The sequence below is a fragment of the Segatella maculosa OT 289 genome (assembly GCF_000243015.1).
GTDB lineage: Bacteria > Bacteroidota > Bacteroidia > Bacteroidales > Bacteroidaceae > Prevotella > Prevotella maculosa.
The window spans coordinates 15,201-72,871 of record NZ_JH594500.1 but is presented as its reverse complement, the minus strand read 5'-3'; the positions used below and the strand labels follow the sequence as shown (position 1 = coordinate 72,871).

Annotated in this window: 27 protein-coding genes (1 of these 27 only partly in view); 9 read left to right on the top strand and 18 right to left on the bottom strand. The window is 42.4% G+C overall.

The genetic code is table 11. From position 1 onward, the window contains the following. Nucleotides 1–873: the 3' portion of a CfxA family broad-spectrum class A beta-lactamase gene (locus HMPREF9944_RS00210; RefSeq protein WP_004339683.1), read on the top strand. It extends 93 nt beyond the left edge of the window; the window shows 873 of its 966 coding nt (coding positions 94–966); the start codon falls outside the window, past its left edge; it ends in the stop codon at nt 871–873. A 92-nt stretch (nt 874–965) separates the two neighbouring features. Here HMPREF9944_RS00210 and HMPREF9944_RS00205 read toward each other — a convergent pair whose 3' ends face one another. The 18 genes from HMPREF9944_RS00205 to HMPREF9944_RS00120 all read right to left on the bottom strand — a co-directional run bounded on the left by HMPREF9944_RS00205 (nt 966) and on the right by HMPREF9944_RS00120 (nt 43,296). Then, entirely contained in the window at nt 966–2,369 is a 1,404-nt protein-coding gene (locus HMPREF9944_RS00205; protein ID WP_004292734.1) for a hypothetical protein, read from the bottom strand. A gap of 282 nt (nt 2,370–2,651) precedes the next feature. Beyond that, nucleotides 2,652–3,767 (bottom strand): DUF6371 domain-containing protein, encoded by a 1,116-nt coding sequence (locus HMPREF9944_RS00200; RefSeq protein WP_004292742.1) that lies wholly within the window; start codon nt 3,765–3,767, stop codon nt 2,652–2,654. 3 nt (nt 3,768–3,770) lie between these two features. Then, nucleotides 3,771–4,868, bottom strand: a complete 1,098-nt coding sequence (locus HMPREF9944_RS00195; protein WP_004348225.1) for an AAA family ATPase — start codon at nt 4,866–4,868, stop codon at nt 3,771–3,773. 5 nt (nt 4,869–4,873) lie between these two features. After that, nucleotides 4,874–5,248: an excisionase family DNA-binding protein gene (locus tag HMPREF9944_RS00190; protein ID WP_004338328.1), complete on the bottom strand. Its 375-nt coding sequence runs from the start codon at nt 5,246–5,248 to the stop codon at nt 4,874–4,876. A 199-nt stretch (nt 5,249–5,447) separates the two neighbouring features. After that, nucleotides 5,448–6,305: a transposon Tn4555 protein TnpC gene (gene tnpC / locus HMPREF9944_RS00185; protein ID WP_004339687.1), complete on the bottom strand. Its 858-nt coding sequence runs from the start codon at nt 6,303–6,305 to the stop codon at nt 5,448–5,450. Between the two features lie 247 nt (nt 6,306–6,552). Further along, complete coding sequence (locus HMPREF9944_RS00180; protein WP_004338318.1) at nt 6,553–7,671, bottom strand: tyrosine-type recombinase/integrase; 1,119 nt, start codon at nt 7,669–7,671, stop codon at nt 6,553–6,555. A gap of 141 nt (nt 7,672–7,812) precedes the next feature. Beyond that, complete coding sequence (tnpA, locus tag HMPREF9944_RS00175; RefSeq protein WP_004292844.1) at nt 7,813–8,748, bottom strand: transposon Tn4555 protein TnpA; 936 nt, start codon at nt 8,746–8,748, stop codon at nt 7,813–7,815. A gap of 305 nt (nt 8,749–9,053) precedes the next feature. After that, nucleotides 9,054–9,371, bottom strand: coding sequence for a hypothetical protein (locus HMPREF9944_RS00170; protein WP_008563605.1), 318 nt, complete (start codon nt 9,369–9,371; stop codon nt 9,054–9,056). A 2-nt stretch (nt 9,372–9,373) separates the two neighbouring features. After that, on the bottom strand, nt 9,374–13,807 hold the full coding sequence (locus tag HMPREF9944_RS00165; protein WP_008563604.1) for a UvrD-helicase domain-containing protein: 4,434 nt from the start codon (nt 13,805–13,807) through the stop codon (nt 9,374–9,376). A gap of 12 nt (nt 13,808–13,819) precedes the next feature. After that, nucleotides 13,820–16,579, bottom strand: a complete 2,760-nt coding sequence (locus tag HMPREF9944_RS00160; protein WP_008563603.1) for a PD-(D/E)XK nuclease family protein — start codon at nt 16,577–16,579, stop codon at nt 13,820–13,822. A gap of 77 nt (nt 16,580–16,656) precedes the next feature. Further along, nucleotides 16,657–17,610 carry a helix-turn-helix transcriptional regulator gene (locus HMPREF9944_RS00155; protein ID WP_008563602.1) on the bottom strand — a complete coding sequence of 318 codons (954 nt, stop codon included), beginning with the start codon at nt 17,608–17,610 and terminating at the stop codon, nt 16,657–16,659. A gap of 1 nt (nt 17,611) precedes the next feature. Then, a complete protein-coding gene (locus HMPREF9944_RS00150; protein ID WP_008563601.1) occupies nt 17,612–19,705 on the bottom strand; it encodes a UvrD-helicase domain-containing protein in 2,094 nt (697 codons plus the stop codon). 10 nt (nt 19,706–19,715) lie between these two features. Continuing rightward, nucleotides 19,716–25,850 carry a DEAD/DEAH box helicase gene (locus tag HMPREF9944_RS00145; RefSeq protein WP_008563599.1) on the bottom strand — a complete coding sequence of 2,045 codons (6,135 nt, stop codon included), beginning with the start codon at nt 25,848–25,850 and terminating at the stop codon, nt 19,716–19,718. Between the two features lie 3 nt (nt 25,851–25,853). Continuing rightward, nucleotides 25,854–27,932, bottom strand: a complete 2,079-nt coding sequence (locus tag HMPREF9944_RS00140) for an AAA domain-containing protein (protein WP_008563598.1) — start codon at nt 27,930–27,932, stop codon at nt 25,854–25,856. Then, the gene (locus HMPREF9944_RS00135) at nt 27,922–35,271 is read right to left on the bottom strand and encodes a sacsin N-terminal ATP-binding-like domain-containing protein (protein WP_008563597.1); all 7,350 of its coding nucleotides are present in this window, start codon (nt 35,269–35,271) and stop codon (nt 27,922–27,924) included. The genes HMPREF9944_RS00140 and HMPREF9944_RS00135 overlap by 11 nt, the downstream gene beginning before the upstream one ends. A gap of 7 nt (nt 35,272–35,278) precedes the next feature. Beyond that, entirely contained in the window at nt 35,279–40,249 is a 4,971-nt protein-coding gene (locus HMPREF9944_RS00130) for an Eco57I restriction-modification methylase domain-containing protein (protein WP_008563596.1), read from the bottom strand. 19 nt (nt 40,250–40,268) lie between these two features. Continuing rightward, nucleotides 40,269–43,061, bottom strand: a complete 2,793-nt coding sequence (locus HMPREF9944_RS00125) for a helicase-related protein (protein ID WP_008563595.1) — start codon at nt 43,059–43,061, stop codon at nt 40,269–40,271. Between the two features lie 19 nt (nt 43,062–43,080). Next, entirely contained in the window at nt 43,081–43,296 is a 216-nt protein-coding gene (locus tag HMPREF9944_RS00120) for a helix-turn-helix transcriptional regulator (protein WP_044113086.1), read from the bottom strand. Nucleotides 43,297–43,532: 236 nt separating this feature from the next. On the opposite strand from HMPREF9944_RS00120, the gene HMPREF9944_RS00110 reads away from it, so the two are divergent. The 8 genes from HMPREF9944_RS00110 to HMPREF9944_RS00075 are packed head-to-tail and all read left to right on the top strand — an operon-like array spanning nt 43,533 to nt 57,492. After that, nucleotides 43,533–47,309: a hypothetical protein gene (locus tag HMPREF9944_RS00110; RefSeq protein WP_008563592.1), complete on the top strand. Its 3,777-nt coding sequence runs from the start codon at nt 43,533–43,535 to the stop codon at nt 47,307–47,309. After that, nucleotides 47,306–49,297, top strand: a complete 1,992-nt coding sequence (locus tag HMPREF9944_RS00105) for a hypothetical protein (protein ID WP_008563590.1) — start codon at nt 47,306–47,308, stop codon at nt 49,295–49,297. The genes HMPREF9944_RS00110 and HMPREF9944_RS00105 overlap by 4 nt, the downstream gene beginning before the upstream one ends. An 11-nt stretch (nt 49,298–49,308) precedes the next feature. Then, a complete protein-coding gene (locus HMPREF9944_RS00100) occupies nt 49,309–50,535 on the top strand; it encodes a DUF6361 family protein (RefSeq protein ID WP_008563588.1) in 1,227 nt (408 codons plus the stop codon). Nucleotide 50,536: 1 nt separating this feature from the next. Beyond that, a complete protein-coding gene (locus tag HMPREF9944_RS00095) occupies nt 50,537–52,345 on the top strand; it encodes a phospholipase D family protein (protein ID WP_008563587.1) in 1,809 nt (602 codons plus the stop codon). Further along, complete coding sequence (locus tag HMPREF9944_RS00090; protein ID WP_008563586.1) at nt 52,342–55,356, top strand: helicase C-terminal domain-containing protein; 3,015 nt, start codon at nt 52,342–52,344, stop codon at nt 55,354–55,356. The genes HMPREF9944_RS00095 and HMPREF9944_RS00090 overlap by 4 nt, the downstream gene beginning before the upstream one ends. Nucleotides 55,357–55,360: 4 nt before the next feature. Then, nucleotides 55,361–56,335: an ADP-ribosylglycohydrolase family protein gene (locus HMPREF9944_RS00085; protein ID WP_008563585.1), complete on the top strand. Its 975-nt coding sequence runs from the start codon at nt 55,361–55,363 to the stop codon at nt 56,333–56,335. 9 nt (nt 56,336–56,344) lie between these two features. Further along, nucleotides 56,345–56,812: an NUDIX domain-containing protein gene (locus HMPREF9944_RS00080; protein WP_008563584.1), complete on the top strand. Its 468-nt coding sequence runs from the start codon at nt 56,345–56,347 to the stop codon at nt 56,810–56,812. Continuing rightward, entirely contained in the window at nt 56,809–57,492 is a 684-nt protein-coding gene (locus tag HMPREF9944_RS00075; RefSeq protein ID WP_008563583.1) for a hypothetical protein, read from the top strand. Before HMPREF9944_RS00080 ends, HMPREF9944_RS00075 begins: the two co-directional genes overlap by 4 nt. Nucleotides 57,493–57,671: the final 179 nt, after the last annotated feature.

Below are 57,671 nucleotides of genomic sequence, written 5' to 3'. Positions count from 1 at the left end.
ACAAAAGATAGCGCAAATCCTCCTTTAACAAATGTTTTGACTGATAGCATTTCTCAAATTGTCTCAGCTTGTCCTGGCGAAATTGGTGTGGCGGTTATTGTTAATAACAGAGATACGGTTAAGGTCAATAATAAGAGTGTTTATCCTATGATGAGTGTGTTTAAGGTTCATCAGGCATTAGCTCTTTGTAATGACTTTGACAATAAAGGAATTTCACTTGATACCTTAGTAAATATAAATAGGGATAAACTTGACCCAAAGACTTGGAGTCCTATGCTGAAAGATTATTCAGGGCCAGTCATATCATTGACAGTGAGAGATTTGCTGCGTTATACTCTTACTCAGAGTGACAACAATGCAAGCAACCTTATGTTTAAGGATATGGTTAATGTCGCTCAAACAGATAGTTTTATAGCCACACTCATTCCTCGTTCAAGTTTTCAGATAGCTTATACGGAAGAGGAAATGTCGGCTGACCATAACAAGGCTTACTCTAACTATACATCTCCTCTTGGTGCTGCAATGTTGATGAATCGTTTGTTTACTGAAGGTCTTATCGATGATGAGAAACAAAGTTTCATTAAGAATACGTTAAAAGAATGCAAAACAGGTGTAGATAGGATAGCAGCTCCACTTCTTGATAAAGAAGGGGTTGTTATAGCGCATAAGACAGGTTCAGGTTATGTTAATGAAAATGGTGTTCTTGCAGCTCACAATGATGTTGCCTATATATGTCTGCCTAATAATATCAGTTATACCTTAGCGGTATTTGTTAAGGATTTCAAGGGAAATGAATCACAAGCGTCACAATATGTTGCGCATATATCAGCTGTAGTATATTCTTTATTAATGCAAACTTCAGTAAAATCTTAAACTGCACTTGCTTTGATAATTAATGATAAACAATCTAAAAGCACTCTAATCGTTATCGGAGTGCTTTTAGATTACTAATCAAATTGCTTCTATTATAATTTGAATCCTCTACTTTTTCTTTCTTCCTGTTGCGGCACTCTTGCTCCATATCTAAGCCTGTGCCATTGCTCCCTGAACCAGTCGGCAATCGGCTTCCTGTTTATTGTCAGGTTCAGCCTGCTTTCATCGTCAGGGTCATTTTCCACCCTTAAAATATCATCCTTTATATCAAAGTTCCGCCTGTGTTGCTCGGAATAGATTTTACCGCTACATTTCAGGGCTTCTTTTTTGACTATAAGACTTTCAGTCATTTCTTTAGAGAATCCCAGCATGGCACAAAACTTTTCCATGCGCAGCATTTCCCTGAACATCGGAAACCACCTGAAAGCCTTGTCTATGATTCTGGCGAGCCGTGACAGTTCTTTTTCTTTCATGTCAAGTTCCTGCCTGTGCATTTCTCTGAGATTGTGGATTTGCGTATCATGCTGTTTCTGCATCTGCTGTACTTGGCTCTGCAATTTTTCAATATTGGTGTTCCGTTTTGAAACCTCGTCTTGCAGTTTTTCGTTGGCACGTTCCAGTTCTTTCAGTTTTCCACTCCCGAAAAGAGAAGCAACTCCACTAGTTATGGCTGTCGCTGCCGTGGTGGCTGTCTTCTTTAACTTGTCAGTGCGTATTTCTGATTTCACCTGTTTCAGTTCCTGCTCGGCAAGATTTATCTGTTCTTCTTTGTGCCGTTTGGCTGCATCCATGCGTTGCAGTTCAGCTTTCTGCTTCTCAATGATAAAGTCGTTCCGTTCCAGATGCTCCTTACCAGTGACAGCCTTTGACTGCCCGCGTTCCATCAGCAGGATGTCGGATGCAAGGGTCTGCATCTGCATCATGTCATCGTCATTGAGCTTTCGGCTCTTTCCTGTTTCGTGGTTCATCCAGTCGAAAACGATATGGGCATGATAGTTCGGCTTGAACCATCTGTCCCCGACTTTGAAGCTTTCCCTGTCTTCCGCTTCCGGCTGACCGTTCAGCCAATGCCCTTCATCCTTGTGCAGGAAGATTTGCAGCGGTGTGATTCCCCAGCGTCTTTGACACTCCTCACCGAATTTACGCACGTCTGCCAGTGTGGTGTCCGACCTGACAAGCAGCACTCCTTCACGTATGGGGGAGCATCCCGCAATCTTGACTATTTTACCGTTCTTGCCTTTGCGTTCACGCTCCTTTTCCTGCATGGCACGTCCGGTCTTTTCCTTTACCATCTGTCTGATATTGTCATAATGCATCCGCAAATCCGGACTGCCGAAGTCGGGATTTATCCACTGTTCGTTATCGGTGGATAGTTCAGGAACGACATAGATTCTGGACTCTCCGATGTGGCGCATGTATTCGGCAGTCCTCCTGTTGTGAGCCTCGCTCGATGCGATGTTGCAGGGCTTGATATGTATGCTTGATTTTGTTGCCATAGATACTTGTTTTTTGGTTTGTACTTTATTGTTTGCTTTTCCGCTGTCCGTAAACGCATGGGGTTCTTAGGGGTGCAACCCATAAGCGGAGATTGCAAAGAGAGGGTCACTCTTTGCTCTGGGTTCTCAGGGGAGAAACGCCCTGAGTGGGTCATTAGGGTAAAACCCTAATCCCCTCGGGAGAGCCCACAACTACGTAAGCGGAGCGTGTAGTTATAGTGGGCTATATCAATGGCAAGCCATTGTCTGCAAACTCCAGCCTACGGCTTCCGCTCTCCTCCGTCAGGGAGGTTTTTCATCATCGTTGCCGATTGGAGATGCACCGACCAGCACAAGGTCTAAATCGTCTATCAGTTTTTGCAGGACGGGATTCTTCTCTATCATCCGCTGGAGGATTCTCTCAGCCTCGACCAAGTGGTTGGCTGTACTCATCACCTTGCCCTCCCGTATCTGAAAGATAATCCAATCGGCTATGTCGATATGGGCTTCTTTTTGTTTCGGGGTGGCATTCCTTTCGATGATGTCCGAAACCACCACCTTACAAAAGTACATGCTCTCGGCTCGCTGTTTCCACTCGGCATAAGCATCGGCATCGGGAAAGAGAAGCACGGTTCGCCCTGACAGTACACGGAGTTTCTCTTCTCTCATCTGACTCTTACCACCCGTAGCCAGCCATACATAATCGGGGAAGATAGCAGAACCGATAACGGCACTCTTCTCGGATTCCACCAAGACCACCACCTTGTCGGGATGCGTTTTCAACAAGTGTTCCCCGAAAAGGCATTGGGATAGTTGCCAATCCTCTGCCAACACACGCTGCTTTTTCAATATGCTGTGTATCCAGTTCACTGCCGATGTCTGTCCTCCCTTGATACGGTGTCCGTCTTCGGGATTGTACTGCATCACCTTTCCCGTGCGTACCTTGCCCGTCCTGTCTATCTGCCAAAAGATAACAGAGCCGTCACGGGTAGCCCCCAAACGGTATTCCTCCAACAACCGCTTCAACACCTCTTTCGCCTTGTCGCCATAGTAGGAAGTAAGGAGTGTGAAGAGGAAACGGAAGAAATTGCTACGCTCGCTTTGCGACTTCTCCACATAGTGAGGGGGAATATAGCCGATGGCTGTCGGCTTACTTTGCTGCTTCACTTTCTTCTGCTCTGCTCTTTGCCTGTCAAAAGAGAAATCATTGGTAGTTCTGTGTTCAGGATGCTCTTGAAAATACTCTTTCGGAGTGTAGTGATACCCACAACCGCTTTCGTGGTTACATCTGCCGACCGATGGATGCAACGGCACATTATTTTCGTCCACGTAATAGACGAAAGAATGCCTGTCTCCGCATTTGGGGCAGGTATGCCGTGTTGCCGTTCCTTTATACTTCTGTAATGAATAATTGCCCATAGCTTAGTCCGTTTTTGATGGTTGATTGTCGGCTGTCCCATCCTGTCCCATTGTCCCACACTCTAAGGGTTGGGACAGTGGGACACTTGGGACACCTGCGTTTTTACTCTCTTTGCTGCGCTGGATGATACGGTTTACGGTGGACTTGCCACAATTCACCTGTGAGGCTATCTCCCTGACGGACTTGCCCGATTGGGAGAGTTGCAGAATTTGGCAATCCCTTTGGCTTGATTCATTGTCGCCCAATTTTTTCAAGTGTTCCTTTTCCGTGGAATAGCCCCTGAACACGAACTGCAAGAAAGCATCCACCTTGTCAATCTCGTAAACGATTACATTATCCGCATCATGAGAGAACGTGCCATAGCGCACTTTAAGCTGCTTCACATAGCGAAGCCCTCCGTCTTGGGCACTTTTTCCAATGGTGAACACGCTGTCAAAGAAATTGTAGAGCCGTTTGCTTCCGGCAAGGTCGTTGGATGTGATGGGACAATCCAAAGAGCGTTTGGGCGTATGTGCTAGGACAAGGATAGAGAGCGCATATCTCTTTTTGAGATTGTTCAGCTGAATCATCAGCCGTCCTGCGGCATCGCCTTTCTCCATGGCGCAACACAGGTAGGTAAGATTGTCAATGATGAAAATCTTGCAGTCGGTCTGCACAGCCATCTGTTCAATGCCGCCTATGATAGCTTCCTCAAAGTTGGCATCCAAAAGCTGGTTGCAGTCAATAGACACCCGATAGAGTTTGTCGGGAAAGGTGTAGAGCTCTCCATGCTCGTTGGTATAGCGGAGCTGGAACTGCTTTTCGGACAGTTCAAAGTCCAGATACAGCACATTGTCGGTTCGGGCGATGCGGTCGGCTATCTGCACGGCAAGGATGGACTTGCCCACGTTGGAATCGGCAAACAAGCAGGAGAGTTCCCCCTCGTACCAAAAGCTGTCCCACAGCGCACGGGGCGTAGGCAATAACGATGCTTCAAGAATGGTTTGGTTTGCCGTCTTGATATTCATCATGCCTACACTGTCGGGCATACCGTTATGCGCTTGGGATGCTTTTGTGAGGTCGCCACGTATCAGGTTGATATAGTTCTTATCCTCTTCCATATCATTCACCAGTTACGTGGGTTGGGCTTGCGACGGTGGGAAGAGGATAAGGACTTGTTCAGTTCCTCGTCTGACAACGGTATGGGATTCTTTCGGGCGGTTTCCAGCCACTTGTCCAGTTCGTCACGGTAAAGGCAATAGCGTTTGCCGGGCTTGGTGGCAGGGATTGTCCCTTCTGACAGTTTCATGTAGAGCGTACCCTTAGGGATACCTAAATACTCTGCTGCCTCGTCCACAGACATGGGCACGTGGGTGTCCACCGTTTTGGCATTGTTCACACTGCGCTGCTCGGCGAGCAGGCTTTTCAGGCTCATCACTTCGTCTCGAAGCTGAGCGACAACCTCGGGGAGGTCGTTGAAGGTAAGAATTGATTTTTCCATTCGCGTACTCGTCTCTTTTGTAAGACTTGGCGCAAAGGACTGAAATGATATATCCGTGAATATCTCCACGACACGTCATTGCAAAATAATTCCCGAATAATTAAGCCCAGCCATAAATGACGGGTAAAATTACTCGGGAAACGATGTAAAACAGGCGGTTATGAGTTACCGGATGGTTGTCGTTGGTGTCGTGATTATCCTAATTCCGCACATAATCCTCGGGATAGTGGAAATCAAGTTTGCCGTTTTCGGGTTCATCAATGGGAATTTCCGTCTTTAACGGCTCTACCTTGAAATTCTTGATGGTTGATAAGTCTGTATCAGCAAACGATTTCGGGAAAAGGGCTTTGATGAACTTGGCACGGTTATCCCCATTGTAGTATCTCTTGTACAGGAAACGCTCAGAGATATTCCATACGAAGTGACGGAGTGGAATGTTGTTGATGTCTTTGGTAAACGGTCTTTGTATGGGCTTCGGGGTATAAGTGTTAAGATTCATCCATTTGTCCACCTCAGTACAGATGTGGTTCACGGTTTCTTGGTCGGCAATGCGAGGCAGGTAATAATGGCAATACTCCATGACCATGCGGATGCGCTCTTCCTTTTCCCGTTGCTCTCTGCTTGCGTAATTGGCACGGTTCTTTTCGTGAAGATCCGGGGCGATAGTAAGCTCTATCGGTTGTGTTTGGATAAGTGTCTCTTCTTTTGTCGGGGATGATTCGGGTACAGGCTCAGGGACTGATGTAGGTCCAGGCACAGATGTGGCTTCTTCAAGTGTATTTTGTGACAGTTCTTCCTGCACCTCTATGGCTTCGGCAATCGTTTCTTTCTTGCCGAACTTGATTTTGTAGATTTCGTATGTATCAAAGATAAGTGTCTGAAAGGAGAGATAGAGCAACCATCCCAACAGGTTACAGCATACGAATACTATCCACCTGACAAAGTTGTCTTGGTTGAAGCTGTCCGCTATTACCAGCGTGGCAATGGAAGATATTAGGACGATGGCGAAGCCGACAAAGCCCAAGATGATGTATTTGTCCTTGATTGATGATTCCATATTTCGTTGAGAGATTGAATGTTCCTGTATTATTTTGTGCAAAGTTAATGCTATTTTTCCCAATTACTGCCCGTTATTTGCGGTTAGAACGGTCTTTTTCAATGTATTTCACGAAATGTCATCATATCATACTCTGTTTCATACTCTGAGGGGCTTATAAATGGTGGCATCAAGCCAAAAACATAGAGGGGCGATTATAGCCTTGTAGCCATAACCGCCCCTCTGAATACCTGTCAATGTGAGACATTTATGCCTCCTTGCGCTTCAAGGTTATCTTGTCCACCACCTGACACATCTGCTGCGCTGCTATCTTGGAATAGATTTGTGTGGTGGTAATGTTCTTATGTCCGAGATAGGCTTGGATGACAGCCATGTCCGTTCCCATTTCCACGTGCAGGCTTCCGAAGCTGTGGCGGGTACAGTGAAAGGTGATTTTCTTGGTTATCCCTGCTGCCGTGAGCCACCGTTGGAGTGGTCCTTGCAGCATCTTGTCCTTGAAATCCTCAAAGATAAGTCCCTCGCCCCGTTCTCCCAGCAGTCCATAGGCTTCATCACTGATGGGGTTATGCACTATTTCTTTGGTTTTCTGCATACGGGTGGTAACGAACATCCTGCCGTTGGTGTATGGTTGTATCTGCTGCCACGTGAGCTGTCTGATGTCGCTCTTTCTCAGTCCCGTAAGACAGGCGAAAAGAAAAGCTTTTTTCAAGACCTCCTCCTCACAGGGTGTTTCGGCAAGCCGTATCAGTTCCTCTTGGCTCAAATGCTCCCTGATGGTGGGAATGCACTCGATGCGGTCTAAGAAGCCGTTTGGGTTCTCCTTTATCTTCCTGTCACGGTAAGCGGTGTGCAGCACGGCACGGAAAGTTGACCAATAGCCTGCTGCGGAGTTGATGTGCAGCTTTTGGTTGGTGTGGATGGATTGGGGTGCATCAAGCAGGTATTCCATGAACTTGCGGCACAAATCCACATCCACCTCCTCAAAGGTGCATTTGCCGTTCACGAACCGCTGGAAATGCTTGTATACGTGCTGCCACTTGATATTCTTGCGGTCAGCCAGTCCTTTGAAATAGGCAAGGAAATCGCCCTTCATCTTGGTCTTGTCAAAAAAGCCGTTGTTTTCATTGAAAATGGCTTCGTAGCGCTGGTTGCGCAGGATGACCGCTTTCTTCATCATGCGTGCGTTGAAGTCCCGTTCCTGCTGGTTTGCAGGTTTGGCGAAGATGTAAATTCCTAAGGCTTCACGTGTAATCACTCTCATGGTGACATTGTCACGGTAGCCGGGATAGTAGTCAAGGCATAGTGAATACTGTGTCCCGTTCTTAATCTTGCGCTTACGCAAGGTAACTGTTTTGCATTTACTCATAATAATTATGTTTTAATTGGTTGTATACATTTTGGAGTTGTATCCATGTTTCCGATGGCAAAGGAACAACGTGAAATATCCGTGAATACCTCCACGATACATCATTTTGAAATAATTTTCGATAATCCCGATTTTTCACGGTTATTTGTTCCTTTCAGCCATGACACGCTCCACATCTGAGCGCAAAAGCAGGTTTTTCACACCCACCTTTATCTTTTCGATGTGCTTCACCTTGACGATATGGCAGATGTTGGCTGACGAAAGACCATAGATTTGCTGCACCTGCTCAACGGTATAGTAGCGTTCATCGTTCACAAGGTCAGTTCTGCGGAGTTCGTTCAAATGTGATTTGGAGTAATAGGTACGCCCGTACTCTCTTTTAGTGGGTATCTTATGGCGATAGGTGTAGGCACGGAGTGCGGTCGGCTTCATGCCGAACAGTTCCTCCACCTCCTCGGTCAGTAGCCAGTCGGTAATTTCGCTAATATCAACTGCCACACCGAAAAACTCGTCAATATGCTTCTTGCTGTAATAGTTCTTTCCTGCGATACGGCAGATGGGGATATGGTTACGCTTGGCGGAAGTGTAAAGCCATGACTGCTTTACCTTAAAAAGGGACATCACCTCCTCGCCCGAATAGAAGTCCAACACTTCTTCGCTTTCCTTTTCCCTTTTTTCTCTTTTGGCAGGTAAGGAAGATGAAGATGATTTCCTTGGTGTGGAGGTGTTGCCGGGCAGGATGCGGTGATAGGGATTGCCCTCCAACATCTGCTCGATGTCGGCTCTGCGGATGAATGCCATGCGGTTGCTGATGCGTGAGGCTTTCAGCTTGCCGATGGCTACAAGTTTGTAAATGTACTGTCGGGAACAGCCCATGAGGATGGCTGCTTTGGAAAAGGTGAGATACTCCTGATGCTGTATCTCCATCAAGGGTTGGGCGACTTTGAAGAGGTTGTTCTTCTGCATCACTCTGGCTCGTTTGGCTTCTGCCTGACAAGCCTCACTGCAATATCTTTGCATACCGCTTCGGGTTACAAAGGACTTGCCGCAAAAACTGCATTTTCTGGTTGCTTTCATACCGTTTTATCGTTTAATGGTTCATTTCTTCAATCCTATATCTCTGAAATGGTAAACGGATGTGAACGGAAGTCAACCATTGTCGCTTTTCTACACAGTGTGACTGTTTCCGCATATCGGGGCGGTTATTGTCGCTTGTCGTAAACGGTTGTAAACCCTTGTCAACTGTCTGCACGGTGTGACAAAAAACAAGCCCCGCAAATTCTCCACGTCAGAAATACGTCTCAAAAATATGTGGAAATTTGGGAAGCGACAAATGGCAACCGAAAAGTGTTAAATTTTAGAATATGCTGGTAATTAAAGATTTACACTCGGATATTTCTGATTAGTTTTGGTTGTTCTATGGTTATAAATACAAGGATAGAACCTTCTTGTTCAAGTTTATCAATCTCTAAACGTATATTCTGAATCTCATTATTAAAGAAATCAAGGAACCCGAGTTCCTGATTTCTTTCATTTGTACTTGTATTTCTGAAGAACTCAGGATCAAACCTGGAAGCTAACTGCAATAATTCTTCCATGGTAGCATTAGGGTCTGTTAGCTTATCAAACGCAGCTACCACTTCTTTTCCTGAATCACTATTCAAATAGTTATTCCAATGTAACTTAATAATCTTATTCATGACTAATCCTGTTCCATTATATTGTTCCACAATTCATTTAACCTATCCGCATCCTCACTTGAAAGAAGCTCTCCAGAGTGGCCACGTCGCCAATCAATACCTGGTACGGCTTTTTCAAGTTCTTCAATACCTATGGCAGATTGCTCATCTGTCGGCACACAGTCATAGCAGTCCATGTCCATGTAATACCTTTTTTTCCCATTCCCAGCCCAGTCTTCACCTGGATATGGGTCACTGGTGAAGACGCCACGGAATACAATGCCAGCCTTATCATCACCTGTCCTGAGCATATAATAGTGGTCGCCCTTATGGGCTTTCTCCCACTCATAGACGCTCCAGTTCATGCCACTGAATCCGCCAGGGTATTTTGACAGGACATCACGGTAGTCATCCAGATTGAAGCTGCTGATTGTTGGATTCCAACGTAAAAGATACGTTTTGGGTGAGCGTATAGGCTCTACATCAAATGAATCATAGAAATCTTGCCACACCTTATCCGGCATCTTGTCGATAACGAACTGGGCATAGTCCAGACGTTTGATGAACTTATTGTCCTTTGTGGCGGCAAAGAAATCATCTATTGGGACTATCTTTGTTTCCTTCTCATTATAGAGAATAACTTTCTGGCATACACACGCAAAGCCCTTGTTGTTTCCCAATATGCGGGCAACGAATTCTTCCCCATCCGGGCTACCTACTGTCGCTCGACTGAAGTTCTCATAGTCACCGTAATTCCACTGAATGTCGATGAAGTCTTCAAATGCCTTGTATGTCCATTCTTGTGGACTTGCATCTGGCATTTGTGCCTTGATGTATTCTGGGAAGATATGGAACTCATGTACAAGGCCATTTACTCCGATATGGGCATCTTGCTTCTCAATGATATTGGCCATATTATCAAGACGATAATAATAAGTGTCCAATTCGTTTTCTTCTGAAAGGTCTGCAAAAGTCTTATCATCGCCGTCGTAGATGACCAGTTCAGGCCGCAGCTTCCGGGCTTCTCGCATCAAGGTGAAAGCCAGTGCAACATCTGTTCTGGAGGCAAGGTATGGAAGGTTGATTGTAAACAACCCCGTCTTCAAGAGAATAGTTTCTATACCCTGTGTAGAACCGCCTTTGATATACATAGTCGTTCGCTGTATTTCTTCATCATCGGGATCTATTTCAGCACACATGATAGCCGCATCAAGCACTTTGGCGGCATTCTCTATCATCTTGTTGATGTCAAAGCTGTCACTGGCATCAAAGCAATAAACATTGGCATACATCGTCATCTCTGGCGCTTTCAAAGCCCTGCCTATCTCGCACATCATACCGCTGACGGGATAATAGATGAAGCGTTTAAGCACTTTCTCCCCAGCTTCCTCCAATGCGTCGGTATATGCGTCAAGTTGTCCAGCATACCAACCGGCATAATGGTCTGAGTCACTATCAAGGATATACTTCTGCCCCAACGGACAAGTTTTGAAATCGATCAGGATGTCACCGTCTGAAGTCTGCCAAACAAGGTCGATGCTGCCAGAATAGACGTTGCCATCCTTTAACAGTGTGAACGGACGTTCATGATAGATATTAATGGCAGCACCAAATTGCTCCGTCAGCCATTTGACAAGCATTTCCCATGCTTTTCGAATAGCAGCATAGTCAGTCAAATAGGTCTTCAGACCATAGCTCTCGATAAGATTGGTATAATAGCTCTCACTGTCTATATGCTGTTCAATGCCGCAGAAAATCTGGTGGATGCAGTTACCCACATCGGCCATTGTCTTTCCGACAAGCGTTCCCTGTTGCATATGCTCACATATCTGATAGGACGCATCTACCATACCTCTCACATGCAATTTACTTGGTGAGAGATATTTTACACCTTCATCGCATGGTTCTTGATGATATGGAATACGTCTTGTCTTCATATTCTCATTTTCTGCCAGATAGCGATAGCCCGACAGACTATCAAACTGATCTTGTGTCATGGTGTCATCTTCGAAACGGCAACCCACACCAAAGATATCATGCTGCGCATCAGGCCGGACACAATCCAAACCGACATCTTCCAGCCATTGCAGAGTATGAACATCCTTTTTATGAGGTTCCAAAGCAACTATCAGCACATCTCGTGGGCGGGTCATACCAACATACAGCAGGCGGTTGGCTTCAGCCAATGAATCCTTGATGACCTCTTTATACAGGGAACTTTCTTCTATCTGTTGCTGGATGTCCGCAGGTACATTGGTATTTCCTGCTCCAAATATGAACGGAATGACACGTATGAAGACTTCTGGGTATGGTGTCGATGCAGAAGGCTGTTCCGAATAACTGAAATGGATGCCGTAGATGTCCTGCTTGACACATTTCTTTGGGTCGTTCTTCTTCTCATAGAGCTGAGTGAGGATGACATATTTCCATTCCAGACCTTTGCTGGAATGATAAGTATGCAGTTGTATGCCATTTGCATTACCTTTGCCGACAGGATCCATCACCGCAAGGTAGTCCACCAATCCCTTCACAGTGGCTGGGAGGCTCATTTGCAAGCAATGCTGCTCATAAGCATATCCAGACTGAACGATGGTGTCGAGGCAGGAAACGGACTCATCGACCTGACCTATTTTCTTTATTTCGTTATACAAGTCAAGTTCAATAACCATCGTCTCAATGAGAGCGCCCACTGACTGCTGTTTTAACATAGGCCGGAGTTCCAACAGCCTCTTAACCAGAGGAACATCATTCAAATAAGACGACTCCTTGATTTCTTCGTTTGCATCGAGAACTAGTTTCTCCTCAATGATTTTACTAGTGCCATAACCTTCTTCTGTCAACACGGCTATTTGGGCCTTGGCCAAAGAATCTTTCTCACTCTCTACAAGAGCAAGTAAGGCTAACACCAATGGCGTACATTTTATTTCAGACACTCTGACTTCTTGCCTGTTGGCAGGTATTCCGTATGTTCCAGTTAAAATACCGGCCAAAGCATCCAACGGAGCATTTGTCCTACCCAAGACAGCAATATCCGAAGGGGTCACTCCCTGTTTCAGCAGATAAGCGATGTGATCGGCAATTCCGACACTCTCCGGGTCTTCCATATCCCAAAGTCGTACAGAACGTATCTTTTCGTCATTGGTACGATGCGTCTTCAAGACTATAGCTCTTTCATCCAAAACGCCCTTAAAGGTACGTTTGAACGTCTCATTACAAACCTCTACTATACCTGGGAGCGAACGGTAAGATGTATCAAGAGTCTCGGTATCACAGCCATTCTCCCCGGTGGCGATCCTGTCAACCACCGCCTTTGTCAAGGTAATGTCACTGCCACGGAATCCATAGATGGCCTGCTTATAGTCTCCTACCCAGTAACTGTGCACCATCAATTCTGAAAGTCGGTCGAATATCTTCACTTGTATGGGAGAGCAGTCCTGGTATTCATCTACGAAAAGATAACGATAGCCCATCCGAATCTCCTCTGCCAATTCTTTATTGGCCAAAAGGTCACGAAGATATTTCTCCATGTCATTATAGTCCAGGAGATTCCTCTCTTTCTTGAATGTGCGGAAGCGTTCTTTCCAACGTTCTGCAAGCTGGAACAACAATAGAATGTATCGTTCCTGCTTTTTATACACCAATTCAGAATGCCACAACTCAGCAAGTTCTTCGCGCATCTGGGTACCCCGTGCGCCACATTTCGTCCATGAGTTAAGCACGGATGACAAGCGCTTGTACCATGAGATAGTTGGTGCATTGACACCACGCTTTAGTCTGCGGACTTCAGTTAAAACATCTTGTTTCTTCTTGCTCTCACGTTGGGTTCCAGCAAACGACACATGCTCATCGAGTATGGCCAAAAGGGTTTCCGGAGAATAGTCAAGCTTAATGGGAGGATGCACAAAACCGTGGACAAAATCCAAAGATTCCCTCACGCTCTTATCATAACTCTCTATTTCATAGTTGGTGGTAAGTGCGATGACCTTTTCTATGTCACTTTTCCAGAAATCATAGTTTAGCCCATTCTTCCCAGAGAAATATCCATATTGGATTCCAACACTTTCACAGAATGCATGAAGCTGGTTCAGTTCCTCATGTGTAGGAAGTTCTGACAATGACTGTGAAATATAGAACTGCGTATCTTCCTCTGCCATAACACCCATATCTGGCGAAAGTCCGAGAAAGAACCAGTATTTCTTGATGAGCGAGCTCGCAACGCTATGGATAGTGCCAATCATTGCCTGCTCAAGCTGAGTGGCAGCCTCGAAGAGTCCGTTCTCATAAAGGACCTTCTTGGCTTCCTCCTTCATTTCGTTGGCGGCCTTCACGGTGAACGTGGTCATAATCACCTGTTCTGGTCTGACAAGACCTGACTTGATGAGTTCTGCCAGTTTATGGGTAAGTGTATAGGTCTTGCCACTACCGGCACTGGCGTTGATATATGTTACATTCTTCATCTTATGGCCTCCTTACTGTTTGAAAAGTTTGTAGTTGCTGAAGATATTCTCTTTTTCGGCTCCCGTATCATCCGTGCTCAACGGGAAAAGGTTTTTATCAGCCGTGTCATTGAAATAATCGAGCATCGACACAGGGAAGGCTTCGCCTACCTCCACTCTGCCCTCATCCAGCTGTTTTTTCCGATAGAAGAATGATTGCCTGAGCTGTTCAACTATATTGGTATTGTTCTCTGCCTGAAGTTGTGTGCAATGGATTCCATCAAAATGTTCCTTGCTATAAAGATGACCCTCCGGCATCAGGAAATACGCTGTACGTTCTACACTATCCCGTTTCTCTGCACTGAGCATGGTGCGGTATAGCTCTAGCTGAATTGAACGATTGGCAGTCAACAAGTCACGGTAATAGGACTTTGAGGATGTCCACTTGAAGTCAAAGACTACAGGATGATGATTTGCATCTTCAAGTGTCATATCAATATATCCCACCATATCCCAGTCCTTGTCATTCTTCAATAGTCCCATATCTTTCTTGACCATTTGTTCACAACCGGTAACGGTAAGACGGTTGTCACGTATTATTTCCAGGAGTATGCCAAGGCATCTGCGTAACTGCTCTTTCAACAGTTCTGCATCTAAACGGTTCTCTGGCAGATACAGTATCGCGCCGCAGGATTCTATCTGCTTACGAACCTGCTCTTCAAACTCGTTATTAATACGCTGTTCTATCTCATCTACCCTGCTACATGATTTGCCATCACGAGGTGCGAAAAGATTTTCAATCACGGCATGTGCAACAGTACCCATTGTGGTCTTGACATCTTTGATGCTACTGGGACCAGTACTGACGATGTTGAGCATACGCTCCATCAGGTAATCAAATGGATATTCAACAAGCGTACTGATAGTAGTAGGACTAAGATGCTGTGGCCATTTGAGCAAGTCGGCATGATCGAATGGGATCAGCGACTGGATATTATTGTTCCTTACGAGCTTTACCTTTTCTGTTTCCTCTTGGTATAGGTTCGGTTCTGTAATAAAGTCGTTCAAGTTTTCAACCTGACTCTCCAGTCTTACCATGATGGGATGCTTGGGAACAGGTTCACCTCCCACATAATCAGTCACAACTAATATCAGCTGTTCTTCCGTCATAAAGAATGGCAACAGTTGCATCTGATGATGAAAGTCCAATTCCTTTCGTTCGTCCCAAAGCATAAGGGAGTCCTTGACCTTGGCTCTCTCTGTAGGATAGAGGAAGGCACAATCGAGTGTTGGCACGTCACCGCCTACAAAATTCATCCAAACTGTTCGTCCGCTGTCCGAAGCCATTTTAGAAGGGCTGTCGATGAGTTCCCTGCTACCTCTCTGTGCAGCATATTGCATGAAGGACTCTCCTTTGTACAACGTGCTGATCCATGATTCCACCTGTTTAAAATCAACATATTCGCCCATGTCTGATGATTCAAGCAGGAGGACAAAAGTGTCGCACATTTGCGCAAGGCTTTCCAGTTGGCTGCACCAGCCTTCATTTCCTGACTTCTCACTAAGGAAGTGTGCCCGACTCCTTGCCCAACCAGAAATACTGTTCAGGTAGGTCATCAGTCGAGTACAGTCAATCTTGTTATCAGAAGGGACATCGAATGAAGGGAGATAAGTATTGACTAAGAGTTGGCGCTCTTTCTTCTCATTTTTATCTCGTTTGGCTTTCGCCTCTTCTGAGAGTTTCTCCTCCTCTTCCTTGTCATGATAGGTGAATTTACCAGAGATGTAGTCTTCAACAACTTTGCGACACTTGTCATTCCTGTAGCCGCCTTCGCCAATAACAGTTTCGGCAAGGATGCCTCCAAAGAATGTGCCAAAGGGCTGCATGGGTGAATAAAGCCAGCTGATTAAACTTTGGATATTCAGCGGTTCTTTCAACATGTCAATACCGAGGACAAAGAGTTGTATCAGCTGTGGGGCAGCTTCGGCCATACTGCTCCCCATTGTAGGCTTACCCATCATACGGAGCCAGTTATCCATTGTCTTGTTGGCATTGTTAATCCATACATCTGCTTGTAGTTCATCACCTTTCAAGGCAAGGTATTCATTGGCAGTCTTTTCATCTGCAAACTTGTATATCTGGAATGAACGGTCATCCTTATTCAAGGTCAGCTTGACATCAGACGAAGAGTTAAGCATGTGCGCGATATGGGAAAGATTATTTCCACGGAAGCCTTGGAAATCTTTGGATGAAATCCTTGCTCCGTGGCTTTGCAAGGCTGTCAGCAATTCCCGAATAGCCGGATGGAGCATGGCTAATTCACAAGGCAGTTCAACATCAAAATCCTTGAAGAAACCGTCCTCTACCCTATTTATATATAATAGGACATCCTTCAATCTGTCAGACATCCCTGGAGAGTTGAAAAACTCTTCCGTACCAGCAAGGACATTAAGACGACCACTGGCATCGTCGTCCTTATTGGCCTGCCACTTGTCAAGCACAAGGTTATCACGCCATCTAAGTGCTTGCTCAGCTGTACCCAGAGAGGACAACCTGAAGGATGCTGCCAAAGCATTGTCTGGATTCCGTTTCATGTATTCCGACATTGCCTTGTAATAAAGTACTGTGCGGTTGTTACCAGATATGTCATCCACATGGATTCCAAGTCTTAGTTCCAACATGGCAACCAGTCCCATGTTGTCACAAACCATTGTGTCCATCAGCTCTGGATGCTGCTCGTTCAGACCGATAAAAACATGCCCGCTATACTCAGGCGAAAACAGTATCTTCATATCGCTATAATTACATATTTGGATGCAAAGCTAACTTGATGTTGTCTCAATTCGTGGGACAAGATTGAAAAATGTTCTTATTGAGGACAATTTTCCTCCTCAGGCTCATACATAAGCGCAGCCTCCAAGTGCATGTCATGGAGTTCATCAGCCAGCCATTGGGGTGATAAGACTTTGACCTGATTACCACGGCTTAGAAGATGGCCACTCAAATCAACAGTCGGGCGTATGAACAGTTCAAAATCGGCGAAGTTCTCACCTTGTCCAATTTCCCGTTGAGATTTGTGAATAGGCAAATCCCTGATATAATATCTCTCGTAACCGTAGGCTCTGATAACGATTCTTTCCGGCTTCGTGCCGTCGCCAACAAGAACGCCATAGCACTCATCAAAGTAGGTCTGAGCATCAAAGTCTGGGTCTATCTGGAACTTAATATCCGTCATAGACATTTTCAGAATCCTGTCGAAAGAAAAGACCCCGAAGTAATCAGACTCCGGCTTTTCTTCTGTTGCATCGCGGTGGAAATGCCCCAAGATATACCAACGCTGTTTGAACATCTTGATACAATAAGGCTCAAAGTTCAAATGATTAGGGGTATCTGTTCCATATTTCCTGTAATCTACTTCAATCCTGACACCCTTCTTCATGGCTTCGATGGCCATCCTCAGATAATTTCCCTCGGAAGGTACGGGTTGAAGCAGGATCCTCTCTTGTAGAGACAGACTCTCGCTGATGATATTGTTCACAGAGAGTGTTGACAACATCCAATTCTGAACGCTGTCTTCCCTGAGTACATAGTCGTTACCTATATAATACTGGTAACCATTTTGACGGTCGCAGTCAATATAGATGCCAAAAATGTCCTCAATAGCATCTTTATGGCGATTGAATGTAGAACGAGCAAGTTCCACACCTCCACTCATATCAGTTTCAACCCAGCGTTCGTTGATTTCGGCGAACGTAATCCTTCTTGCTCTGCGAATGGTGTTCACGAGCCAGATGTACTCTTTGAATTTTGCCGGTATAGTCATACTAATCCTTTTTTATCAATTCACATTTCTCTCCAAAGCCAGTAATAAAAACGAGCTGACGGGCACGTGTAATAGCAACATAGAGCAACGAGCGTTTGGCTGATAAGAATTCTTTTTGTGCCACCTTATCCATGCCTGAGAAAGGATAGCCCTCTCTAACTTTTGAAGGAATATTTCGCTCATTCACGTCTATCAAAATAATCACACGGTATTCCAATCCCTTTAAGGAATGGAATGTGCACAGATCGATTCCGTCTGTACTACCTTGCTTCTGTGCTCCTTTAAGCACACGATACTCTTTGCCATCACGGTGAAGACGGCTTTGGATATTCTTTAGGAGTTGCATGCTTGGAGCTGCGATGCAAATCTCCGATAGCTTAATGTCATTAGCCTGACATTCTTCCAACCATTCCATGACCTGACCCACCTCAGCGTTGGCATCACTGACCATCTTGTATTGTGGAGCGACACCATCGTGAATGAGAGAGACATATCCATTTGTGGATTCCTTGCCTCCGTCCATATCGTCATAATCGACACCCTTAATTACCCCAACAGCCATCCTTCTAATAGGCTCAGTAGTACGATAATTGATTTTGAGTTTGCGACTTCTCACACCTCTAACATTGATACCCGCAGCACCGAAATTCATCTTCCGTCCTGAATAAATACGCTGTATAGGGTCTCCAACAAGGAACAGGTCATTCTTACCCTCAGCAACTAATGCACGAAGGAATTTAAGTTCAGGATTTGAGAAGTCCTGGAATTCGTCCGCAATGACGTTTGTATATGGATGAATACCATTATCATTGAGATAGTTGGTCGCTTCATTGAAAAGTTCAAGCCTGTCAACAACCCTACGTTCCTGTTTAAGAGCCACATATTTCTCTACAAGTTTCCAAATATCAACCCGTTGCTTACGGCTTAACGCCCTTGTACGGCCAACACGCGGCTGCATCATATATTGCTTCACATCCTTGTTGCCATAATATACAATAACATCGATGTACTCATCATAGAGGAACTGTTCGTCAAACTCTGTCACTTCGGTTTCAAGAACTTCACGCCATAATTTCAGAGATTCTTCATCACCACTATAGTCCAGAACTTTATAACCATCCTTTATCTTATATGCCTTAACAACATCAAGCAACACGCTGTCGATATTGTTCAGCTTATACTTTTGTACTGGCACATCCAATTTTGCTATAGAATCGGCAAGATTGACGCTTAACGTTCTCGTGTATGTCGTAAAGAGAACGTGAGCATCAGGATTTTGGCAGAGATATTTCAAACGATGAATGGCGGCAATGGTCTTACCAGTACCGGCACCACCACTGACCTTCATCGTCCCCTTATATTCAGCATCAACAAGCTTCCTTTGAGATGGATGCAGGAATATCTGCCATTTATCCATTCCTTGCTCGATGATACGCTGAAGTGCATCATCATCAGTAATTTCAACGAACCTCCGTTTGTTATTGTCACTGAGAAGCTTATCTTCATTATCATGAGCTTGTCCTTCCTCTATAGTACTGATGACGACATCTATATTCTCTCCGTCCATGATATTGAAGATGTTCTCGTATGCATCCAAGGGCAATATAGGCTCCAAGGCATCAAGGTCATTTAGATTCTTAATGCTCATCACTCGACCTATCGCCTCTTGTGGAACGCCTATCTTCAGGAGTTTATCTTCTGGAACGCCAGTAAAGAAAGTCGAAGTTTCAACTACGGGAGCTGTAGGAGATTTGGTTTCCTCCTTCTCTTCCACATTCACCAACTGGCAAGCCTGTGTATGTTCATTCCAAACAAACTTTTTGCTCATGCCCCATCTGTATGCTTCTTCATGGTCGGCTACATACAGTAGAGAGTATGTGTTGCCATCGAGCATACCAATAACAACCCGATAGTTGTCATCCACGCGAGCAGTACGCATGGTAGAGTTTTTGAACTGTGCAATCGGTTCCAGATGTATTCCTGGAGAAGCTGGGTTCTCGCGGAATTTCTTTTGGAAAGCAACCACTTTGTCTTGTGTCTTCTTCGGAAGTTTGAAAACTGCATCGAAGAATGTTTCTGATAAGAACAGTCTCATAGTTATATTGTTATTTTATTAATTCTTCATTAAAGTCTTCCTGGGCAATCACCATATAGCCATTCTGTTCAAAAATAGATGAATCATTGGAATCAAATGGATCAATGGCTATCTTTGGATTATCAATGATCATTGCTGCACTCGCAATTACCTCATTATCAACATTAGTGAGTTCAAAGATACCTTCATGGCTGAAAGGTACATTGTTGTCAAGTAAAATATCAACGATATCTTCCATTCCAGGATAGAGCTCTTTGATTTCTTCCCGGTTAACAACTGCTTCAGTTGCAGCCCCATCTGTTTCCTCTTTGGAACCGGCTGACCAGAATTGGATAAGGTTGTACCTCCGCCAGAACGAAACCCATTCGTCCTTGTCGAGTTCCCTTAATCCCTTATGTAGATGAATCTCATATTTAACCGCGTTGCTGAAAGCTTGATGCACTTCATCATCTGAAGATGTGTCAGTCAAGTTCTCGTCACAGTTATTATCCAGCTGAATAGAGCCCTCATAAAAAGCAGCTCCATTCGGGAAGAAGTTCGGAACATCATTGATGCACCAGAAACAATCTTCTTTGATTGCCCCCAACTGTGCTTTCTCCAACAGCTGTCCCAATCTGGAAACAGAATTGAGGCCAAGTTCATCCTCCTTTTCTGACTCAAAGAGCTGTACATCCTCCCATGTGATTGTCCATGAAAACATACGCTGGGGTTTGGCTTGCTTGATTCCCTCACGCTTCTCCAAATCACTGTAGAACCTCATATTCGGGTCACAAGCATGGTACTTATAACCATCCAAGTAGACAGACCACCAAGGAATCTTCATCAAGTCCTCTATCTCTATGCCTCCTATCTTGGCATACGTGCACATAATCTGGAAATCAGGAATAGTTATATGTCTTACACCATACGCCATAGTCAATTCAAATTGTGGTCTGATACTATAGCGTAATTCTGTATTATCTCTATCGTCAATTAGATGAAGTTCATAATGATAGGAATCATCATCAGGAACTTTCTCGAACTCCCAATTGTTATTCTTTGCCATTGTCTGCATGGCACGGATAAATTTCAGTTCCAGTTCACTGTCTTCAGCTGCTCCTGCTTGTGCGATAGTACCAACCGAGCCGTCAATCCTTTCCCATGTATTCGCTCCATCGACAAGTTTGCCGAACATGGCCTCTGCTTGCTCCCTGCTGAAAGCATCACGGCTATATTGGTTGCCGTATGTCAATATACAGTGATAGCATCCATCCTTACCTTCCAATTGACATTTGCATTCTTTGATATTATCATAAGCGTCCTGAAGCAATTTGGAAAAATCTTGGGTGTTGTACAGTTTTGCCAGATAACCTGTGCCGCCAGGGATGGTATCATACATTACGAGATAATAATCTTTCTGCCCTGTCGCCTGATTCACTTCTGTATAGGAATCAATACGGATATGCTCAGGCGAGGAATGGTAATACTCTTTCATACCTAGTTCTATGCCAGACTTAAACATCTCTACCGAAGCTTTTGCGTCCATAATCTGGATAGGCAGCAAAATCTTGATGGCTTCTGTCTGCATGTGGCGATACAGATAAAGTTGCTCAAAAACTTCTCCATTTCTGTCATTCGCAAAAGTAACGTCCTTGTGATTACAGAATCTATAGTGCTGTTCAACAGGTTGGTGATCTTTGTTCATCTTCGAGAGTAATGGAGTGGACTTTCCGCAATAACGGCATGTAACGAATCCATTCTCAGGAATGACACCCTCATTATTGACCTCCACTTTTGTTCCCGACTGCATCTGCATTCCATAGTTGGCTTCATAGAGATCCATATTATTGCAGAACTCTATACCGAAACCGATATTCTTCATGGCAAAAGAAGAAACGATTCCTTTGTGATGGAACATAAAATGCTTTTTAACGATAAACTGCTCTTTTGTCCTTTCCTCATTGGAATCATCGAGAACAGCATCCACCTTGAACATAGCACTTCTCGCATTGGTAAACCTGAGATAGTGATGCTGATTGACTCCCCAAGATGGATCTCCACACTTAGGACAAGCTGCCTCAGAATACTCTTGTGTTCCTTTTTCCGCCAGGCAATCACATTTTGAACAATATCTCATTGTCACGAGGTTGTCCTTCCAGTCGAATGTCGGTATGCCACTGACTTCCAACTGGAACTTCTGGGTACAGAACTTATTACCTGGAGCCAACTCCTTGATTCCCTGAGAGGCTGAACGTGTCAGTTCTATTACCTTCGGCTCTGCCACATTATTCTTCTTATCCTCCTTCTCTTGTGAAGAATAGACGCTGGCCTGAAGTTTCACACCTGTTTCCGGGAATGCATAGTTAGGCAACAATCCGCAGTTTGTCATAAACTCTATAAGGCTCTCACCTTGGATATTTGCGTATTGCTTCTTACAAGCCTTTATCAAGTCTCTGATGGCTTCCTTTGCAGGGTCATTAGGTTGCAACCTTTCTTCTTGCTGCTTGTAATCGTTCAACTCTTCTCCAAGTCCATACAGCCTGTCTGTCAACGAGCGGAACTCTTTGATAATATTCTGATAGAAAGACTCATCATCAAGCGAGTCTGCCAATCTATCCAATGTAGGGAGAGTCTTTTCGTCATACTGCTCTGTAAACCGTGATTTCAACGTGTTCTTATTTGCCTTGATAAAAGCAATGATACGATTAACCACAAAACCTTCTGACGACATACCACCTTCCGTTAGTTTCAAGTCTCTGATACTTGACGGAAGCGTGTTTTCCGAACTACTGCTAATCCATGTGTCAATGCAATAAGCAAAAAAGTGGCGACGCAAAATATCCTTTGCTTCAAGGAAACAGCCAGGAGTATTCACCTCTCCCTCCATCATCTCATCTGGATAGTTGAAATAATACATGTCGTGCGGTTCTCCCGAATGAGCATAGTTCAGGACTAGCGCGGAACCCTCCTTACGGCCAGCACGACCCACACGTTGCAGGAAGTTGCTGGGCTTAGGTGGTACATTGGCATTACCCATCACGTTCAGGTCACCAATATCAATACCCATTTCAAGTGTTGACGTGGCGGTCAACACATTGACAGAATTAGAATGTGGGTGTTCCTTGAAATCCTTTTCAAGTTTCTCCCTTTCGCCTCGTTCCAAAAGTCCTGTATGTTCACGGGCATATACACGGGGGGACAAATGACGGTTGTATACTTGCTGATAGTAATTCAGTTCCGGATTGATTTCCTCTGAATAGGTACCAGCACACTTGTAATCCAGACAAAGTGTATCTTCTGCAAGTCCATCACGCTTGGCTACATATAATGTCGACTGACAGTTACTACACTTGATATGCTTTACATGCTTGCTTACCCAAATGTGGTCTGGATTAATGACATAGTTACCACCACCTTCAGGCGCTTTGTTAACCAATCCGACTTCTTCAAGTGTTTCAAACAACTTTCGGATGAAGTCATTGAACAAAGTCGTATTCTTTTCTATGGGCCAGTTGAAATATCGCCAGAAATAGTTCGTAAACCAATTCGGTTTTTCACGTCTCAGGACGGCTATATCAAGCATATCATCATTCGTAGCCTGAAAATTGATACCTATCAGTTTGGGGAAACGTACACTTCCACCAAACTTCCTGTTCAGGAAATGGCGAGAATCATACTGCCAGTTAAGGGCATATGATGTAAGTTTCTCTTTCCTGTACTTATCCAGATAGGGATGATCAACAGCACCGTGCCGTCTCATGCGCTGCAAAATTCCATACACATAATGCCGGAAAGCTCTCTCGTCCTCCGCTACATAAGCAAGATTATTCCCTATTAGATAATCCTTCATGAGATCATAGACTTTCCCTATATCCTCGCTTTTGAAGAATGTAGCGGAAGAGCCAGTCTTTTCAAGTGTACGACCCAGTTGTGATGTCAGGCCAAGTTCACTGACAATCTCCCAGTCTACCCTCAGGTCAAACTCACCCTTGAACGTCTGCATGAAGCCACTTCCTTCACGGTAGTTATGACGCAAATCAATATGAGATGCCAAATCAGCAGGAAGGAAACGATGGTAATAGTCTTCTTCAGAAAGCTTGGCTTTCCAATATTCTTTGAAGCCCCGTTGTAGTTCCTCGATGTTGACAGGTTGCTCCAGCGTATTGATATATTGCTGCATTGACTGACGGAACAAGAAACGGAACGTCCGCGCCTCATAGAAGCCAGCCTGATGAGCAGCATCCTGCACGCTGTTGTTGAACACCAGGATTTTTCTCTCCTTCTCATCAGCATGGTCAAAGTCGCTCGACAGTACCTGACTGATGGCCACACTCGACAAAGTGGATGTTCGTCCACCTATCTGGCAGATTGAATCACTATTACATTCAGGACAGTATGAAGCAAATCGTTGGTTGCCACCTCTCGTCGAGGTTGTCCTACTGCACACACGTACACGAAGCGTATCACTATCACTGACACTTGCTTCGCGCAAGTCCTTCATACACACATGATGGGTGACGTTAATGGCATTCTCATTGACATATTCATCGATAGCCTCATGTTTCTTAGACTCAATATTCAACAACCTCACCTCTTTCTCCCTATCCATGAAGGCCTTGTTAATTGTCGTAATGTCAGAACAATAGCAATCGTCAGTAGCCAATCGGCGGGTTATCCAACCACTCGCACCACATTCACGGCAGAAATACATGGGAAGTGCCACTCGGTCTTCATCTTTATTCAAACTATGTCGCCACGTGAATTCCGGCTCCTTCTGGAAATAGCGCAAAATACCACTCAATTCGCGTTGCCATAACTGCACTTGCAGATAGAGCATGGGGATAAGCTTATTGGTATCATTAAGGGGACGCTTAGCGTATGCGATAAGTGCCAGCAAATTTTCCAGCACTATCATACATGTTTTCTCTCCATCTTGAAGATACAATTTGCGGAAACTCACATCTTGGTCGATAAGTTTCTTCTGTATCTCATCAAGTGAGAGAATACCCTTATTCAGAATATCCAATAACGATTTTACGATGCCCATACTGCGCAGCTCACTGCCAGCTTCTATTGGAGAAATAGAAGTGTTCTTCAACCAGACCTTGCACAGACGTTTGATGTAACTGTCAACACTATCATTAGAACCAAACTCGCAACTTTTGAACAGTTTTGAATTAGGCAGGTTTGTATTTGTTACATGAACGTACTCATCCACGGATATGCGATGTTCTTCTATCACATCTTCTTCTTTGAATGTCTCACCGAACACGTCAGAAGCATATTCACACAAACATTTTTTGCTGTCAGGGCCATTACCGATTGTTGCAGATGTGCCAATCGGGCAAAGCATACCTTTCGACATATTCAACTTCAGCTTCAAACGACGAATCAGATTAGCAACATCAGTACCTTGTGCACCATCGTATGTATGCAATTCATCCAGAACGATGAATTTAAGATTCTTATTCTCGGAATCAATATTTCCTCTCCAGAGAGTGCTGAATCGCTGGCGCATCAATCCGTAGTCAAGCATCTTAAAGTTAGTCAGAAGGATATCTGGAACCGTATCAAGAATGGCATCACGATTCTCTATGATATGGTCTTCACCCATGTCACGAGGATAATCCTTGGGATCTGTACCCTCTCCGACAAACAGTCCGGCTGTCACCTTGCCTTTCAGACGCTCGTCTTTCCAAATGGTTTCGGCAAGACGTTTTGCCTGGTCACTGGCAAGGGCATTCATCGGATACATGATGATAACTTTCACGCCAACCTGTCTCTCATACTTGTTGCAGTTATAGCAATAGTCGAGTATAGGATAAAGGAAACACTCAGTCTTACCCGAACCTGTTCCCGTAGTAAGCAACGTTGGCTCTGGCTGGTGTCCATTCTTCATGGTCAGTTGGCTGAACGCTTGCAGCTGATGCTTATATGGAGGAAAGCTTGGTGCGATATCCAAAGGAATATTCTTGCTTTCTTCCTCTGTTGCTGATACAAAGGGCGTTTTCAGTGAAATATAAGGCCCTTTGAACAATCCATCATCTTTATCCTCGATAAAGCGATAGAAAGCATCGCTGACATCCTTCTCCTTGAACTTGAAGGTTGCCTTGATATACTCAATGATAGAATCACGTACCTCACGTGCTTGTTGGAGTGGTAACATATTTTATCTTTTTACAAGTTCAACACTAAATTCATCTGAAGAAATCACATTGTATCCTGCTCGTTCAAAGATTTTTCTAGAATCGTTGTCAACAGGATTGATGGCAATATTGTATTCTTTTAATAACATTCCTGCTGTTGCTATTACAACACCATCTTTGTCTAACAAGTCAACATCTCCATCGTGGCTAAAAGGAATATTATTGTCTATCAGTAAATCAACTATTGCTTCCATTCCTGGGTAAAGAACCTTAATATCATTTCTTTCGAGAACATCGAACATGTTATCAGGTTCTTTACTATCCATAACACTTATATCATCCAAAGACTGACATTTCCTTATGAAATTGGCAACTTTCGGAGATATGGAATGCATATTTGTAAGTGGAATATCTGATACTATTAAAGTTGTACTTCTTGATCGGCTGGTAGCCACATTGAATCTTCTCTCATCAAGTGCGAAACCAGGGTTCCTGCCAGGAATATACAAGATTGCATAATCTACAGTCATACCCTGAATCCTATCAATCGTCTCAATAGTAAAGTCATCTAAAGAAGAGTCTGTTAAAAAACTCTTCTGAAGCTGCTTTACTGTATCATTGAACGGTGAAATAATAGCCAACGAGCGTTTTGGGTAGTTTCTACTAAACGCATTTACTACTTGGTTGACAATATTCAAACCTGTTCCCGAGACAATTCCATTTGTGAAATCATGGGTATAATGATAGATTACACCTCCTCCAGATGGAAAAAGATTTGAGTGACAAAGACTAAAATCAATTTCTTTCTTCTGCACAGACCTGAATCTATTACTGTAGAAGATGCCCGTCAAATCAGCACTTGCTTTCGTAAGACGGAAAGTTGTTGTTATTCGGTATGATTTTACATCTGTACCTAAGGCATATGTTTTGAGGCCTTCAATCTGGGTATTTGCATTCCAAGCATTATACAACCCTTTTGTAGGATTGCTGATGATAGGTGGAAGCTGCATCGGGTCACCCACTATAAGGCATTTTTGTCCTAATTTCTTAAATGCTATGATTGAAGCAAGAAATGCCTGTGAGGCCTCTTCTATGATAATCAAGTCGTATGATGGTAAGCCATCGTCACTTAGATTATCTGAATTATATACCTGGGATAGAACATAATTAGTAGAACAAAAGAGTTCTCCATTTGGAATAATGAAACCTTTCTTGATTGGTTTTAGTCCAGGAACAGTTCTTCTTTCATCTGCAGACAAGTTAGACTTTGAAATCTTTCCATCCTGTAGGAATGGCAGGAGTGGTGGCTGTTGAACAAGTTCGATGAGTCCTTTGTTAGCCATTGTCGTAACGCAGACAGTCTTATTATTCGTAAGATAAGTCGCTATGATATGAGCTATTGTATAACTTTTTCCAGTTCCCGGAGGACCTTGGAGGATGCAGCAGTCATCTTCTTCTAAAGTCTGAAGAATTTTTTCTGGAATGGCAGTCTCGTTCTCAGGATTATACTCCAATTCCTCAGGTTGCCAATCTTCATAATCAATTTTCGGTTCAATCATTTGCTCTGGCAAGTCATGATATACCTCTAAGAAATTCACGAGATTATTGAAATAATCCACTGGTGGGAATGGAGAGAATACTATCACAGACAGAGATTTTCCCGACTCTGTTGACTTTTTGAACAAATCATATAATGTCGTACTCAATCCAGTACAGCCTACGTAATCATACTTTGATTCGCCTTTATTATAATAAAGGGGCAATAGGTCAGATGTATTGGAATGATATTGAGTATTCTTACAAAAATCAAGAAATGAGCACACCCATGAAGTAACATTCGGACCAAGTTCCGCCTTGGCTTCTTTCTTAATTACCATTATGGATTTCTGCACTTTCAAACGAGGTGCCTTGTCTTTTGGAAATTTAATAACAACATGTCCGAGGTTGTCATTCACATGGTCAACATATCCAACGATGATTTCTTCCTTTCGGAACAGCTGATTCATAGGAGCCTTAATGATGGACTTCTGTTCCATCTCTGCTTCACGAACCTGGTCCGAGAAGAAATACTGATAGTTTTGTATTTTCTTATCAATACTCATCTTCGTTTTCCTCCGTTTCGTTTATATCATTGTTATTAGGCAACTGAGCGAAGAGCGAATTGTACTTTTCGTTGGAGTTGATTCTGATGAGGGTATATGCAGTCCCCTTTACACCATTGAGTACTCCGGAATAAAGTTCCTCAACGACATCTGCTTTTTCTTCACCCGTGAGCTTGATGACAATATCGTCTTCGCCAATCCATTCAAGAATATCATCAATTGAATTAAAGTACATAAACTCGTTTGACTTCGCACCAAGATAGACACATACAACACATCTGTCGTCAGCAATCTTATTCCAAATTGATGGTGAAAGATACATGATGCCACCGGCAGCACTGCATTTGTGAATGTACTTACCACCATTGATAGTGTGTTCATTCTTCAGGTGAGCATTGCGGACGAAGTCATCCTTGCTTTCATTAGGAGTCATACCTCGATTGACAAGGTTATTGTACAATCTCAGTTGTGCCAAATAATTCTGATCTGCTACTTGCTCCGAAGAGAGGTCTTCTCCTAGAATCCTGTTAATTTCTGCAACTTCGGATGTGGTTGATTCCAGAACTTCAAGCGTTCTAGTGACTCCATGAGAACCGAAGTTTCTTACATCTTCAGGTGAGTATGGTTTGGGGGCTTGTGGAGTATAGTTACTTCCAGAACCTTCCCAACCGTTCATGTAACTATAGGAACGAGTACCTTCACCTGCTTTTGTTGGGGTTGCATTCGAAGTAGACTTTCTCTCGCGAGGTTCTCTTGTCGTTGGACTATCGTGAGTAGAGCCCTTATCAGAACGAGTTTCCTTCGGTTTTATCACATCCAAATTATTGCCTGTATGTTGTGAAGAAGGTCTTGAAGATGAGGTAGAATTATTCTGAGAAGAAACTCCTTGTTCAAAATTGTTGCCATTGCTATGCGAACCTACACTCCGCATATGAGAACTAACATTAGAGCCGCTTCTCCAATAGCCATTTACCCAATTCCCATTGCGATAGTGACCACGTACCCAAGTGCCATTACGGTAGTGTTCACATACTATTTCTATTTCTTCACCATTGTAGTTGTAGTACATTTTTGTGATGTTACAGAAGTCGTTTTCGTCAAGACCTACATCTGACTTTTCAATAGCTTCACGTTCATCGTCATCATCGTACTCTTCTTCACGCAGATACTCGATTTCATTATTTTGATCTACTTCTCTTTCAGAGTTCTCAATGTCGTTGCTTTCTGTTGATACATTATCGTCAAGATTATCATCTTCAGAAATATCTTCCTCAGGCTCATCTGTATGGCCTGTAAATGTGTGACGTATATCTTCATCTACGATATCTGTATCATCAGCTTCATGACCAGTCAGTTCTCTTTTGATACCTGGTATCAAAATGTCGAGTTCGTTCTTAAAGGCATCATCAAGCATTAGAGTATTATTCTCTTGGACAAGTTCCATTGCTGCTTCACGACTATCCATTACGGTTTCAACGAAGTCCTTGTCAGCTTCAATTCCCAAATACTCAATAAAATTCTCTACAAATGGTTTGAATACTCGTTTCTCATCCAAAGACTTGACAAAGTAGAAATCTGCCGAACCTTTTTCGCGATAAAATTTCTTTAAGTTTTGGCAAATATTCTCATCTTTTTCATATCTAATAGATATTGCTGTACAGCACCACAACTCTAGTGCATCTATAAGGTCGCAGTATTTTTGATAGCGTGAGCTCCAATTCTCCGCGTCTTCATACCCTGCAAGAACCAACGCATAGACTCTTAGTGTTTTCTTATATACCTCATTCTTTGAGACCTGATCGATTTTGTCGACAATTAAATCTTCAGGTTCAATAGTTGTTATCTGAAGTATATCGCACGCATTTTTGAAAGAAATTGGACCGGCAGGAAGGTAATCTTTATTGATGATTTGTGGAAGATTACCAAAATACTGCTCCAATTTCTTATCGTTATATGATAAAGCATACAATTCGGTAATTGGTTTGTCCTCATTTTTAGTATTCTTCCACTTAGCAGATTCATCTGTTCTATATTCGGAAACATTTACATCATATTTCTCATCGTAAGTCTCTATCATCCACTGCAATATATGAGCTCTTCTATCTTGGCCAGCAATGCTGAAAAGAGCATACAATGAATCGCAGAAAGATAGACGTAAATTTGATGGTTTGTTTAATAACAAACCAAACAAAGTACGTTTTTCTTCTTTGTCATACTCGATATTTGGTAGATCTTTAAGAGGCAATTTGTTCTCCCAATCATCTACATGTTTTATAACATATGAAGATATACTTAGAGAGTATATTTCACTAGGTTTCTTCATGTAATCCTTTGTCGGAATACATTCTACAGAGTCAAATTCCCCATCATCAATCAGTTTTTTGACACCACTAATGTCAGCATCTCGTTTAATTTGATACTGGCTCCAGAAATAAATTGAGAAATCTCTGTCTGACAGGTTTTCAATATCATCTTTTTCAAAATCGCAATGAATCTTGAAGACTCTATTGAGCATCTTTCGTATGTCATTCGTACATTCTTGTAAGTAAGAATTAGAAATATAATCATAGTCAAGACCATATTTCTCGAAATCACAGAATGGTTTGTATAGACTACCTTCTGTCATTTCTGAAACGTCAGTAAACTCATCACCGGAATTCAAGAAGAGTACATTAGAAATCTGTTCAAACTCTTTGAGACTATCTTTATCTGCAATATACATTGCTGCAAGTTCATCCACGAAACGGAAATGGATAGAACGAAGCAGATCTTCACTATTTTCATCATCTTGAATTTCGAGATAACGATCTATTTTAACTTTTTGCCACTCCGCGAGCTTGGTGATTTTATCACCATCTATTTCGTCTAATATGTCGATAATGAGTTTCCTTTCGTCTGCCGTGGCAAACGAAGCCTGATTTGGAATGTCTATATATTTAAATGGTTCTTCCTTTTCGCTATCAACATAAATAACTTCTGATAGACTATAGAACTCACCGTCATGAGCCTTGACACGAAGATCTCGGAGATTAGAAATTAAATCTCCTTCATAGTGTTCTTCTAATTTCAAGCGATATTTTGCAATTGTAGCCGGCAACTTGGCATCATCTGTATCAGATAATCTGTTATCAATTGTGTCGATAAGAATATCTACCATCTCGAATCGCACGCCCATCTTTACCCAGAAATCTTTCCAGGTATCAACATTGTCTTCCTCTGCAATATATTCACTGCTGACGAATGAGGCATCAGGATGGTAATTTGTTACAATCGTCTCTAATCCACCTTCTTCGATATATTCATCTGAAAGGTAGATTGTATCATCAGAATTTACATATTCATCCGTTGTAAGATAGACAGGAAGAACTGGCAGGTTTGCAAGTGTTTGATCAGCTAGTTTACACCCTTTTACCCATCTCCAGAATTTTATATTATTATCCTTGTCTTCGATCGTTGAATAGAACGTATCTGTATTATCAGTCAGCCAAGTAATGAAGTCGGTCACGGTAAACTGTTCATTTCCCAGTCGTGTTTTCCAATACTCTTCATTCTCCTCTATGTGATAATCAGGATCTATGATGTCAAGGTCGGAAAATTCAACCAATCCCATAGATGCAAGTTCTCGTGCGCTCTTGCTTAATATATGATGTCCATCAGATCTGTCACTAGCATCATCATTACCATAAAGATAAACCTTTGCCCCCTTCATTACCTCCTTTTGCTTGTCGGTAAGGTTAGCAAGACGATCAATGATGAAGGTATGAAATGCTATACTCGCTTCCTTGGATTTTATGGTTTCATTAATATTATCAAGTTCCTCAGTAATTACATCGTTGAAGAAGTTTGCGAAATCATATTTCTTGACTTTGATAGCCAGTATTGACTTTGATTCTCCGTATTTGCTTGAACACATGTTCACTGTGTCTGCAGGGAACCATTCTGAATCAAGAATATCCTTCAATTCAGAGTCATGAGCATAAATGTACGCTGAATCAGAAGCTATATCATAAAAGCCATTATCATCTGTATCCCCGACAAATACAAAGGATCCAAATTTGTCGGCATCCTTCTCTTTTTCGAATATTAAGTTGTAGTTCGCATCGAGGTAGCAGATAAAGTCGAGGTTCTTAGCACCATCGCCATCGTTGTTTCCGCTTGTATTCGATATGACAGAACTGATATTTGGACGTACAATATCTTTGTAGAATTTATCCTCATCAAGTTCTTCGACATAGAAAGCCTTTTTAAGGAAAGCTTTTACTTTCTCCTCATCGTTATCTACTTTGAGATAATCTGAGTCGAGACTATACATCCAGTCACAATTCAACCATTCTTTTTGTGAGTACTGTTCAAAACACTCGGAAGGAAAGAAAACATGGTCTTCGTACAGTACAAATGCCTCGTCACCATCGCAGTCATAAGAGTTCAGAGCATAATCTCGTAAAGAACCGCTACCAAATGATGATTCATGCTCAAAACAGAACTTTACAAATGCCAAACTGGACTCCTTGTCCTCCTGCTGAGATTCATTTATCTCGTCATGATAGTCCTCTGACTGAATAATGTCATTTACTATGACGTCATCAGAATAGTCCAAAACTCCAGCATTCTCTTTGAAATAATCAAGCGTAGCCTTATCGTAGTTTGGTGACACAAAACAGAAAGAAACTGAAGACAACCATGATGCGCTGCATGTTTTCTTTCCTTCTGAAGAAGAAAGGAAAATGAATTTGTCATTGAAATCGTCTTCAACAGTCGCTTCTGAGTCATCATTGAAGAATGGCAGACTACAGAGATCGTCAGGCACAATGCTATTCTTTGCAAGGTAACTGTAGAAGTGGAAGGAAGTCTCCCAGTTCTTCAGTGCTTTTACTGTCTCATCCCAGTTGTCGCTTAACAAAGTGTCGTTTACAAATGTTTCACAATCATATTCAGCGAAATGATCTTCTATTAACTCGTTCCATTTCTTATTATCCTTGAAAAAATCACGGGTCTTGAATGACAGATAGCACAAATGAGAACTGAAAGCAGACAGATCCATCAGTTCCTCATCAATATTATAATATAGATCACTTGCAGAAAAAAGATTTCCACATTCTTCTTCTATGAATATGGTTTCCTCAAAGTAATCTTCCAGATAGTCCTTTTCCAGAAGAAAATTCAAGAATTTATTATTGTTGTCCTGATCTTTAAGCCATTCCTGAAATGCCGAATTGGGAATCAATTCCCGCAAATTATCTTCAGAAAACTTTTGTTCGTCATCAGCATATCTTTTTAGGAAGGAATTGAAGTGTTTATCTTTTCGAAGCATTGGAAGAGGAAGATATGAATCTTCCATCCCTGAAAACTTATAGAATTCCTCATCAGATAAAATGCCTGATGTTGTTAGCCCTGTCGTATCTAATATAACATTTTTAACATTAGCAATTCCCTGACGAACAGGAACTATCTGGTCATTTTCAATACATTCATTAAAGCTTTCTGCAAACTTCTTTATATAATCTTCGTAAAAATCATGCTCTTTGATACATTTCTTAAAATCAGGTATGAGTGAGAAAACCGAACCAAGTTGATATTGCTTGGAGGTGAGCAAATCTTTAATCCAGCAGAATAGCTTGACACCTGCTATAGCAGCCAGTTCTTGATTGAAATTCTTCTCATCATCGCCAACGAGTGTAACTTCTTTTTCAATATCATTTCTATCTCCTTTTGGAATCATATCTGTATTCATAAGAAAGGGAAATCCCCATGAAGCAGATGTTGGAAGATAGCAATACAATATAGATTTATCCACAGGTTCTATCATTGCTCCTTTGTGCTTACAAGCAAAAGAAACCTTAGTGCATTCAAAATCCTTATATTTCTCCGGTATTCTGCTATTACCCTTTTCTATGGTCTTATTAACCAATTCCTGTAAGTCGGGGTTAATGTCTTCTTCATAATCATTAACTATCCATTCTTCATTATTTCTGAAGCATGTTCTTTCTTCTTTGCCATTTATAAATACTCGAACAGAATTAATATTGGGAATGAATAATATAATATTAGAATCAGAGAAGACCTCCCGAAAAAGGTTCTCGTATGATTTTCTTCCTACATGTAAAATATTTCTACTATCTGGACGCAAAGCAATTTGCACTTGGAACTTGGGATTTGCATTATCAAATATGGAATTAACTTCTGGAGCGACTTCATTATGGTCAGTCCAGATTGGTAAAATTTGGAATGGTGCGTCCTGACGCTTTATCTTTCCACCCAATTTCTTTTCTGGTGTTTCTCCCTGATCAAATCTAAATGAGTAATTTCCAGTTCTAATATATACATAGTGGTTATTTAAAAAGACAGTTTTAAAACCAATTCCTTTATAACCTATAGTTTTTTTGTTGGCAACCTTTTCCTTCTCATTAATACCGCAAATACCTGAGATGTTGCGTACATTGAACCTATCACCAGAATGCAAGAACAATAGATAATTGTCTGTAATATGAAACTCTACGTCAACCATCTGTCCCTCTACAGGATAGTCGTTTGCATTTTGCAAAAGTTCATATACAAAAGTTGATTCTTTTGCACTTAACTGTTTGCTAAGTGTATCCAGGAAGTTAGCTGCTGAACCAAAGTCTTTTGACTTATCGCTATGACGATCTTCAAACAATTTATTAATAAACCATTTGGGGGTAATAGCCTTAGGCTGTTTTCTTAAGTCCAAATGGATTTCGTGTGGATTGTTCTTGTTCTTATGAGATAATTTCCAAGTGAATCGATAATAGTTGTCCAATTTTAATCCCTTAAGTTCAAAAGGGAACCCCATTCGAATAGGACGCTTGTAAATATCTGACAAATACGGTGGTATGTGGTCGAAATTTGTTTTTCGAAGATCGTCCACATAATACATTTCTTTGTCTTCATCATAGTGATAGTATCCTATACACTCACAGTCATCTACTCCCCATAGGTCAAAAAGATCTTCGTTTGACACTTCTCCTTCATTTTTTGTCAAAAAGGATACTGGCGCATTTTTACTTCTCAACGTCTTGGGTGAAATTGAGAAATTAATTTGTAAAGGAGACTGTCTAACTTCTTCTTTAACTCTACATTTAAAAGTACAATCCCCTTCTGGTATCTCGTTAGCGGAAACTGGAACATTAATATAACTCCCAATTACATTCGTGGGCTCGCCAGCTATCTTAATAGAGTGTATGTGTCCCTTGAAATATTCTGCATGGTTGCTTTTTATCTCTTTTGAGAAAACGCCCTCAAATATAGTTGTGGCAAAGAACTCCCGAATTTCGTCATCGGAAGCTTTTATCATTTGATATTTATTCTTAAAGAATGCCATAATCTGATTATTTCTGATTAAATATCTTTTCGAAGTGTGCCCAAGCGGTGCGGTAGTCAGCGATGCGGTCGCAACGGTTATAGGGGGCGATAAAGGTTTGTTGCTGGCCTCCGTAGAGTTCACTCTTGCGTGGGTCGATGGTGTGGGTGTATTGCGGTTCTGCACCTTCGTAGGCGATAACGGTACCATCGGCATCTGTGATAGGATTGCCTCGCATAGCATTCCATGCAGGACGGTCAAGACCTACACCTGTAAGACCTCTTGAACAGGTGAAGACAATCTTGCCTTCAGCATCATACCATGTATCGTTTTCATTCTGTTGGAGTACTGGGAACTGGATGGTATAAATCATCTCCAAATCCTGAAGACTTAATCCGAATACCATAGATGCAAGCACATCAATTTCCACCAATGCTTGACGACGCTCAAAGTAATTGCGTAGTGGCGTTGACCACTGCCATTGCTCTGTCAATGAAGCAAAGGGTTTAAGACGTTTGTCTTCTATGCTCCAAGTCTGCAAACGAAAGTCTTCACTCCATACTTCGTCCCAAAGTTCTGAATAACTATCTGTTATACAATTTAACAAAAGAGTTCTAGCAAATAGTGGTGAACGAAAATTAGTAGGAATACCAAGCGGCAACTTAGCTAATCTACCAGGGGTGAGATTTTGAGATGCTACAGTTTTTGTATAGAAGTCCATCACCAAAGATGATGAAAGCGCAGCCATATCCACGGCGTTGTCTCCGCCGCCTAAAAAGGCGGCGGAGACAACGCCGTGGATATGTGCTGTCCTGCGGGGCAGGACAGCACATATCAACGAGCGTTCACCTGCCAGACTAATCATTTTTCTAAATCCAACCTTATAATGGTCAATCCATTTATCGTACACTGGTTCACCATTCACATTTTGACCGACAATAAAACCATCAATACGTGAACAATAATCATCCAAAGGGATTGATGGAAGGTAATTCGTACGGGAAGTATATTCTTCACCTATTATCGTCAGGTCAATATTATCATAATCCGAATTGAGAAGACAATTCGCTCTTGGGTTCTTGTATAATGGATTCCCAACATAAAATTGTGGTCCATTATATATCATTTCATAGTTTGAAACATCAGGATAACAAGTGTGTCGCCTAATTGTACCATCATTAACAGAATTTGTTTCATCTAATGCTGTTGTAATAACGGGATTCATATCAGAAGTTCTCCCTGAAAACCTCTCAATTTTTTCAAGAACTTCGAGAATCTCTTCAGAATGAATACTTACAAGTCTTGCACAATCACCGGTACTACCATCTTCAAAAGTAGAAGATAAAACCTGTAACTCTTCACCCGAATAATGGACTATCCTTTTCTTATGTGGAGCAGTATTCCAATTACCATTTTCATCTTTAATGCCACCGCAAAGTCCATGCCCATCATGTGCGAAACAGGCATCTACAGTACTCGGATGGAAAAGATTGCTGAGCGAAGCGAAGCGCGGTGGTGAACTTATGCCACTTCGCAGAAGTTGACCACCATACTTAGTATGGTGGTGAACTTCTGCGAAGAGACGCAACTCATTCTGGTACTGAAAATGATACATCAAGTGCTTGTAAAGCTCACGACGAAGGGGCTGTCCATTGGGGTCGTCATAAATCGTTTCAGGAGTCAACAAGCCCATATAACCATCACGTCCCATCAGTTCCATGCCATTTGTCAGTACACACTTATAGAGGTTGGTTTGCTGACCAACCAATAAAGGATAGTTCTGATATGCATTCAAGAATACTCCGGAACACGTGTTATCTATTTCTTCAGCACGATATATTTTCTCCAACTGAGAATCAATAGAGAACAATTCATCACGTTTGCGACGAACATCTGGTGCAGAAGTTCTACGAATAGCCACTTCAGGATATTTCTCAGAAATAATTCCTACCTCATCAAACTCCAACTTAATCCATGGCGGATTACCACAGATTATATCGAAGCCATCACGGAGCCAGAATACCTCAATAAACTCCAGCATCGGGTGGAAGAAACGGTACCTCTTCGCCAAACGGTCTGCTATTTTCAGACGGAGCGGCTCATCCTCGGCAAACAAGGTCAATGAGCCATGTGATTCCGTAAGCAATTCTTCCTGCGTCTTGGTGACAATCTCAGATTCCTCTTCCGTCATACGAGTGCCATACTCTGGCATATCTTCCGCTGCATAGTCAGAGCCAACTCGTTCCAATGCCTGACGGGTGCGCCTATCGAGTTTATCATTATCCACATCAAGCAATGCTTCTATGTCAGCCCAATACTCCTGTCGAGTAGGCAGGTCATTGGCATCATCATACTCCCAGAACCACAAAGCACACCAATAGTCCATCGCCAGCTTCAACTTGCGATAGGCATTGTCTCGACGGTATCGAGTATCAAAGAGCTGCTGCTTCTTGGCATACGATTCAGCCTGTTCTTCTTCTTTAAAAAGTGAACCAGTGTCAGCATGGTCTATACCATCCCAGACCTCATTGCGGTTGTTGGTATATTTGTCAATAGAGAGTTGGTCTGTATAATATTCCTTCAAGAGAAGGTCAATCTTACTCGATAGTCGCTGAAGGGTCTTAAAGTCATAATCTGTTATAGGTGCAGTCCAATCACTGAGTATAGTGGTCATACGACGATACTCATTGAGATGCGCCTGCTTCTGTTCCCTGATACTGCGTACACCAAGCATATTGGCATCGGGCAGCAGGAAATGATAGACATCATTCACGGAACGATTGACACGGTTCTGGAAGAACTTCACCTTATGTGGAGCCTTTTCCCACCATTTGTTTGGCAACAGCCTGTTTCTCGGTCCTTTTAAGCAATAAACATCTTGACGGCTATAGACTTTCAACCAGGCACCAATGACTGCATTACCCACAGCCAAACGATTGGCGAAGAAAGGCGTTTCCATGTCCTTGTGAATTACATTCAACCACAAAGAGAGTTTGCCCAACTCAATAGCTGTCGGGTTCAAGTCTACGCCATAGACATTGTGCGTCGCAATGAAGGCTTTCACCTTCTGCAGTTCATCACGATACTTGTCTGGCTGTATGCGCCAGTTCTTCAATCCACGCTCACGTTGTTGCTGTTGCTGGTATGTAAGATAGGCTTCAGCCAGTTGGTTGATGACCTCATTCTGGAATGCAGCAGCTCCCATTGCAGGCTCCAGGATTTTGAGTTCAAGGAGGTCAGTTGCCTTGCGCTTTCCTGCTGCCACATCATCGATGATAGACTTCAACGTGTATTTTACAGTACTGCGCGTAAGTACTTCAGGCGTATAGTAACTGGCTGACTTCTGACGGTCACGACCGTTCAGACTATAGACGAAAGTGCCCTTTGGCAGAATGATGGGTTCGCCAGTTTCCTGGTTGCAAAGTACCTCTGAAATATCGAAATCGCCCATACGACTGTAGGGAACGAGGAGTGTTCCGTCAGAAGGGTCATTTGCCTTATGCACCTCGATATAGTCTTCCTCTGCATAGAATCCACGGAATGCTAACAGACTCTCATATACACTACCCAACTGGTTCACGCCTAAGTTGGCATAGCTGATACGACCACAATAGTTTTTCTTCTTGGAGAGAGAAAGAGCCTTGATGATTTCCTGCCACTTGATGTTACGGATGCGAACCTCGCCTAAATGGTGAAGATTCTTGTCATTGAATAGCGGCGAGTCTATTGGACGCACACGGAAACTCTTGAATAAGCCTGACTGCCCAGCGTTATGGCCATCTGACAACAGACTGAACAGATGACGGATGCTATCATCGAAGAAATAACCGTCACGACTCTCCTGAGAGTTAAGACGTACCATCTCCAAGTCGCGAAGAGATTCAAGTGAATAGCCTCGTTTATACACTTCATCACCCACGGGAAGAATCTCCAGTTCCTCACGACTTTCCGCATAGAATAGGAACAACAAACGGTAGATAATGGTCAAGCAGTCGTCCTTGACCTCAGCTTCAAAATCATCATTCGTCTCATCATAGGTGTCAGTCTCCTTGTCATATTTACCAAAAGGACGGTGTGCGACCTCCTTCATATAGTAAAGTGCTTCATTAGCCAAAGTCTCGACTGCAAAGATAACTCCTTCCTTCAGACCTTTTGTTACCTCGTAGGCATTCTTGTAGCTCTCCTCGATAATGGTGTCCATCAATACCATCTCACCATCAGCTGCCAATGTCTGCTTGCTGACGAGCATGTGGAACAAGGCATAGTAATTACGGAAGGCAGAAACGCGGGCCTGTGCAAACAGTTCGTCGAGGGAGAACTCCAGATAGCTTCCCCTCGCCCACTTGTCCTTATCAAATAGAAACACCACATTACCGGCCAGCATCAGAATGAAATGTGGACGGCGCTTTTCCGGCAACAGAAAAATCTGCGTTACAGCCTTGTTGATAATAGCCGGAGATATTTTATATTTTTCTTTGTCTAATTCGAAGACAAATCGCCACTGACGAGCTGAATACTTTTGTTGCTTCGTGTTGCGGTCTGGCTCACTTTCATACTGCTGTTCAAACAGCCCTGCCGGTTCTTCGTCGCCCGTAGCAATGAGATGCTGCATCTCCATGACAAACATCTTCACCTGCTGCCCCTGACGGAGGATGTGTCGCACAGGAATCATCTCTATGGGTTCAGTGTCTTCTCCAGTTACACAATGCTCTTGGTAGGCATGATCGGTCTCATAGCCCAAAATCTTCAACAGTTGAGTATTGAAGTCATGCGTCTTCTTGATGGCATCCTCTACTCTTGGATTATGATTGATGATGAAATTCTTGTATTCATCATAGTCATGCTGAAGCCGAACAAAGGGAGAACAAAGATTTTTTATATCCTCATTTGAAAGACCTGCACACTTCTGCACTTTTTCCAAAAAGTCTTCACCAAAGTAGCCCGAAGGGAAATAATCGCCTACGTTCTGTATGAAACGATATTTTATATTGTCAGCCATATTATGCTTGAATTATCAGTTAAAAATTATAGAACACAGCCAGGAGACGCATGTATGCATCAGCATTGTCAAGGGTGAACATGTCTTGATAGAACTGCCCGGACTCGTCTCGGATGGTATGAATCTCCTCTATCTGTTTATCACGGTTCCTACGGGTGATGACAACATCCTCGCCCTCAAACAAAGAGAGCTGATGCTCGGCATCATTCGCCCATTTATCAACCTTTCGCTTGTAATCGTTCAATTGAGTTTCCATCTTCAAGGCTACATCAAACTTTTTTTGCATCATATAGTCCTCGTTTCCATGAGCGATGGCACTGGGCAGGTTTCGTTGCAGTATCTCAACATCCGACTCTTGGACTCCTTGCAGATAACCTTCGGTGATGTGATACTTGTTAAGGAACTCATCAAGCGACACAGGCATTTCTCTTAGTGCACCATCCTGGTCAAGAGGTACAACAAAGAACTTACTCAACAAAGTCTGTCCCAATCCATTAGCCTGACTACCATAGAAGAGATAATAGCTCATGCCCTTGGGTAACTGCTCACCTTTCACAACAAAAGCCTGATTCTTAGGAACAGAAGCCGTAAACTTGGTCAGCAGGTACTGGATAATAGGATGAAGGTCGTAGAGCGGAAGGAACTGGCTCCAGCCGCCATCTTTGCTCTTTCGGGATGCTGCTATCGACTTATTCAAGGTAGGCTTGTCAGCACACAAACGGAAGATATTGTCAGTGGGAACAGCCTCACGAGGCATGTCATACAACACGTCTTTCAACTCATCATTGTTCTTTACTTCTACGTAAGGAACATCCCCATCTTGCCAAACCACATCACCACGATGGATGGAGTCGATGGCCTCCAGTTCATTGAAAAGGTCGCGATAAAAGTCTTCGTCAGACTGATAGAGCGACAGTTTTGGCTCGAATATCTTGTCAGATAAATGCTCTTTGGCCGGCGTCGTTGTCACAACATCCGGGCGACGAAATCCTCCACGCTGGCGGCGACGGGTTGGTTCCATATAGCCCTCATCACCTTTCTTCAGGGCTTCTGCAACTTCGTCTTCCTCTTTTTTGCTGCTGTATAGTTCCATCACACTCATGGCATCGCCAAGGGTGTCATGCACCTCTTGCTCTTTGTCGCGCAGCTTATCAATGATACGGAAATCAGTACGGAGGTCTTCGTCTTGTCCCTGAGCTACAAGATAGTAGATAATAGGCGTTTGTTTCTGTCCATAACGGTCTATACGTCCATTACGTTGTTCAAGGGTGATAAGACTCCAAGGAATATCATAGTTGAACATGATATGACAGAAATAATGCAAGTTGACTCCTTGCGAACCGGAATCGCTGGAGATGAAGACACGAATTTTGCTGTCTTCCTTAGCAAAGTCATTCACCATTTCCTCTTGTTCGGTATCAGTGAGCGATCCGTCAAAACGCTTCACCTGTTCGTCATTCAGACGGAATTCTTTCTTCAATTGCTCTTCTAGGAACTTCATCGTGGCGATGCGTTCCGTGAAAATGACAACACGCTCTTTGGGATTCTTCTTCCAAATCTCTTTCAGCTTCTCTCGGAAAGCAACATAACGTGTATCAATACCCAGATTGATATTGCTGTTTACCAAATCAAGCAACTCCTGCACCTCTATGCTATCATCTTTCTTTGAACGCTCCAACAATGAAGCCTGTGCTGCATATGGAGAGGAAAGATAACTTTTAAAAAGAGAAAGTGCGAACAATGGGTCTGTTCCATCTGCATTGCTAACAGAACGGAATTGAGTATGTTGTACTTTAAGGAAACGTTCCTCTTCGGGATGGAGATTGACAGGGATGCTGATTACCTTTCGATCCTGGAACTGTCCACGAATCTGGGCATCCTCAATATCTTTCTTAAATCGACGGACATAATAAGGCTTGACATCCTCTCCTGTGTATTCACCGTTACGGGGTATTGAAATAGGATCAAGCATCCGCATGAGATTGGCAAACGACTCTGCATTGCCATTATGCGGTGTGGCAGAGGTAAGAATCATGGAGTCACATTTCTGTGAAAGGAATTGTGCCAAGTCACCACGCAAGCTTTCCTCATTGGCAACTTTATGGCATTCATCTATAACGATAATATCCCAATGGGTCTTTTCGAGCCACGCACGGAAACGTCCGTTGTTCTTCAACGTATCAATGGAAATAATGGTCTTATCGTAATAATCAAACGGATTCTTGTTCATGGGAATCTCACTTTGAATCTTGGCTACTCCGACACTATCCAAACGGACGAGCGGAATGGCAAAGCGGTTCCAGATTTCTTCCTGGAACTGAGCAAGGATGCTCTTCAAAGCACATACAAGAATGCGCTTGCCGCGACCACGACGAATCATCTCACTGAGGAAGATGCCCACCTCGATTGTCTTACCGAGACCTACACCATCTGCGATAAGCAAACGAGGACGAGGCAGTTCCATTGCTTTCAAGGTGGGCTCCATCTGATATTCAGCGATATCATAGGCTCCTCCCTGAGCAACAGTAATCTTATGAGAGAAAAAGGCGTTACTTCTTATTGCTGTTTCAACAAGAAGTCGTGTCTTACGCCATTTTGGGTCTTTGTCGGCCACCAACAAAGTATTGGCAGGGCTGACAATCTCAATATTTGTATCTATGCTTGTGTCAAAAATGAAATGATGGTTTTTGACCAGCTCACTGATACCCGTGGCGTGTAATAAGTAAACATCATTGATGTCACGTTCAATGTTAGTGATAAGGAAATCCTCACCACGCACAGTAATTCTTTGTCCGGCTGCGTAGTTTGCCATAATCAATAGTTATTAAGGTTTATCGTCCCTGTGAAGACCAGAGAAGGTCTTTCACGTCCACATTCAGACAGCGTGCTATATCAAGCAGTGTCTCTAATCCAGGCTGTGCAGTATTCGTGCACCACTTGCTAACAGTAGCAGGATCTTTACCCAATTGCTCTGCTAACCACTTGTTCGTTCGCTTCTGCTCAGCGAGAACAACTTTCAGTCTGTTGATGTCTTCTTTCATTGCCATAATATTTGCGTATTGTGCAAAATTAATGTTTTTTTTTGATTATCCATGAAAAAACGAAGAAAACTATTAATAATTTATATCTTTTTCGTGGTTTTGGCCGCATTTTGACGGTTTTTTGCTAACTTTGTGCCAACTTTACTCATAAATAATAGAAGTTTCTGAGAATTGTTGGGGATGTCCCATGATTTGAGACAAGACGAAGTTAACTTCGCGCCCAAAACAATATTTGATAAAAGATGGAGATAACATATAAAGAGCAACTAAGTAGGCACGTTGAGAACATCTTCATGGGGTATTCGATGCCTGGTCTCCACATCTGTGATATTGCTACAGGTGGCGGAAAGTCATATACCATCGGCAAGCTGACATGTGAATACTATCCTGAAAAGTTTGACCGTATTGTTATCCTCTGCGTCCAGAACAAGTTGGTGAACGGCATGAATAGGGAAATTGACCGTTTCATCAACACCGAAAGCAGTCTTATATCCCCATCAGACAAGATGGTAATAGAAAACAATCCCGAAGTCATCACCCAGGCCATCAAAAATGGTCATTTCCAGAAGCTTCTGGAAGAAATGTACTACAGGATTGGTGAGCAGAACAAGGCAGATTACAAGGTCAATGAAATACAATACAGCTATAATGCGGTCAAGAAGATATATGAGGGATTGGCTGGGTTAATAAAGACACTTGAAGAAAGTGATAAGAACGACTACATCCTCAGTCAGATTAACGAGGGGGAAGCCAAACTTCGCAGGGCTGTTCGTGGATTTTTCGACACCTATAAACGACACCTCGAAAAAACAAAACAGTTGAAGAAAGTATCTCTCGAAACCATTCTAAGCAGGTTCCAGTCTCTCGTCAAAGTTTATCCACAAGTAGACTACAGGCGAAAAAAGGTACTTCTAATGACCGTTCATAAAGCTATGTATGGGATTGATCCTATCCTTTCAGAGAAAATCTATCTGCAAGATCTTGCGGAAAAGAACAAAAAGACTCTTATTCTCTTTGACGAGTCCGACCAAGCTGCAGTAGCTATGCGCACGGCTATTATTGACCAATCCATTGAAAATGCTGGAGGTAGCAAGAGATTTGCCAAGGGCTACAATGGTTATCTGCAATACAAGGATTTGATTGACAACCCAGAACAAATTGCCAATGAGTATTACGGTGAATTGTTGGAAAAATGCCTTAACAAAGCGAAGGAAATCACAAAGACAAACTGGGAAAAAGCCGTTGGCAACATTCTTCCTTATAAAAATATCTTCTTGGGTAATAATGAAGAACTGGAAACATACAGAAGAGGCGTATTCTTTTCAGGCCCAGCCCTAAAATTAAACATTTCCCAAAAGGGGGACAGTACTCACTCGTATATATGCTATAAGAAAAACAACCGTCACTTCAGCCTCGTTCACGCTAAGGATGACAGTCTGCTGACAAAAGAATATGCCGTGGTGATTCCGTTAGACAGATTCCTCTCTCTCATCATAGGAAATACCACATCTATTAAGGCACAGCTCAGGAAGGTCATCTCTGAATCCCTGAAGCAAAGCAGAGAACAGTTCGAGGCTGAGGAAAAAGAGATTGCAGCAAATGCCGCCACGACAAATCACTATCTTGGATATCCTACATTGGAACGGGAGATACATACCTTATTCTCTCGTTTTGAGACCACTTCGGAATATCAGTTTGAACAGCAGATTAACGAATTCATGACTAATAGAAAGAATCTGTTTGTTACTGATGGCGACAGTAAAATGAAGTTACCTGATTACTCTGTGTATTCCCAAGGAGTACAACTTTATCAAGAAGAAATTGATGAGCGTGACAACCAACACAGGGTCAGGCTGTCATGCCGAGAGATTACAACGACTCCTGAAAAGATACTGATCGATCTCGTTAACACTGACGGAACTTCCATTGTTCTATGCTCAGCGACTGCTTCGAGTTGGTCTGTGGTAAGTAATTGTGATATTAAGTACTTAAAGCAAACGCTTGGAGAGAAAGTTCATGTGCTTTCCAAAGAAGAACGTGAGACATTTGACAACCTCGTCGATCATACATACCCTTTAGAGCACCAAATAAAAGTTGTTCCTCTGAAGAAACATATATATGAGGACAAGAGAGAGAATGCCATAGTGTTGCCGGATAGATACAGGCAGATGTTCTCTCCTGAAGCATTGGAGGAACGACTGGCAGACAGGTGGTTCAAAATCACATACAGAGGACTGAAAAAGACTGCCAAGAACTTTGATGACATGATGTTCCAACTATACAGACTTTTCCAGTTTATAGAAGCATATCATTGGTTCATCACTCACGATGACATTCATAGCATGATATACTTCCAAAACCGTACAGGAGATAAGGATAAGGATCAGATTAACGTCCTTAGCTGTCTGATAGACGGAACATTCAAATACATGGATTGCACTTTGGAAGACGAAATTCCGACAAGTTGGATCAATGAACATATCTGTATTTCCAAGGACTGGGAAGATGTGGAGTCCAATATCCTATCGAAACTCAGCAAGGATAAAGATGCTAAACTGATGCTGATATCAGCCTATGGCAGTTTCAAGGCTGGTGCCAACATGCAGTATGAGATACCAGAAGGTCTTGATTACATAAGCGGTGACAACTGGATAAGCGAAGGAGAAAAGCTTAAGAAGGACTGGGATGCCATCTATGTACAGTCACCAACGGCATACCTTATGATGAACGAAGACGGCAATGAGGCGACTTATGAAAAAAGCCTTTACAATGCCATGCTTACCCTAATGATGCTTTTCGAACGAGGATGTCTTTCCAGATCTGATGTCGCACAGTGGCTCTTTTATGCATTGTCCGGCAACTTCATGTTTGGTGAGAAGCAGAATCCCGGAATCGTCAAAGACAAAGCAGCATGGGCACAAACGACAGTAAAACAGGCTATTGGCCGATTATGCAGGACAAGGAATAAGCCTCAGACGACATACATCCTCTTTGACGAATCCATGAAACCGTTCTTTGATGCGTCAAATATGGAGAAATCGCTCACGAAGGAATTCCGAGCTTTGGCAACCTACATCTTATCGCATCGAGATAAAAAAGAAGATGACATCGCCTCGGAAGAGGTCATGCGATGCAATGAGGCCAACTATGCACAAGCGCAACTGGACCGCCTACGCAGAATTGCGCTTCGCTATACTCCTCACCTGCAGGATGAGCAGGATTTTGACGATGACATTGAGGGAGAGAACCAAGTGCCTTACAATGTAAGAATCAGCCAAGTAATGAACCAGAGTTACAAACAGACCATTATACGAAAGCCTGTAATTACCACTCTGGAGGATTTGGATAAGAATGATAAACGACTGACTTTTATGCCGAAGTGCTATGGTGATTGGAAACGTAATTCTGAATGTGAATTGAATTATTACTTTGACGAAAGATTCAGGGCTTGTCCAAAAGGCAAGGGAAAGCTGTTCCCCTATCCTATTTCACCATCCTACGTCAGACTTGACGTGTTGATGAAGAATCCCGTCATCAAATCACATTTTGAGAAAAACGGTTTTGCAACAACATGGGAAAAGGAAGGCATGATATTACACCCACAGATACTTGCCACAGACTATGCTGGGGAAATTGGAGAAGAGGCTTTTAAGGCAATCTTGTTGCATTATACAGATTGTACAGAAGAGGAGGTCAAGCATCTGGAAGGAAAAGATTACGAACTGGCCGATTTCGTTATTACTAATGAGGACGGTAGTTACAGAATCGCATTTGACGTAAAGAACATGAATCCCAAAGTGGACCATAAAGATAAAGAAGGTGACATGCCCACTGCAAAAAAGCGGGAAATCAAACGCAAAAGGCTGGGATGCGAGCTTATAACGGTTAACATGCTGAACATGAACACAACTGGAATGGATGAATTACGTGAGATTCATGGAATCATAGATGAGGATGGCACAATCATTCCAAGTGCCATCGAACGTATTCAGAAACTTGTAAATGGAAATAAAGTATGAAGTTAGACAAGGAATATATTAAAAGGCTACCCCTTACAACCAACAAGATCAACGTGACTCTCGACAAGAATGCATTCTTTTCGAGATATTCCATCGTATCATACTATGGCACTGACAAGGAGCTAAAGAACCTTGCGTACGAGCAACTGGCAGACGTACCTTGTCTGTCTGTAACTGGCATAAGGTCAAGATGGGCAGGATTACGTTATCCTGCAACTCACTTCTTTGTCCTGACAGACAAAGGTAAAGAGGGTGAGGTCTTGAATAGCCTAAGAGCATATGAGCATATCCGTTCAAAACCTGACACGTTGGAAGAGTATGATGACATTCTTCAAAAAAGGATAGTTGCTTCTCTTGCCATCAACTCGCTCGGTAAGAAGAGAAATGATAAGATGATGTATAATGATGGAGCACTACTCATATGCGACGACAAGAATTTCAATACCCCCAAATCAAGGCAAGAACTTGTTTGTCTGAAAGTAGAGGTCAATGAATTTATGATTCTTACCGCCAAGACCACATCATTCTCCAATCCATCTTCATACAATGAACTAAGGAAACGCAAAAACTGCGTCTTCAAAGTAGGAAAAGACATCGGTGGATGCTTATGGGAAGGGCAATCTGTGAAGCCTGTAGTCGTAAAGGACTTCAAGGATGGAGACTTCAACTTGAAGGAGTTGTATGTGCAGAAGAAAAGATTCAGTGACAACAAAAACAACGTTCCCTATTGGCCATATAACAAAGAGAACTATACCCACGGAAGACTGTTTGCCATCTGGCAAGTAGTACAGTCCGTCAATGAAGACTTTGATGGTCTCATTGAAATAGACTTTTGCGATTTTGAGGTATTGCACTATGACGAATGCAAGACCGGGGATGACATGCTCTCATTCCTGAAGGAATATTTGTCAGGAAAAACAATTTTAGTTGAAGACCCATTTGGCACTTCTGCATCAAGAGAACTGATAAGTCAATTCAAGAATGAAGCACTTTCTATAATGGATGATAAACTTGGCTTTCCAAGAAAAGCTTCTGGGAATGATATGCTGATAAAACTGTGTGAACCCAAGGAGGATGGTGCAAGTCATACCCATTATACAAAATCCCTATACAGGATGGCACACTCTGGCAACGCACTTCAACATATCACATTCTACAACAATGAGAAGGAAGACAAGATAAGCAAGGCCAGTGCAAGAAGGATCCTTATTGAGTTGCTTGTAAAAGATTCGTTAATCAACAGAAGAATGCCCAAGGAATTGACAGAGCTAATGACCGATTGGAAATTCTTCCGATACAAGATTAATGAAGGGTTCGTGCATGGCGCTTCGTTAGCCGTTAACATCACTGGCACTATGAGTATACAGGAATATGGACTGTCTCAAAACAGCTTAGGAGAAGAGTTTGAACAGTTCGTCCACGATAACTTAAGATATAACTATTATGAAAAGATTCGCGGCGGACGAGATTATATGGCCATGGAGAAAAACGGCAACGTTTATCTGATTATCGATACGGAAGAGATACCCATACTCGATGCCAGCTTAATTGATGACGGATATGGGAAGGTGGTAAATGAAGGAGAAACCATCTCCATGTTTAAACGAAAGAAAGTAGCACATGAATACCTGAGAGGCTATATAGGCTTCCACTTGTGGAAGTCTGACGGCATCGACGGGAAAACAAATGGATCCTATTCGTATATATCAGGCACGAATAGCGAGAGCATGCAAATAATGCAAAATACCAAAATGGATAAGATGCCTCGCGCACGAAGGATATTTGTCTTAAACAAAGAGAATCCGGAAACAGTGGAGAACGAGATCATGGAAATTGCCTCCATGTTGAAATTCGGCTTCGGAAGATGGAATGAATTGATGACCTACCCTTTCCCCTTCAAGTTCCTTCAGGAATACCAGGATGATGCTTGTGAGACCGTTTTCTCAAAACACTGGAAAGACATTACTTATAAAGGTGAATTACTATAAATAATCCAATTATGCAGATAGGATTCATAAACTTTAGTCAAGAAGAGCTAGCTCGAAAAAACAAGGTACTACAGATGGTTCGAGACCAAACTGCAATCGATGAACTTGGTTTTGGTCGTATACGTGATGCCTTTGCCAATATGATGTTCCCAGGAATGTCAACACTGCAACGTCGTGCGAAATACTTTGCGGTGATGCCATCGCTTTACTATCAGGCAACAAAGAAACACTACAACAGTGTCCGCGATGTGAGGGCTCAAATCGTAAAGTGGGAAATCAGATTAACCGATATGTTAGTTAATGGAGCTGGTAATGACGAGAATAAGAAGACCGGCATTACAGGACGCTCAATGCTAACAGCGGCAAAAAACGACCCAAGTAAGTTTGTAAAATACGATCCGACGTACATCTATATGAATGGCCTTAGGACTTTTGGCATGATAAAAGGTGATATAGACATATACCATCTAATCTTTGACAGAAGTAAGCAAGTCTATCAGCAAAAACCAAAATACAAAGCATCAGAAGAAGGAGAAATGAGTGATTCTGAGGATAAAAGCGGCTTAATACAATTTATCGCCCCTTGTGAGGAAGTATATGATTTTGACAATGGTACAATGTTACCTTTGGAACTAACAAAAAAAGAGGCGGATTATATCAAGGGTCACATTGTAAACTCAATGAAAAGCATGGATTCTATGCTTGCATATATTCTTCGTAATAATGTTGCAGTCTTTCCAGAATATGATTCGCTTGGGAGAATCTGGCATGATATGCCTGAAGATTTCTCAGAATACATGAAGCAATATAGGATGGGCCAACGTTTTTCTCACCTTGCTTATGTAGTACAACTACGGTTCAATCATATTATGGCCATGTTTAACGAGCAAAAGGATGAAGCAGATAAGTTACAGGCCAGAATAGAAGAAGTACTGGAACAATATCCGTCAGACTTTACATGTCAGGCTATCGATGACATGCTCTTCTATATACATAGCAGAGTCACTGGGCATACCGTCATCACCTTTTGTAGAAAATCGGTCAAACTTATAGAGAAAAGGGACTGGGAACAACTTGACGAACTGATTGTATCGAGAGAGAAGGCTGTTAAACCTGGGCGAAACAAGCTTAGGAATCCCAAATACAAGGGAGAAGAACGAGGTTGGCCTTCGATGTTATCTTTCAGATGGAATGAGATCGTGTATCAAGTTATCAATGAAATAAGGGAGGCAAAGTAATATGGCACGAGAATTATTGAAAGACCTGATATACGGCGAACAGCTTGTTTCAGACGGCTGCAAAGTTGAATTCGCTGTCGGCCTAACTTATTCCCTAAACTTAGAAGCTATGCTGACAGTTCCCCTTGCTTTTGGCGATTTAGGAGAGCTGGATAGCAGTGTCAAGCAAAGTCCTGCTTTCTTATTGGAAGGAATTCGTAGATGCAGTGATAAGATTGCCTTGTTCTGCAATAAGGGAGGAATTCATGTTCCAAATGAAACAAGAACAATTTATTCTCTATTGGAGTCCAGTATCTTCGAAGTGCAGAACGGCAACGACATTTATTCTAATTTTCATCCCAAAATCTGGTTGGTGAAGGAAACAGACAAAGAGGGGGAGGAATGGCTAAAGCTGGCTGTAATGAGCAGAAATCTTGATTTTTCCACATGCCTTGATATATGTTGCTCCATCAGAGGCCATATAGGAAAAAGCAGAAGTTTAAGGGGAATAGGAAAACATAAACCTCTAAAGGAAATGTTGATTTGGCTAAGTGGATATGCCTCAAAGGGTAAAGCGGAAAAGGTCGTTTGGCTTGCGGAACAACTGGACTATGTTGACTGTTTCAAGTTAGATTTCCCTTTCCAAACTGAAGATGTGGGACGAGAAGAAGACGAAGGCTACGATTTCTTTCCTTTTGTCTATGGAAAAGAAGAATTCTCTCCTTATGGAGCTTTCCTTCAAAAATATCTTCCAGGGGATAGAATCCTTGTAATATCACCATTCATTGATATTACTACATTGTCGTGGTTGACTTCACGAAAGAAGGATTACAATTATGAGAGCAGAAATTCTATTCTCATAACACGCAAAGAATATGTCACACAAGAGGTCTATGAGTTGTTTGAACAGGTTTGGGTACCTAATGACACGATGATAGACAACACAACTGCAAATGTTGATTTGCATGCTAAGATGTATTTGACGCAACGATTGACAGGTGACGATCTTGGATATACCTTGTATATTGGTAGTGCAAATGCAACCATTAATGCATTTAATAAGAACGTAGAATTCCTTCTGAGACTTCACTACAAGCGTACAACGAATGATAGAATAAAGGAACTTCTTGAAGAAATTACCAGTGAACACCGGTTTGTCGTGATGGATGCGCCGAATCCAGAAGCAAGCAATACTCGACCAAGCAATGAAAAAGAACTGACATTGAAACGAGCCGTTGGGTGCTTAAAGAAAGCTGTTATAAAGCCTAGCAGCAAGAACGGCCTCTATGATATTGATGTGTCTGTAAGAGGGAAATATGATGGGAATATTCAAATCAGACCATTACAGTGTAAGGCTTTATGGCAGTCTATCGACAATCAAGTAATATTCAATGAGTTATCAGCGCACCTTCTTTCGGAATTTTACGTAATAAGAATTCCATGTGAGGATGAAAAGTATATGGAACTTGTGACAAAGATTAAGACAATAGGTATGCCAGCAAATAGAGACGAAGCTATTTATCAGAGTATTGTTACAAAGAAAGAAGAGCTTCTGGATTATGTCGCCTTTATGTTGAGCGATCGTCCTTCTGAATTTTTCTATGAGCAACAAATGATAAAAGAAAACAATAAACATGTTCAAGGCACTACTGCACAAACTGTGACGATGCCACTGTACGAGCAACTCTTGCGAACGGCCAGCAACAATCCTGAACAGATTACAGAAGTGCAGAAGTTCATTAAGAAGATGAAGCAAGATATAGTCCCTGAAGAGCTGACAAAGATATTGCAGATGTTCCAAAAAGTATCAAAACAAATTGCGGCACTATGAGCACGGCAAAGGATTTCCAACTGGCAACGGCCAAGCGAATAATAGAGATATTTAAAAGCGGCCAGAAACGTGTCCTTCTGAGTGATGAAGTGGGGTTGGGCAAAACAATTATGTCAAAAACTGTAGTAGAAATGGCCAAGACTCTACCTGGAGTTGAAAAAGATGGCATCTACAGAGTGGTATATGTCTGCTCGAACCAAAATATCATCCAACAGAACACCAGAAATCTTGGTATTCCCCAAGAAGACATCATGCAGATGCGTGAAAGTCGTCTTTCGATGCAGCACTTGATCCTTCAAGAACGTAAGATTCAGCAAGAAGCAAGACATGGTACAGACTTGCTACAACAATTGATTCCGCTCACTCCATCAACATCGTTCAGTATTACTGGAGGCGCAGGGAACGGTGCAGAAAGAGCATTGATATTCGCTATCATGAAAGAAATGGAAGAGTTTCAAGGAAAGGACACTCGTCTGTCTTCACTTTTGAAAACCATGTATATGGGACAAAAAAGCTGGGATGATTATATAAACTATTACAGTGGTCGCGTAAAAAACTGTGGATCTACGTATATTAAAGAAATCATCAATCTTTTACGGGCAAACAAGACTTTCCGTGAAAACAAAAACGCACTTGTTGACTATGTTGCTGGGAATGCAAATGAAATGCCATTCTGGTTAATCAACAAGTTGAGGATTGCTTTTGCCCAGATAAGTCTGAATCAGTTGGAACCTGATTTGGTAATTATGGATGAGTTCCAGCGTTTTAGTGGTTTGCTGAACACATCCAGTGATTCTGAGGAGTCCATGATTGCCCATGAGTTCTTTACCAATGAGCATCCATACATTTTATTGCTCTCTGCAACTCCTTATAAACCTTTTACGACATTGGAGGAACTGAATGAGGCGAATTGTGATGAACAATATGAGGACTTCCTAAAGCTGATGAGATTCTTATTCAAGGAAGATAAAGCTGGAGCGGACTCATTTAATACCGTATGGGAAGATTACTCCAATAAATTGTCTCATATCAGCAGTGAAGCATTCGATGCATTAATCATCAGCAAGCAGAAAGCTGAAGAAAAAATGTATAGCGTCATCTGTCGGACGGAGCGATATAGTGAGGGACTGATAAAGACCATGCCATTAGACAAGATGGCCATTACGGGTGATGACATATTGGCCTATTGCCAGATGCAAAAGTTACTTCAAAAGGCGAAAGCTGTATTGGATAGGAGGAAGAACAAGGATGGGAATATTGGCATTAACCCAAGTTACAACATCCCGATAGAATATGTCAAGTCATCCCCATATCTTCTTTCCTTCATGCAGAAATATCAGGAGGGAAAGACCGTCGAAGCCGCCTTCAAGGGTAATGATGTCCCTATTGTAAAGAATTCGAGAATACAGAGACTGCTGTTAAAGGGTGGACAGATTTACAATTATAAGCTAATTGAACCTGCCAACGCAAAACTATCTGCTATTGAAGAAATGCTTTTCAAAAATCATGCAGAACGATTGTTGTGGGTTCCTGCATCACATCCATATTATACCATCCCTCAAAACCATGTTTTCGCCCAAAATAAGGACTTTTCAAAAGCGTTGGTATTCTCTGCATGGGAAATGGTGCCTAGAATGTTAGCTGTAATGTTGTCGTATGAGTCAGAAAGAAGGAATGTTGTCGGAGCTTATAAAGACGACGGAATAACTTATATAACGAAAAGAAAAGTTGGTATGAACCGTATGCAGGAGGAAGGCGGTAATCTACTTGAATATCCGTCTGTGTATCTTGCCGATTTATATGACTATCGAGAATATTTTGGACAAAATATCGACAGTATTATTAACGACCTTCAAAACAAAATTCAGGCTGATATAAATAAATTCGGTCTTCCAATATTGAATATTACAAGTGCCGACCTTCTTTTACTACTTATAAAGAGGCTCGAAGGCGAAGACCTTGAAATGCGTGGAATTCCTCAAAGGGCTGCCAGGACACTTGCTTTTATGGCTATTGCCTCTCCTGCTGTATGTATGTTGCGTATTCTGAAGAACTCAGAAAAACCGGAGAATGCAGATGCATATTACGAAACGACAAATGCTAAGGACGTGGCTGAAAGCATCGTAGCTTTGTTCAACCGTCGTGAGAACTCCGCTGCTGTTGAACTGTCTACACCAAAAGGACTAAAATATTATGAACAAGTGCTACATTATTGTGTAATGGGTAACTTGCAGTCAGTTCTCGACGAATATTGTCACATGATAGATGAAGGAAAACATGCCGACTATATTGTTGACAAGTTGAATGCAACCTTTATATCTGCGACCTCTTATCAGATTGAGACAACAGATTCCTATTGTAAAGAAGAAGGTAAATCTATGCCAATGCGCAGAAGTTTTGCATTTGACTACGCCAAAGTAGTTCAAGATAAAAACATCAAGCATAATGGCACTCTCCAACAGGCGTTCAACTCTCCATTCCGTCCATTTGTATTGGCAACAACAAGCATAGGTCAAGAAGGACTTGATTTCCATTGGTACACAAGAAAGATTGTCCACTGGAATCTCCCTAGCAATCCCGTTGACATGGAACAGCGAGAAGGACGAATTAACAGATATAAATGTTTGGCTATCAGAAGGAACATTGCCAAATTCTTTGGTGGTAAATACTCTTGGGAAGAAATGTTCACTGAAGCAGATAAGCAATGGCGAATCCTATCACCTTCAGAGTATTCGGAAATGGTCCCTTATTGGTGCTTACCTAAAGAAATCATCAAAGAACATGTTAACGAACTTGAATATATTGAGCGATTGGTTCCTCTCTACCCAATGAGTAACGACGAAATCAGATATAAGTATCTAATTGATGTTTTATCTCTTTATCGTTTAACAATGGGGCAACCTCGCCAGGAAGAACTACTTCAACTACTTGAAGGGAAGGTTACAAAAGAACAGATGAAAGAGCTGTTGTTCGATTTAAGTCCATTTAATCGCAATAAAAAGAGAATATGATATTATGTTAGGAGCAATCATTGGTGATATTGTTGGCAGTCGTTGGGAATTTAACCCGACAAATGATTATGATTTTGAATGGCTTTCTAAGGAGAACAACTTCACAGATGACACTATTTGCACGATTGCCATAGCAGACGCACTTCTGCATGAACGAGATTTTGGTGAAAGTATCCATAATTGGTGCAACCGCTACCCTCATCCCATGGGTGGATATGGAGGGCGTTTCGCAGGATGGGTACATAGTGAGAATCCTGTACCATATAATTCTTTTGGCAATGGATCTGCTATGAGAGTAAGCCCTGTAGCCCACTGGCACGACGATGAAAACCTTATGCTTGACGCAGCGGCGGCAACTGCATTACCCTCCCATAACCATGATGAGGGTATAAAAGGGGCACAGACAGTGGCACTGGCTATTTTCAAAGCTATGGAATACAACGAGCGCCATTATCAAGAAGCGCCGAGACACATTGATGAAATCCTTGAAGAGTGTGTGAAGTTCTCCGGCTACGACATCAACATGCCCAAGAGCTCGGTTTTAAACAAGTTTGACGAAACATGCCAAGGTACTGTACCTGTGGCACTGAAAATAATCAGTATGGCTACTTGCTTTGAGGATGCAGTGCGCATGGCTGTTTGCCTTGGAGCCGATGCGGATACCTTAGGGGCTATAGTTGGTAGCATAGCTGAAGCAATCTGGGGCATCCCAATGAAATTGCATAGAGAAATTGAGACATATCTTCCAGAAGATATGCGTTGTGTTATTCTGGACTTCAGACATGCACGCCCTTCATCATTCAAGCCCCTCATCGATACGACGTATGGAGGAAACGATTTCAGTAATGTAAGTTGGGACATTCTATATGACATGGACGGAAAGGACGTATATGAAGAAGAGATGGAAAAGGCTATGAGCGATAAAGAAAAAAGAAGAAAGGAAATGACAGAACGAGGGAAAGCTCGAAACAATTGGTAATCTATTATTATGGCATACAATTATAAATATCCTCGACCTTCGGTCACGGCAGATTGCATAGTGATTACAAAAGATTCACAGTCCAAAGTCCTACTTGTCAAAAGGAGAAACGAACCTTTCAAAGACTATTGGGCATTTCCTGGAGGCTACATGAATATGGATGAAACAACCGAGCAGTGTGCCATTCGTGAACTCGAAGAAGAAACTGGCTTGAAAGTTGAACATATTCAGCAGATTGGGGCTTATTCAAAGGTTGACCGCGACCCACGAGGAAGAACCATCACCGTAGCCTATTTGGCTATTGTGGATAGCCCTATATACGTTGTTGGCAATGACGATGCAGTCGAGGCTGAATGGTTCCATCTGTCTGCCCTCCCCCAACTGGCATTTGACCATATTGATATTATGAAGGATGCCACGAGGGTATATACACAAATAATGCAAAATAATCATTCTCATAAAACAGGACCGAAATGATTACATCCAATTCAACATACGCTGAGATTGAAACTCAGAAGAGCCAGGATGAACAGAACATTCAGGATTTTCTGGTCAGAAAACTGGAAAGAGATAGTCGTAAGCTGAAGAAAATCTTCAAGACGAAACCGTATTATACACCAACGGTTCCTGCCACCTTCCATTCGCATACAACAAACATTCACTGGCGCATCCTGCAAATATTGATGCATGAAAAGAAGCCGTCTGTACAAGAAAGAGTTAGGGGAATAACTTTTCTTGTAGAAAGCGAGAATCAAATAAAATACACTATCATTAACGACTTGGACACTGGTAAGCCTATGTTGGTGTTACCTTATCCCGGCAACGCATTCTTTGTATCTGCCCATGCCATCAGACGATATAAGGAAAGATGTCTTGGAAATGAGGATATTGACTTTATAACTGTGTGTGACAGATTAGTTAGGCGAAGTCCTTATTATGTCTGTGCGCCTACGCAAAATATTTATGGTCAAACAAACTTCCATTCTGTGATATTTAGGGTAGCCGATGGTATGTTCCTTGGCTATTATAATAACGAAAGAGAGATAATTTGTCTTGATACTTTCATTTCGGTGAACATGCTTAACGAACACCAAAAAGACCTCTCGGCATTCAAATTCAATGATGAACTGCTAAGAAAGCAGCGTGATTTAACGTGAGTTCGATGAATTATAAGTGTCTGTAAATTTGGTGATTAGCGAAATTTGTTGTAACTTTATAGTACTGATTTACAAAGAAATACAAACAAAAATCGCTATGATCACCGAGGACAAAGTTACGGAAATATTTTGTATGGCAGACGACTTCTGCAAGTTTTATGACGCAATGATGGCAAAAT

What these genes read in the sequence shown, in the direction of transcription:
- HMPREF9944_RS00100 (WP_008563588.1), top strand. Translation starts at nt 49,309, where the DNA reads ATGCAGATAGGATTCATAAACTTTAGTCAAGAAGAGCTAGCTCGAAAA.
- HMPREF9944_RS00090 (WP_008563586.1), top strand. Translation starts at nt 52,342, where the DNA reads ATGAGCACGGCAAAGGATTTCCAACTGGCAACGGCCAAGCGAATAATA.
- HMPREF9944_RS00170 (WP_008563605.1), bottom strand. Translation starts at nt 9,371, where the DNA reads ATGAATAAGATTATTAAGTTACATTGGAATAACTATTTGAATAGTGAT.
- tnpA (WP_004292844.1), bottom strand. Translation starts at nt 8,748, where the DNA reads ATGAAAGCAACCAGAAAATGCAGTTTTTGCGGCAAGTCCTTTGTAACC.
- HMPREF9944_RS00140 (WP_008563598.1), bottom strand. Translation starts at nt 27,932, where the DNA reads ATGAGTATTGATAAGAAAATACAAAACTATCAGTATTTCTTCTCGGAC.
- HMPREF9944_RS00135 (WP_008563597.1), bottom strand. Translation starts at nt 35,271, where the DNA reads ATGGCATTCTTTAAGAATAAATATCAAATGATAAAAGCTTCCGATGAC.
- HMPREF9944_RS00165 (WP_008563604.1), bottom strand. Translation starts at nt 13,807, where the DNA reads ATGAAGAATGTAACATATATCAACGCCAGTGCCGGTAGTGGCAAGACC.
- HMPREF9944_RS00155 (WP_008563602.1), bottom strand. Translation starts at nt 17,610, where the DNA reads ATGACTATACCGGCAAAATTCAAAGAGTACATCTGGCTCGTGAACACC.
- HMPREF9944_RS00150 (WP_008563601.1), bottom strand. Translation starts at nt 19,705, where the DNA reads ATGAGACTGTTCTTATCAGAAACATTCTTCGATGCAGTTTTCAAACTT.
- HMPREF9944_RS00205 (WP_004292734.1), bottom strand. Translation starts at nt 2,369, where the DNA reads ATGGCAACAAAATCAAGCATACATATCAAGCCCTGCAACATCGCATCG.
- HMPREF9944_RS00085 (WP_008563585.1), top strand. Translation starts at nt 55,361, where the DNA reads ATGTTAGGAGCAATCATTGGTGATATTGTTGGCAGTCGTTGGGAATTT.
- HMPREF9944_RS00145 (WP_008563599.1), bottom strand. Translation starts at nt 25,850, where the DNA reads ATGTTACCACTCCAACAAGCACGTGAGGTACGTGATTCTATCATTGAG.
- HMPREF9944_RS00125 (WP_008563595.1), bottom strand. Translation starts at nt 43,061, where the DNA reads ATGGCAAACTACGCAGCCGGACAAAGAATTACTGTGCGTGGTGAGGAT.
- HMPREF9944_RS00095 (WP_008563587.1), top strand. Translation starts at nt 50,537, where the DNA reads ATGGCACGAGAATTATTGAAAGACCTGATATACGGCGAACAGCTTGTT.
- HMPREF9944_RS00190 (WP_004338328.1), bottom strand. Translation starts at nt 5,248, where the DNA reads ATGGAAAAATCAATTCTTACCTTCAACGACCTCCCCGAGGTTGTCGCT.
- HMPREF9944_RS00110 (WP_008563592.1), top strand. Translation starts at nt 43,533, where the DNA reads ATGGAGATAACATATAAAGAGCAACTAAGTAGGCACGTTGAGAACATC.
- HMPREF9944_RS00180 (WP_004338318.1), bottom strand. Translation starts at nt 7,671, where the DNA reads ATGAGTAAATGCAAAACAGTTACCTTGCGTAAGCGCAAGATTAAGAAC.
- HMPREF9944_RS00160 (WP_008563603.1), bottom strand. Translation starts at nt 16,579, where the DNA reads ATGAAGATACTGTTTTCGCCTGAGTATAGCGGGCATGTTTTTATCGGT.
- HMPREF9944_RS00080 (WP_008563584.1), top strand. Translation starts at nt 56,345, where the DNA reads ATGGCATACAATTATAAATATCCTCGACCTTCGGTCACGGCAGATTGC.
- HMPREF9944_RS00195 (WP_004348225.1), bottom strand. Translation starts at nt 4,868, where the DNA reads ATGGAAGAGGATAAGAACTATATCAACCTGATACGTGGCGACCTCACA.
- HMPREF9944_RS00120 (WP_044113086.1), bottom strand. Translation starts at nt 43,296, where the DNA reads ATGGCAATGAAAGAAGACATCAACAGACTGAAAGTTGTTCTCGCTGAG.
- HMPREF9944_RS00075 (WP_008563583.1), top strand. Translation starts at nt 56,809, where the DNA reads ATGATTACATCCAATTCAACATACGCTGAGATTGAAACTCAGAAGAGC.
- tnpC (WP_004339687.1), bottom strand. Translation starts at nt 6,305, where the DNA reads ATGGAATCATCAATCAAGGACAAATACATCATCTTGGGCTTTGTCGGC.
- HMPREF9944_RS00200 (WP_004292742.1), bottom strand. Translation starts at nt 3,767, where the DNA reads ATGGGCAATTATTCATTACAGAAGTATAAAGGAACGGCAACACGGCAT.
- HMPREF9944_RS00105 (WP_008563590.1), top strand. Translation starts at nt 47,306, where the DNA reads ATGAAGTTAGACAAGGAATATATTAAAAGGCTACCCCTTACAACCAAC.
- HMPREF9944_RS00130 (WP_008563596.1), bottom strand. Translation starts at nt 40,249, where the DNA reads ATGGCTGACAATATAAAATATCGTTTCATACAGAACGTAGGCGATTAT.